Here is a 57,671-nt window from a genome sequence, read left to right on the forward strand (position 1 = left end):
GCCGACCTGCCCACTTCACAATATCCGGGACATCCATCAACACAGTTGACGCATAAGCCGGAAAACGGTGATGGCGAGACCCTTGTTGTTGTTACTGTTGCAGCACTTGCATTAGGTTTACTAAGACTCATTATTAATTCCCTCCTTTTTGTTAAGTATTTTTAATAAATATTAATTTTTATAGCTACGTTTTAAGTATTGTTAATTTGAACAGCTAAAAAAATATTTCCTTTTAATCCCTCCTTACATTTTTTAAAATGAATTTATTTTTTAGAAAGGCATGTGACACATTATTTGAAATTAGTTGATAAAAGGCGTAGAGCTTTATACTAATAAAATATTTCATAACGGCATAAGGTTACCTTTTGCTTTAAGATTAAGATATTATTAATAAAATGTCAAGAGCCGAAATTATTTTATTAGAGAAATTAAGAGAAAAAATATTTAGTATTTTTGGTGGTAGGCGGGTTATAGAGATATGTAATAAAATTTAACAATACTATCTTAATAGATCCTTAAATTTTACGAGTTCAGAAAATTTATATAGTGTTGACATTGCTTTACTAATAGTCTGTATTCCTGCTTCTTCAAGTGCAGCAATTGGATTAAGTCCGCCAACAATTATCATTCCTGCTTTGTCTAAACCAACAGGCATTTCAAGCAATGGCTGGTTTGGATTCCCTATCATCAGGATTCCGCCAATTCCTTTTTCTTTCATATATTCCCTTAATTGAAATGCCTTTTCTAAGCTTACAACTGGAATCTCTCTGAAACTTGCAAGCACCTTACCTGAAAGATTCTTGACAGCCCCAGAAACATACGTCATCCTGCTTTTGATGAATATCTCCAGAGGGTCAAGGGAAGAACCTTCATAACTAATAAGTGTAGTGAACCTGCTCGGTTCAGAATTGATCTGGAGCACACCACCGAATTTTGATGTAACTGGAATTCCTGCTTTTAGGAAAATACCATTTATTGTGACACTACATATGGTTCCAAAACTCACCTGACCCTCGGGAACAATAATGTCCCCAATCTTCTCACCTGCTCTTTTTAAAATAACCCTATCAGACATTACATAAGGCGATTGGAAAACTGGCTTCATTATCTTAATTGCTTCCTTCAGTTTTTCTTCTGAGAAATATGATATGTTAAGAATAATATTACCTTCTTGCGTATCGAGATCGAAATTTGTAAGATATGACAGAGTCTCGATTTTACTTATTACAAAGCCAACTTTTTCTGATACATGGGCATGCAAAAGTTCTTCACGTCCTTTCTGGGTAATCATCCTTCCTTCTTTTCCAAATACCTTTGTGTAACCTCTTTCATCAAGTATTTTAAGATGATACCTCACAGTTCTCTCTTTTAGTTCAACTCCATGAATCTTTAGATTTTTTGATATCTCTCTTGCTCCGATTATTTCATTTGACCTTTTATCAAGTACTTGCAAGATGGCTAACATTGTTCTGTTCATACGAATTTAATCTCCTTTTCGACATTTTGAAAAGCGGGGATATAAAAATATCCCCGCTTTTTTACTGCCTATTTTGCAAAAACCTCTAAAGTTTTCTCAGAGCCAAATAATATCCTGTTTGCTTCTTCCATATCAGACTCCATGATATATGGAATCCCTGTAATCTCACTTGCTTGTTTTGTTAAAGACACGAGATCAGAACGGTCAATATATTGAATAGCAAACTTTCTTGCTCCAGCCATAAGCTGCTGAAGTCCGAGCTGTAACCTGTCACAGAATGTATACATCCCTATAGCACCAAATGGAATCTTCTTGAAGTTTTTTCCATACTTGGCCTTGAGTGTCTCAGCAGTTACAAAAATCTTTTCTTCGGTATCTCCATATTTCTTTATTTCAGCAGGAAGCTTATCTTCACTCATCCATCTCTGGATATTCTTTCCTACCATTGCAGGAATCATTGTAGCACGTCCCATACAAACTGCTTTAACAAAAGGAGCCCCCATTGCAATCGCTTTGAAAATATGATCTTCAAGAGAGAAGCCTCCTGCCATAGCTATATCTGGCACATATTTCCCCCTTGCTCTTAATTCAGATGCAAATTTATATGCAATTGATTCAAGATAAATCGTCGGGATACCCCACTCATTCATCATTCTCCATGGACTCATCCCTGTTCCACCGCCAGCACCATCAATGGTAAGTAAATCTATCTCTGCATCTGATGCAAACTTCATTGCTCTCGCAAGGTCTGCAATCCTGTAAGCCCCTGTCTTGAGAGAGACAAATTTTGCTCCAATTTTTCGAAGATACTCAACACTCCTCATAAACCCTTCATATTCAACCATTCCAAGCCTTGAATGTCTCTCAAACTCTTTAAAAGCACCTTCTTTAAACGCTTTCTGAACAACATGATCCTCTGGATCAGGCAATACAACATAGCCCCTTCTTTTTAATTCAAGGGCTCTGTCAAGTGTCTTTAACTTAACTTCTCCGCCAATATTCTTTGCTCCCTGTCCCCATTTTAATTCAAGGCATTCAACTCCAAGTTTCTCAATAGCATATTCAGGAGAACCAAGCCTTGCGTCTTCTACATTCTGCTGAAGAATAATTGCTCCATATTTGTCTTTCCATTCATTAAAAGTCTTAACCCTTCTTGCAAGTTCAGGAGAATTTACTACTTTGCCATTCTTTATCTCTGCTTCATGATCCATACCTACAACATTCTCACCAATTACAACCATGATTCCTGAAATTGCAGCTCCTATAGCCAGGCCTTCCCAGTTATCTCTTGCTATGTTTGTTGAGCCGAGAGCGCCAGTGAAAATGGGGATTCTTAGATTCACCTTATGTTTATTGCCAATGGTAACTTCTGTTGAGACTTTTATGAATAGCGCTTTATCAGAATCCGCTTCTGTTCCAATAGCGCCTACACATGTTCCTTGAATATTAAGATGTGAATAATCTACCGGATACTCTTTAACAGCTCCTGCCGTTACCTTACCAAAAGGTTGTGGATACAAAATTTCTCTTCCTCTGTAAGAAGACTTTCCGATTTCACAGATTCCAGGACAGCCATCCAAACAAACAGAACATATTCCTGAATATGGTGCCGGGTCTGACACCCTGTTTTTTGTTCCTGTTGCAGCACTTGCATTAGGTCTACCGTAATTCATTGTGATATTCCTCCTTTTAATTTAGTATTATTTAATATTCAAAATTCAATTTTCAGTATTACTTAATTAAAATGCCAAAAAAAAATCTTCTACTTCGTTAACAACGAAAACTTAAGCTCTTAATCAACTTCTAAAAACTCACTAATAGTATTTCTGCATTATCACCTCCTTCATTTTTTAATATGGAAGGCATTTCATCTTTAAGACAAACAGAATCGCCTGATTTGAGTGTCTCTATATGACCGTTTATATTGATAGAAATATCGCCTTTCAGAATATAGATTAATTTACCGCCTTTAGAAGGAATAACTTCATTTTTTATCTTTGCGTAAGGTTCTATAATAATAAGAGTTCCTGAAATAGATTCGTTTTTAATAATATTGAACTGTCTGAAATTTCCATTTTTATAAATAGGATTTTTAAAAATATTTTCTTTTTTGATGAGCCATGGAACATCTTCAGATTTTTTCTTTAATGTATCAGACAGTCTGACCCCAAGTGCATTACAAATCTGAATAAAAGAATGAAGTGAGGGTGTTATCTGGTTACTCTCCAGTTGACAAATAAAGCTTGGTGTAAGATTAACTCTTTCAGCAAGTTCTTTCTGGCTCATGCCAGCACAAGTCCTCAATTCTTTTATCTTTGTACCAATATCAAACAGTTGTTCTTTTCGGGCAGATGTAATAGATATTGTCTTTTCTTCTATCTCATAAGAATGGGGCTTGAATGCTTCTCTGTTTGGCCGTCCTTCGAGTTTCAAAGCCTTGACCCATAATTTATCCTTTCTCTTGTATAACTCCAGAACTACCTGGGTTATATGTCTCAAATTTGCCTTAAATTTCTGACTGTGAGCATCTTTCTCAAGTATCCAGTATGCAACTGTTCCAAGATCATATAGACGGGGGCAAAGATAGGTAAAAAATTTATAAGTCCTATTTTCGTCTCCCCAGAGATCCTGCATGCCTGTAAGGCTATCAAAAACATACCTTCCGCCTGACTGGAATTTATCCTCAAAAGAATTCAGCAGAGAAGTAAACTGCTCTATATTTTTAGGGTCTTCAACCCTTATGACATTTACATTCGTTGAGTTTTCATAAAATTTGGTAAATGTCCTGTCATTCTTCCCCTTTCCTGATGTAAAACAGTCAAGCAACACAAAGTTATCCTGAATCGGGACACCTCCTATCTGCTGGAAAATACTGTATGGCGATTTATTGAAACTTACATATATCACATTACGCTGCTCAGCAAAGGACTGTTTGATAAAATTTAATACAAAAATTTCTGGAGAAGTTCCTGCCTCAACTTCCCAGACAACATTATCTCCCACATAGAGTGAGTCTATGAGATTATCAAGGTCACGTATGCCTGAATTTATTTTTGCCAACTATGTCTCGGTGAACGGTTACCTTTTGCATTAAATTTAATGAATTGAACCTATAAAAGTCAAGAAAAGATATCCCCCTTGATTTGATATAGATAATTTTTTTAAACTGTGTATTTATCTTAAAGATTTTCCTATTCACTTAAATTCTAAGAATCTGATAAATTAGAATATCTTTTCAAAAAGGAAACTAAATGTATTTTCAGGATTTGATTCTAAAGCTCCAGCAGTTCTGGGCAGTAAAGGGATGTATTCTTTTACAGCCTTATGATATAGAGGTTGGAGCAGGAACCTTTCATCCTGCAACTTTCTTCAGAGTTTTGGGGCCGGAGCCGTGGAAAGTAGCATACGTAGAACCTTCCAGAAGACCAACTGATGGAAGATACGGAGAAAATCCGAACAGACTTCAACATTACTATCAGTATCAGGTAATTTTGAAGCCGTCTCCTTCTGACAGCCAGGAAGTTTATTTGGAAAGTCTTTCGTATCTGGGCATAGACCCCCTGAAACATGATATCAGGTTTGTAGAGGATGACTGGGAATCGCCAACACTCGGGGCATGGGGTCTTGGCTGGGAAGTATGGCTTGATGGAATGGAAATAACCCAGTTCACATATTTTCAACAGGTCGGAGGTATTGATCTCAAACCTATCTCTTTAGAACTTACTTATGGGCTTGAGAGAATCGCCATGTATCTTCAGGAAGTTGACAATGTGTTTAGTCTTGACTGGTGTAAGGGGATAAAATATGGCGAAATACACCACATGAATGAAGTCGAATTTTCAAAGTATAATTTTGATTTTGCTGATACGGAACTACTTATGAAGCAATTTGAGTTTTATGAAAAAGAAGCGATCAGGCTAAACAAGCTTGGGCTGGTGCTTCCATCATACGAATACTGCTTGAAATGTTCTCATACATTCAATCTACTCGATGCAAGAGGTGCAATCTCTGTTACAGAAAGGACAACTTATATCGGTCGTGTTAGAAACCTCGCACGTCATTGCGCAAATGCATTTTATAAGCAACGTGAGAAGATGGGATTCCCTCTGTTGAATACAGCTACCTAAAACCTCATCATCACCCTGTATGTTAATTTTACCTCTTTGTCTTTTGGCACAGGGACACTGAATTCTACTGTGGATGCTTCGGTCTTTATATACTCATGTGATGAGCTTAGCATTTTCCACTCTCCTGGTATCGGTTCTATAACTTTAACCACAACATCCTCTTTTTTATGATTCCTCAATGATATCTCTAAAGCAGCTTCGTATGTGTCATATGCTATCTTCTTCCAGTCTGTCTGCTTCCGGTTCCCAATTACATCGAAAGCATCACCAAGCTTTACCCTGATTTTTTCATCCTTAGGTGTATGGTCTATCAAATCCTCACCAACAAACTGGAGACTCCCTTCACTGTCTTTCTTATTTACTCGGACAGTGCCTTTCGGCAAAGGCATACCAAGGTTATTCTCTTTTTTATTTTCTATCTCTACAAATACTGAAACTTTCTGATTAGACATGATTTCACCATACTGACTTCGGTAATAATATTGGGCGCCATAAAAAACAAGTTCTTTTTTTACAGGTATATCTACTGCTGTCAGAAGACTGATCTGTTTTGTCTGATTTTCCTTGATCGTAGAAGGTCTCTGAAGCGTATAAATATGATATTCGAAAAATTCTTCTTCCTTAAACTGTGGTGCTGCCTTTACTGCTGTTTCAGCCACCTGCATCATCTTTTGTCTGTATTCAAACTCATCACGCACCCTGTGAACATCTCCTGCAACAAGTTTTAGTTGTGCATTTCTATAAGTAGTTCCACTTTTATTGTCAATGGTAACCCAACCTGACATATCCGCCCTGTCATCTTTCTCATTTAATGTGAGAACATAATCAGACCTCCAGTTGATACCATTAGTCAAATAAGATGCTTCAATTTTCTGTGTGGCTGAGGAAGTATTTTCAAGAAGCCATACCAGCGTTGGCTTTGATATAAGACTTTCAGGGACCTCAGGAAAAATTACACGACCTGGATGACCGAAGGTAATTTCATCTTCTATCCTGTAAATAGGACCGCCATTATTTGAAAGGAGTGTAGCAGTTACAATCTCTTCACGCTCTGTATAAGGATTTTTGTAGAAAAGTTTTACTTCTTTACCTACATATTTATCAAGAAGTTTTTGGGGGTTGAGCAGGTCGTATTCATAATTCTGCTCCAAAATCTTAAGACTCTGGAGATCAGTGAGAGATTTTATATGCACACTCGTTGGAATAATCTGGGAGGCAACATCCATAAATCTCAACTCTTTTTTTCCTTTTGGCAATTTAATCTCCCTCTGGTCTTTCACAAGCCCAAGGTTAACATTGTAAATGGTCACCGCTATACCGGTCTGGTCTTCAAGGCCGGTCGAGAGAATGTCTGATTTATTGCTTTCAGCCATTACATTTGAGATTTTTCCAGATACAACCAGAAAACCGATAATTAAAAAAATGTAAAATGATTTTTTGCCCATTTCAAACCTCCTTAAAGAAAGCATAATGGTTGTATTGTATCAAAACATAGGGATTATGGGTAATTAAAAGCCTCTATCTAATTTTTTCATAAATTTTTAAACTATAGACAGGATAAAATATTTGACAAGAGACAACAATTGAACGATCTTCTTGCTCTTACAATTATTATCTTCTGGCTTATAATTCCTCTGTTCTGGATACCTGTGCATTATGCCACTTCCTTTTTAAGAAAAATAGGCTTACTAACCTATGCGATGCCGTTATTTACATGGCTGCCTCTTTCATATTTAATCTATAAAAATAAGAGTTGCCTGTTTGAGTTCAGAATAGATATGCCTGAGATTATAAATTTCATCGGAATTCTAATATTGATTACCGGGACTCTCCTTCATATTTGGACTGCCCGCCTGCTCGGCCTCTGGGGAATTATAGGGGTTCCTGAGATAATAACGAAAACAAAAAAACACTTTGTAACAAAAGGCCCATTTTCAATCGTCAGGCATCCTACTTACCTGGCACATACATGTATGTTCTCAGGTGCTTTTTTTATAACCGGTGTGATGGCTGTTGGCATCATCACAATACTGGATTTTTTAACTGTTACAACGCTGATTATTCCCCTTGAAGAAAAAGAACTTGCAAGTCGGTATGGCAAATCATATCAGTCTTATAGAAAAAAAGTACCTTACAGACTAATCCCGCGGTTATTTTAATACCATTCAATTAACTCTGTGCTATAATCAAAAAAACTGGAGCATAAACAAACTGCCATGCTTCAAGACTACAGGGTATCAGAAAATTATAAACTGGCGATATTCTGTCATTGCTGCTTCCACAGGAATGACAGAAAGAAACTATGTAGCAATTTAAAGGAAATTTCAAGCAAAAAGGTTTTCGATGTCTTCTCAAAGATCAATCGGTGTTGATATAGGCAAGATAAGCCTTAAAGCAGTAATGCTGAATGAAAAAAGGCAGATCGAAAAAACTTTCTGGAAAAAACACCAGCAGGAAATAAAAAAGGTCTGGCAAAAACTGAAGCAGGAATGGCAGATAAGCGAAGATGAGCAGGTTGTCGTCACAGGCAGATTTCGCAAGCTGCTTGGTTACCCTTCAGTCGTTGAAAAGGTTGCTCAGGAAAGTGCAGCCCGCTTTCTATTTCCAAAAGAAGAGATAACACTTATCAGGCTGGGAGGTGGCGGTTTTTCTGTACTCAAAATAAAAGAGGGTAGACCGGGCGAATTTAAACAAAATCCTCGCTGTGCTGCCGGAGTTGGCAGTTTTCTGGATCAAATTTTAAAAAGGGTTGGCCTTAGCATTCTTGAGGTTGATAAGGTCACGGAAAACGTAAATGGATTAGAAATAACCTCACGTTGCGGGGTTACGATGAAGACCGATTTCACCCATCTCTTGAATCAGGGCAATAAACTCGAGGAGGTAATAGCAGGACTTCTGGATTCTTCAGCAAGAAATGTTGTTTCTTTAGCCTTAAAGTCTCATACAACCTCGAAGGTTTTACTCATAGGAGGGCTATCTGCTTCAAAACGTATTGTGCAGACTATTAAAAAAAGTCTTCCTGAAACAACAGTTGAGGTTGCGCCTCATGCAATGTATTTTGAGGCTCTTGGAGCAGCTTTAATTGAATCAAAAGAAAACATCAAGCAAACACAGGCTGAAGAGCAACGTTTAATTTATTTGCCTGGACTTAAAAAATATTTAAACCTTGTAACCAAGATTAAGTCTCAAAAACAAAAAGAAGACGGGTTAGATCTCATAATGGGATTAGATATCGGTTCAACTGGTTCAAAGTTGATAATCATAGGTGAAAAACCCATATTCGAAGTTTATGGTGAAACCAGAGGGCAGCCAGTCCATGCAGCTAAATATCTAATTCAGCAAATCCCATTTCAATATGTTAAACGAATAAAAGCAGTTGGTTGCACAGGTTCAGGGAGGGAGATTGTAGCTTCTCTTTTAAGGGCTTCTTTAGCTGAAGAAAAACACGAACAAATCTTTATTTTAAATGAAATCGCGGCTCATGCACACGGTGCTTTATATTATGATTCTGAAGTTGATACTGTTGTTGATATAGGTGGTCAGGATGCTAAATTCATACGTCTGGAGAAAGGCCGCGTAATAGATTCATGTATGAACACTGTCTGCTCAGCAGGCACCGGTTCATTCATAGCAGAACAATTACAACTCTTTGGGATAGAAGATGTCAGACAGTTTGGCGAAATAGCTCTAAATTCACCGAGGGCTGTTGATTTAGGTCAGCACTGTGCTGTCTTTGTAGCTGAACAGATAGATGAAGCTAAAAGGAAAGGGGCTCAAATAGAAGAAATAATAGCCGGCCTTTACTGTTCGATAATCCTTAACTATAACAACCGCGTTAAAGGACTCAGAGATTATGGTAAAAAAATTTTTCTCCAAGGAAAACCTGCAGAAAATTTAGCTCTGGCATGTGCATTAGCAAAAGTAACAGGACAGCAAATTGTTGTTCCCCCCTCACCTGGCATTATGGGGGCTTTGGGAATTGCACTTCTTACAAGAAACGAACTTGGTAGCAAGTTAAAAACAAAAACATCTCTCGATTTACAGAGATTTCTCGAAAGCGAGGTTTTAGAAAAGAGAGAATTCCGTTGTTTGTCAAAGGACGGCTGTGTTGAAGGAAATCTATGTCCCATTCAGGTTATAAAAGTCGATACAGGAGGAAAGATAGGTAAATTTTTCTGGGGTGGCGCCTGCGATAAATATGAGAAATCAGGTAAAAACAAGGTAATGTCCATTGCTCCCAGACCTTTCATAGAAAGAGAAAAATTAATTTCTGAACTGATTAAAAATAATCACAATCAATCGAATAAAACAATCGGCATTGCCCATGGACTGGAAACTGAAGAGATTCTACCACTGATAATTACTTTTTTCCAAGAACTGGGATTCAAAATTAAATTGCCTGAAAAAAGTTCGTTGAAATCCCTCGAAGTTGGAGCCAAGCTCTGTCAGGCAACTTTCTGCGCTCCACTGCAGCTTCTTGCCGGGAATGCAAAAGGTCTTGAACAAGAGGACTTTCTTTTCCTCCCAAAAGTTATTGAAATTCCCGGGTTTGAAGAAGAAAGAAGATGCTATGTATGTCCATTATCACAGGCTGCTCCGGATCTGTTTTCACCAAGACTGTCGGCAAAGGTACTAAGTCCTTTCCTAAATTTTAAAGAAGGATATCAGAAAAATCGTACTGAATTCATTAAATTAGGATTAAAACTCGGGTCTTCACCAAAAAAAACCCTGACAGCTTTTAAAAAGGCAGTTGAGGCTCAGGAGGAATTTGAGCATAAGCTTAAGGAGATTGGCAAAGAGGCTCTTGCTTTTGGTGAAAAAAACCGGGTCCCTATAGTTACGGTCCTGGGTCACCCATATATTATCTATTCATCATTGTTATCTGCCGGCATTCCAGAGATAATACAGGAAAAAGGAGCTATAGCTCTTCCAGCAGAATGTTATCCAATAAATAATAATGTGCCATTTCTTCAAAATATTTATTGGGGGTATGGCCAGCGACTGCTAAGAGTTGCTTCTGATATAAGAAAGCAGCAAAATGTTTTTCCACTCTGGCTTTCAGTTTATTCTTGTGGTCCAGATAGTTTTTTACTTCATTTCTTTCAGTATCTAAGTCAGGGCAAACCTTATACCATTTTAGAAACCGACGCATACACAGGACATGCTGGCTTTAAAACCAGAATTGAAGCTTTCTTATATAATATCAGCCATTTTCAACCATTAAAAAATATTCAGACAAAAGAACTGCCTGATTTAAAAAAATTTGAAATCAGACAGGAAATCTTTAACCAGTTCGATAAAGACCGAAAAGTATTAATTCCTCGTATGGGTGAAGGCGCACGTATTGTTGCCTCACTAATAAAAGCAGCTATGGGTCTCGAAAGTGAAGCTTTGCCAATAGCTGATCAGGAAGTTTTAGAAATCGGAAGAAGATATACTTCCGGGAAGGAATGCCTTCCGATGATTGTAACAATTGGTAATTTGCTGAAACACATAAGGGACAAACAGAATAATTTCTATTATTTCATGCCACGTGCAGGAGGACCATGCCGTTTTGGACAGTATCAGTTGCTAACAAAAATTATACTTGAGAGATTGAGTATGTCTGATAAAGTGAAAGTTATCTCACCAGATTCCGAGATGGGATACCGCTTCAGTGAACAGATGGGTCCAGGTATGATTGCAAAATCCTGGGCTAATATTGTTTTTGTTGATCTTTTAAGAGATGCTTTAATGGAGATACGGCCTGATGAAAAGACCTCTGGTGACAGTGAAGAGTTATTCGAAAAATATATATCAAAAGCAGAAAAAAATATTCTCGAGACTCCAAATGACTGGTCAGGATTTAAGACTTTATGGGGAATCAAAAATCTGGCAAAAATGGCTGCAGAAGATTTTAAAAAAATTCCTACGATTAACAACAATAGAAAACCGAAAATCCTTATGACAGGAGAAATTTATGTTAGATTGGATGATTTTTCGAATAACTATTTAATAAAAGAGCTTGAAGCTTTAGGAGCTAAGATAAAGCTGGCGCCGTTCAGAGAATGGATCAACTATACAACCTTTCAGAGAAGGAAGAGATTAACTGTTCAGAAACAAAAGCGATGGAAAGTCTATCTAACGTGGAGGCTACAACGAAAAATCGAACGAGAACTTTATGAAATCTTTGCCAGAATTTTTGACTGGCCTGAAGACCACAGTGTTGAGGATATTTTAAATACAGCCAGACCTTATCTCAGTAAACTCCGACCTCTCGGAGAGTCAGCTTTGACAATAGGTTTGCCACTCTTAATGTGGCAAAAAAAAGAAATAGATGGGACTGTTGTAGTAGGCCCATTTGAATGTATGCCGACCAGAATTGCTGAAACACAGTTAACCCTGATCTCAGAGCAGACAAACCTTCCAGTCTTAAATCTCGCTTTTTCCGGAGAGCCCCTTGATAAGGAACTCATTGAAAGTTTTATCTGGGACATATCTGCCCAGAATAAATAAATCAAAAAACTGTAACACTTAAATTCATAAAATTATGTATAATAAGCATCTAAACATCTTTAAGATAAGTTAAATAATACTTTAACTCTTACTATGTCAGGAGGATTCATGTGGGAAACGTAAAGAAATGGCGCAAGAAAAAGATGAGCAAGCATAAACATGATAAATTAAGAAAAAAGACTAAATTCCAGAGGAGAAAGAGCAAGTAAAGTTCGCAAAAAACGTTGCACACACATAATAAAAGTGAAAACAACGTTAAAATACGTAGCCGCAGGCTTTAGCTAAACTGAAATCTGCGGCTACACGTTTTAAAAATTCATATTTAATTATGCTCACACCTTTTTTAACAACAGGCATCGGAAGTATGCCACATACTAATCCAGATGAGGCATGCAGACTTGTGCTCGAAACATTTGATATACCATTCTGGCCTCAGCTTCCTAAATTGTCATTCCTCGAATCTATGATACCTCAGTATTCAGAAGGCATACCTTCCTTGAGAATTAATGAAGCAAAAGAAACTGTCTATATCCAAAGGGATGAAGAAGACTCACTCATGCAATTTTATGAACATTATTCAAATGACTGGAAATGTGCAATTTCTGAAAAATACTCGCAAGGTATCTATTCGTTTGTAAAAATTTTAAAGGATAGACATTTTCAATTCTTAAAAGGGCAGACTACCGGGCCCTTAACATTAACTCTTGGAATAAAGGATTCCAATGGAAGACTTATTTATTTTGATGAAGAACTACGTGAGATTTCTCTACTCGTACTCAATGCAAAAATCAAATGGCAAATAGAATTTCTGAAGCCTTATGCTAATAAAATTATTCTTTTCATTGATGAACCAATACTTTCTGCAATTGGCACATCAGCTTATCTTGGTGTTAATTCAGATGATGCCATCAGAATGCTCAAAGAGACATCAGGTGCTATAAGAAAGGCAGGAGGAATACCAGGAATCCATTGTTGTGGCAAGGCTGATTGGCCTTTTGTAATAAATAGTGATGTAGATATTATCAGTTTCGATGCATATGATTATGTTGAAACAATTTCCTTATATCCAGAAGAATTTACTAAATTTCTGGAAAACGGTGGATATCTTGCATGGGGTATCATACCAACAACAGATTCAATTAAGGATGAAAATGTAGATTCTATTAAAAAACGATTTGATACAAGTTTACGTTTTTTATCAAAAAACCTTCCTGCGGTGCTTTTGTTATCAAATATACTTCTAACACCTTCCTGTGGAACTGGATCCAGAAACGTCGAAGAAACAATAAAAATATTCAAGATACTAAAAGAACTTAAAAAAATAATTAAGGAAGACCCTTAATGAAAGGTAAGCTCATATCCTTTGAAGGGATTGAGGGAACAGGTAAGACAACACAAGCAAGGCTGCTTTATCAATTCCTTATCTCTAAAGGATATGATGTTGTTCTTACAGAAGAACCTGGTAGTACAAAAATCGGCTCTAAAATCAGAGGGATACTCCTCTCCCCTGATCATCAGGGAATGACATCAACCACTGAACTCCTACTTTATTACGCAGACCGAGCACAGCATCTTAATGAATTGATTATGCCATCTATAGAGAGGGGCGCGATCGTGATCACCGACAGGTTTACCGATTCAACATATGCATACCAGGGTTACGGAAGAGGGATTAATCTGAATCTTATTGACTCAATCGACCTTATTGCAACAGAAAGACTAAGACCTGATATAACAATACTCCTTGACCTTGATGTAGAGACTGGATTAAACAGAAATAGAGGAATCAATAAGACAGACAGGCTTGAACTTGAGGATTTAGAATTTCACAAACGGGTTCGTAAAGGTTATCTTGAACTTGCACAAAAAGAAACTCAAAGGATAAAAGTCGTGGATGCATCATTAAGCATTATTGAAGTGCAAAACATAATCGTCAATATTATTACAGAATTTTTCGGAAAAAATATTTAACCTTCATTCTTGTCAATCCTTTCACGCCAAAGGTATAATTTATAAAATATAACTAAATTTAGCGATAAGATTACAGTTGTTATAAATGGATCTTGTATATAAAATTTTCTCTGGAAGCTATTAAATGTCATTCAAGGATATTATCGGACAGGATAAAGCGGTAAAAATACTAATAAAAACCATTCAGAGGGACAGAATTCCTTCTGCCTATCTATTTTCAGGAGAATCTGGCATAGGGAAAAAATTTACTGCTATCAATCTGGCGAAGGCTTTGAACTGTCTCACCCCATCTAATCCACCCCTCACAAAGGAGGGGATTGAAGGGGGATATCCGTTTTCCAAAAAGGGTTTAGAGGGAGGTATCGATGCCTGCGATGAATGCTCCTCATGCAAAAAAATTGACTCCGGATTACACCCTGATGTCCTAATTATTGCCCCTCAGAATAACCAAATAAGAATTGAAGAGATACGCGCAATTGATGAAAGTCTTTCATTAAAGGCATTTGAAGGGAGATATAAGATCGTTATTGTCGATGATGCAGAAATGATGAATCAGTATGCATCAAATGCCTTTCTTAAAACAATTGAAGAACCACCTCCAGACAGTCTGATAATATTAATAACATCCAGTCCCGACCTTTTACCTGAAACAATAAGATCGAGGTGCTCTCGCATAAATTTTACCCCTCTTGCTAATTATGATTGCAAAAAAGTCCTGGAGATTATTTTTAGGAATAGAACAGATATTGATATCAATGAATATACATTTAATCAGCTGGTAAATTTCTCTATGGGGCGACCGGGTATTGCAAACACATATGATCTAATCGAGGAACAAACATGGTTTAAGAAAGTTCTCATGGAGATACTTAATTATGAAAAAGATGGATGGGCGTCAAAAGATGAAATGGCAAGATGGTTCGAGTATTTATTAATAATGTTAAGAGATATGGCGATCTTCAAGATAACTGGTGATGAAACTATGTTAATAAATAACATTAATAATAATTTTATAAGAAAATTAAGCACCAAATTGGAATTAAAGAGTATAATAGAACACTATTTTATCTTCTATACATTGAAAAGATACTTCAATTTTCATTTGAATAAGTCATTGACCTGGAATTATACAGGTTCTTTGCTCAGAAGGGTGACAAACTTAAAATATGCCTGATGTTATTGGAGTCCGGTTCAAAAGTTGCGATAAAATATACGATTTTGAGCTGAACGGTTTAGAGGTTAAGAAAGGCGATTTGGTGATTGTAGAGTCTGAACTCGGCCTCAATATCGGTCATGTTGTTACAGAAAGATACTGCGTTGATAATACAGAGAAAAAACTCAAAAAAATCATTAGAAAAGCTACTGAAGAAGACTTAAAACAGCGTGAAGAAAATAAAAATCTTGAAGCGGAAGCAATGAATAACTGCCTTGAGAGAATCATGGCACGAGGTCTCCCGATGAAACTGGTTTCGACTGAGGTCACTCTTGATCGAAAACGTATCATATTTTATTTTACTGCCGATAAGAGGATTGATTTCAGAGAGCTCGTTAAGGATCTTGCAGCAAAATTCAAAACCAGAATAGAGATGCGTCAGATTGGTGTAAGAGATGGAGCAAAAATCATCGGAAGTTTTGGAATATGTGGCAGGGAACTCTGCTGTAAACAATTTCTTACAACTTTTGAACCAATATCAATTAAAATGGCAAAAAAACAGGAACTCGTCCTGAATACAGGCAAGTTATCAGGTGCATGTGGAAGACTGATGTGTTGTTTAGGATTTGAATTTGCTGATACCTCACTCGAAAATATTCCTGTTTCAGAAGATGAATCAATATCTCTTGCAGAAGACGTTGAGACAACTGAAATGGTTGTCGCTTCAAGTGATAATCTTATGGAAGAAGAACAGAATTTGCAAGTTTCCACTGAAAAACAAAATTTAAACCAGCAATCGGAGATTCAAAAATCCAAAGGAAAACGTAAGCACTGGCCACTGAGAAGACGTAAGAAAAAGTTTCATCAAAAGAAGGAATCATAATCCGTGATAAATACATTTTACATTACTACTCCGATATATTATGTAAACGATGTTCCTCATATTGGTCATGCTTATACAACTATTGCTGCTGATACACTGGCCAGATATAACAGACTAAAGGCTAAAGAAGTATTTTTTCTTACTGGCACCGATGAACATGGACAAAAGGTCGAAAAAGCTGCAAGGGAAAAAGGACTCAGTCCAAAAGAACATGCTGATTTAATGGTAGAAAATTATAAAACCCTCTGGAACAAACTCAATATAAGTTACGATAAATTCATACGTACTACAGACCAGCAGCACATAAAGATTGTTCAGGAAATTCTGCAGAGATTGTTTGAAAAAGGTGAAATAGAGAAAAGAAACTACGCAGGTTGGTACTGTGTTCCAGATGAACGTTTCTGGACAGAAAAAGAGCTCGTTGATGGTAAATGTCCTGATTGCAAAAGACAGGTTGAACAAATCTCTGAAGAGAATTACTTCTTTCTCATGTCTAAATACAAAGACAAACTGATAAATCACATCGAGGATAATACTTCTTATATACTTCCTGAAACAAGGAAAAATGAGGTTCTCGGTTTTCTAAAAAGAAACCCTCTTGGCGATCTCTGCATATCAAGACCAAAACATAGACTCTCATGGGGAATCACTCTGCCTTTTGATGAAAATTTTGTAACTTATGTGTGGTTCGATGCACTTCTGAATTACTATTCGGCAACCAGATATCTTGCTCCCACACCTCACTCCCGCTCGAGGGTGGAGGGTAAGGGAGTTGGTGACTACTGGTGGCCGCCTGATCATCACCTGATTGGAAAAGATATTCTCACAACACATGCTATATACTGGTCAACAATGCTTATGGCTCTTGAACTTCCTTTGCCAAAAAATATCTTTGCTCATGGCTGGTGGACTGTTGATGGTAAAAAAATGTCAAAATCATTTGGTAATGTAGTTGCCCCTAATAAGATAGCTGATGAATTTGGCACAGACGCCTTTAGATATTTTCTCTTCAGAGAAGTCCCATTCGGCCTCGATGGGGACTTTTCTGAAAAGGCACTCATAAAACGTATCAATACAGACCTTGCAAATGACCTCGGGAATTTGCTTAGTAGAACACTTGCAATGATAGAAAAATATTTTGATGGTAAAATTCCTCATCCGCCTCCCTTTGATATTAATGCTCCTGTTGATGTTTATAGAGAAATACAACTAAAAAACCATGTTGAAAACATTTTTCCAGATTTTGATTACTTTATGGAAAAAATACAATTCCATCTTGCATTGGATAAGGTATGGGTTGTTATTGATGATGCAAACAAACTGATTGAAGATGAGGCGCCATGGAACCTGTGGAAAGAGAAAAAAATTGACAAGCTTTCGGCTGTTTTATATGCATTAAGTGAAGCGCTCAGGATAATTGCTATATATCTCTATCCTTTCATGCCTTCTGCAGCAGAAAAGATCTGGCAACAGCTTAATATTGAAGAAGATCTCGAAATGGTAAATCTTCAAGAACAAAGAAAATGGGGTATGTTAACACCCGGACTTGAAATAAAAAAAGGACATCCACTTTTTCCGAGAATGAATAAGATATTAAAATAAATATTAAGACATAATCATTCTTGACTTATAGAGAATCTCTCGGATAAGATTAACATAAAATTTAAAAATGATAGTCGAAAATTTGAAATGACAATTGCCATCGGTTGTGATCACGCAGGAATAGAATTAAAAGAAGAGATTATCTCCCTTTTAAAAAACCTTAATATTGAATTTATTGATTTCGGTACAGATACGCCTGGATCAGTTGATTATCCTGATTTTGGAGAAAAGGTTTCTGAAGCAGTCTCCACAGGAAAAATTGAAAAAGGCATACTTATTTGCGGGACAGGGATAGGAATGTCTATTGTAGCAAACAAATTTCCAGGAATAAGGGCATCTTTATGTAATGAACTATTTACTGCAAAAATGAGCAGATTGCACAATGACGCCAACATCCTTGTGCTTGGTGGAAGGATTGTTGGAAAAGATCTCGCTAAAGAAATTGTCAGAACGTGGGTTAACACTCCTTTTGAGGGAAACAGACATTCAAGAAGACTCGATAAAATATCAAAGATTGAAGAACGCTTAAAAAGGTCATGATTTTTAAACATTTAAAAGCAACTGATACTGAAGTTTTTGAAGCAATCGAGAAAGAGATTGAAAGGGAAAGGAAGAATATTGTTCTGATAGCTTCTGAGAATTATACGAGTCCTGCTGTTCTTGAGGTTCAGGGTTCAATTTTTACAAACAAATATGCAGAAGGTTATCCAGGAAAGAGATATTATGGGGGATGCGAATATGCAGATATTGTAGAAAATCTTGCGATACAACGTGCAAAACAACTTTTTGGTGCAGAACATGTTAATGTTCAGCCACATTCAGGTTCACAAGCAAATATGGCTGTATTATTTGCTGTCCTGAAACCAGGTGATGTAATTCTCAGCATGAGCTTAAGTCACGGAGGTCATCTGTCGCATGGTGCTTCAGTAAATTTTTCCGGGAATTTCTATAAACCTGTATTTTATGGTGTTGACCGTAAAACAGGATATATTAATTATGAAGAAGTACGAAAACTTGCATTACAAAACAAGCCAAAATTAATACTCGTAGGTGCAAGTGCATATTCAAGGTTCATTGATTTTAAAATTTTTTCAGATATTGCTAAGGAAGTCAACGCTTACCTTATGGCAGACATTGCACATATAGCAGGCCTTGTTGCAACCGGCCTCCATCCCTCACCAATCAATTATGCAGACTTTGTTACCACAACCACACATAAGACTCTCAGGGGTCCACGAGGTGGAATGATCATGTGCAAGAAAGAATATGCAAAACTAATCGATAAGATGATATTTCCTGGAATACAGGGCGGACCTCTTGTTCACGTTATTGCAGCTAAAGCTGTAGCATTAAAAGAAGCACTTAGTGAAAATTTTAGAGACTATCAATTTAGAGTCATAAAGAATGCTCAGAAACTTTCAGATGAATTAATGAACAAGGGTTTTAAAATAATTTCAGGTGGAACAGACAATCACATGATGCTTGTAGACTTAACCAATAAGGACATAACTGGCAAAGAGGCTGAAGACCTGCTTGGGAAAGCAAAAATCACTGTGAATAAAAACGTAATACCTTATGATGAAAAACCTCCGACTATAACAAGTGGAATACGACTTGGGACTCCCTGTGTAACAACAAGGGGCATGGGTGAAAAAGAAATGATAGAAATTGCTGAGATTATTTCCACAATAATACATAACAAAGACGAAAATACTATCCAGAGCCTATCGAGTAAAATCGATAATCTGTGTGACGGTTTTCCTATATATTAATTAATAAATTGTTCCCTTTTATAACTGTTCAAGAAAAGGGAAAAGATATATGTTGTTATATTTGTTATGAAATGTCCTTTTTGTGGAAACCTTGAAGATAAAGTTATCGATTCCCGCACAAGCCGTGAAGGCAATGCAATCCGTCGCAGACGTGAATGTCTGAAATGTGGCAAACGTTTTACATCTTATGAGAGAGTCGAAGATATAATCCCCATGGTAATCAAAAAAGATGGAAGGCGTGAAGCATTTGACAGGGCTAAGATTTTAGTAGGACTTACAAAGGCATGTGAAAAAAGACCAATTGCTGTTGATACACTTGAGGGGATCACAGATACAATAGTAAAAAAACTCATAGGATTGAGCGTTAAGGAGATTTCGAGTTCATGGATCGGTGAAGAAGTTATGAGTGCTTTAAAAGACCTTGACAAAGTAGCTTATGTGAGGTTTGCCTCTGTATATAGACAATTCAAGGATATTAATGAATTGATGAATGAAGTAAAAACGCTTTTCGAACACAAATAGGCAAACTGAGACTTGCACACACTTACAATTTAATCCTTCTTAATCTCAAAGCATTTCCGACTACTGAAACCGAACTAAAACTCATTGCAGCAGCAGCTATCATCGGGCTTAGTAAGATACCAAAAAAAGGATAAAGCACACCTGCTGCAATAGGAATACCTATTGAATTATAAAAAAAAGCCCAAAAGAGGTTCTGCTTGATATTTCTCATTGTTGTCTTGCTCAGAAGTCTAGCACGCACAATTCCTCTTAAGTCTCCCTTTACAAGAGTCACACCTGCACTCTCTATCGCTACATCAGTACCAGTACCCATAGCAATCCCGACATGTGCTTGTGCAAGAGCAGGGGCATCATTTATTCCATCACCTGCCATAGCAACAATATTTTTTTCATCCTGAAGCCTTTTGACTTCATCTGCTTTTTGATCAGGTAAAACTTCAGCAACAACACGGTCTAACCTTAATTTTTTTGCAACAGCCTCAGCAGTAGTGCGACTATCACCTGTAATCATGACTATCTTCACACCCTCCTTATGAAGCATATCTATCGCTTCGGGAGTAGTCTCCTTTATAGGATCAGCTACTCCAATAAGGCCGGCTATCTTACCTTCTACTATTAAAAACATAACTGTCTGTCCTTCGGAACGCATAGTCTCTGCCTTTTGTAAAAATTCATCATGTTTTATATTAAACTCTTCGATCAACTTAATATTTCCAAGCGCAACAGTTTTACCATTCGCTTTTCCTATAACACCTCTGCCTGTTAAAGACTGGAATTCTTCTACTTTTTCAATCTGCACATTCTTTTCTTTAGCTGCACTAACAATAGCAGAGGCAAGGGGATGTTCACTTCCCTTTTCTATACTTGCGGCTAAAGATAACACTGAATTTTCATCCCATCCTTTTTCTGTATAGATAGAAACGATTCTGGGTTTACCTGTAGTAAGGGTCCCTGTCTTATCAACAACAAGTGTATCAACTTTCTTCATTACTTCGATAGCTTCTGCATTCTTAAAGAGCACTCCAAGTGTTGCTCCTTTGCCAGTAGCAACCATTATCGACATCGGGGTTGCAAGACCGAGGGCACAAGGGCATGCAATTATGAGCACAGCCACCGCATTAATAATGGCATATGCAAAACGTGGTTCAGGGCCAATCCATGCCCATATGATAAATGTAATAACTGCTGTAGCAACAACAATCTGAACAAAGTAAGCTGCTACAATATCAACCAGCTTCTGAATGGGTGCTCTACTACGCTGTGCTTCTGAAACCATCTGAACAATTTGCGATAAGATGGTCTCAGCACCTACCCTCTCAGCTTTCATTATTAGTGTTCCATTGCCGTTTACTGTTGCTCCGATAAGTCTGTCTCCATTATGTTTTTCAACAGGAATCGGTTCTCCGGTTATCATGGACTCATCAACAGAGCTTGATCCTTCAATCACTATTCCATCAACCGGTACCTTTTCTCCGGGCCTTATCCTGAGCATATCGCCAGGTTTTACATGGTCAAGAAGAATGTCTTCTTCTGCCCCGTCTTCCCTTATACGCCTTGCTGTTTTCGGCGCTAATCCTAATAGCGCTTTTATTGCTGCGCCGGTCTGCCCCCTCGCTTTTAATTCCAGAACCTGACCCAGAAGCACCAAAGTAACAATTACAGCAGCAGCCTCAAAGTATACTCCAACTTTATTCCCATTCTCTATGAATGATTCAGGGAATATGCCGGGTAAAAAAGTAGCAATCACACTATAAACATATGAGACGGCAACGCCAATTCCTATTAATGTGAACATATTTGGACTGCGGTTTATAATTGACTGCCAACCTCGTTCAAAAAAAGGCCATCCTCCCCATATAACAACAGGGGTTGCGAAAATAAATTCAAGCCATCTCATGACATTAAAGTTTATCCACCGTACAAGCGAAAATCCTGGAATCATGTGATGCATTGCAATAAAAACAACCGGAATCGTAAGAACAACACTCACCTTGAAACGGCGTGACATATCAATAAGTTCCGGATTTTCCTCCTCTGCAAAAGCAGTGCGTGGCTCAAGCGCCATACCGCAAATTGGACAGCTTCCCGGCTCATCTCTGACAATTTCGGGATGCATCGGACAGGTCCATTCGGTCTTCATCACAGAAGAAGGGGTCACAGGTTCAAGCCCCATGCCGCATTTCGGGCATGAGCCATGGGTTTCCTGTTGAATTTCTGGATGCATGGGACATGTGTAACCAATACATGAGGCAGAACTTAAAACATGCATGGGCATTTCTAATTCTCGGTCATGCTGCCCCAGATATTTTTCTGGGTCCTTATTGAACTTCTCAAGACACTGTAAATTACAGAAATAATAGGTAGTGCCTTTATATGTAGATGTCCCGGCAGCTTCAGTATCTTCTATGACCATTTTACAGACAGGGTCTATTACTTGCATAATGCCTTCCTAAAGATTTGAATCCTCTAGCTCGCCGATTTTTCATTTCTCTTCCTTATTTAATCGCCTTGTTCTTTAATTATTTTTCCCTTTTTTAAATACCTTTCTGGCTCTTTTTCAAATTTCTCCTTACATATCTTTGCACAGAAATAGTATATTTTTCCTTTATATTCACTTATCGCTGCTGCCTTTTTTTCGTCTACATCCATATTGCAAACTGGGTCTTTTGCCATAGCAATACCTCCTCATATTGTTATGATGAAATTTTAACCCGAAAAATGCGATTAAAACAATGCAATTATCAAATTATTGTTGAATCTTGGTAAGAGCTTCTTTTGCTGCAAGGACTTCTGCTTCTTTCTTACTTTTTCCTGTTCCTGTACCAAATTTTTCTTCTCCAATATATACGTCAATAGTAAATATCTTTTTGTGTTCTTCTCCTTCTTGTTTTACTATTTTATATTCTGGAATAACCCCGTAAAGAAGTTGTGTCTTTTCCTGAAGTTCTGTTTTAAAATCATGGAATTGGCCTGAAGACACAATATCGTCTATTCTTTTTTTAAAGAGTCTTAATATCAGTTCACGCGCCTTTTCATAACCACCATCCAGATAAACTGCGCCTAAAATAGCTTCAACTGCATCTGCAAGCAGGGATCTCTTTACCCTTCCACCTGTAGCTTCCTCTCCTTTTCCGAGTCTTAAATATTTTCCAACAGACAGAGAATTTGCAACTTCAAAAAGCACCGCCTCTTTCACCGTATAAGATTTCGTCTTTGCCATCACAGATTCTGTAAGTTTATTGTTCAATAAAAAAAGATATTCTACAATTACAAATCCGAGCACTGAATCACCAAGAAATTCAAGCCTCTCATTATAATTTTCTGCTTTATCAGGATTCTCATGATAATAGGATTTATGTGTAATAGCTTCAATAAGGAGATTTTTATCCCTGAAAGAATAACCGATATTTTGCTCTAATTCAAAGATGCTCTGTTCAGACATTGAAAAAGATGAATTTTTTAATGATGATTAATTCATTCTTCAAACTTTTTGAAAAGCAGACAAGCATTTGTTCCACCAAATCCAAAAGAATTAGTTAATGCATAACGAACGGGTATTGACTTTGCAAAATGAGGTACATAATCAAGGTCACATTCAGGATCTGGATTGTCAAGATTTATAGTTGGTGGGACAATATCATTATAAATGCTCAAAGCAGTTATAACAGCTTCAACACCACCTGCCGCACCAAGAAGGTGTCCTGTCATTGATTTAGTAGAGCTGACAACTAACTTATAAGCATAATCTCCAAAAACTTTTTTTATTGCCTTGTTTTCGAGTTCATCCCCATGTTTTGTTGATGTGCCATGTGCATTAATATAATTCACTTCTGAGTAATCGATGCCTCCGTCTCTCAAAGCCATCTCCATACACTTCGCAGCACCCTCACCATCTGGGGAAGGAGCAGTAATATGGTATGCATCGGCTGTCATCCCATAGCCCATTAGTTCTGCATAAATTTTTGCTCCTCGATCAATTGCATTTTCAAGCGCCTCTAAGATCAGGATCCCTGCACCTTCTCCCATAACAAACCCATCCCTATCAACATCAAATGGTCTGCTTGCTTTTGCAGGGGCTTCATTACGAGTCGAAAGAGCCTTCATTGCACAAAAACCACCAATGCCCAGTGGGGTAATGACTGATTCAGCACCACCGGCAATCATTACATCTGCATCTCCTCTCTGGATTATTTTAAAAGCATCACCGATTGCATGACTTCCTGTCGCACAGGCTGTGGATACCGCAGAATTTGGACCTTTAGCTCCAAATCTGATCGAAATTTGCCCAGCAGCAAGATTTATTACTAACATTGGGATAAAAAAAGGAGTTATCTTTCTGGGGCCTTTTGTGAGAACTATAGAATGGTAGTGTTCGATCGTATGTAATCCACCTATACCTGAACCTACAAGAACACCTACTCTATCAGCATTCTGTTGTGTTATTTTAATTCCTGAGTCGCTCATCGCCATAGTTGAGGCTGCGATGGCTAAGTGGATAAAACGGTCCATCTTTTTTATCTCTTTGATTTCTATATAGTCTTCGGGGTTGAAACCCTCAACCTCTCCGGCAATCTGTGTCGGGAATTGAGAAGCATCAAACTTAGTTATCCTCCTTATCCCTGACTTTCCTGAAAGAAGAGCATCCCAACTCTCTTTAACCCCGATACCGAGAGGGGTTATCATTCCCATTCCGGTAATTACCACTCTTCTTTTATCCATAAGAGTCTTTATTTCTTTCTGTTGTTAATGTAATCTATTGCGTCCTTAACTTTTACAATTTTTTCAGCATCCTCATCCGGTATCTCAATCGCAAAGGCTTCTTCAAAAGCCATAACAAGTTCCACAGTGTCCAGTGAATCAGCCCCGAGGTCCTCAACAAAAGATGCTTCAGGAACAACTTCCGATGCACTAACCCCAAGTTGTTTTGATATAATCTCTTTTACTTTTTCTTCAACCATCTATACACCTCCATTTAAAATTTTTTGATTGCACATTTTAGACTGCCTACTTAATAAATCTGAAATCTTAAATCACATATACATACCACCATTTACATGAATCACCTGACCTGTTATATAACCTGACGCAGGTAACGCAAGAAAAATAACAGCATTTGCAACATCTTCAACAGTGCCGAATCTTCCAAGAGGAATAAGTTTCTTCATCTCTTCCTTAACATTATCCGGAAGCACATCAGTCATCGCTGTTACTATAAAGCCCGGAGCAACTGCATTTACTGTTATGCCCCTACTTGCATATTCTCTTGAAACTGTTTTAGTAAATCCGACTATGCCTGCTTTTGATGCACTATAATTTGCCTGTCCAGGGTTTCCCATAAAAGCAGCGACAGATGTTATATTTATTATCCGTCCATACTTCTGTTTCGCCATATCCTTTATTGCTTCTTTAGTGCATAAAAATACACCCTTGAGATTAATGTCTATTACAGTATCCCATGCGTCTTCTCGCATCCTCATAAGGAGACCATCCTTTGTTATTCCTGCATTATTGACCAATATGTCAATCCTATGGAATCTATCCCGAATCTCTTCAAATACTTTTGTTACTTCTTGGGCATCTGAAACATCAAGCTTTACTCCATATGATTTTACGCCTAATCCAGAAATATATTCAGCAGTATCTCTGGCAGCATCAGCGTTCCTTGCACCAACAACAATATTTACTCCGAGTCTTGCAAGACCTTCAGCAATTGCTCTTCCAATCCCACGTGTTCCACCTGTAACAAGAGCAACCTGTTCTTTCAAATCCATTTCTTCCTCCTTAAAGACTGGTTTTAATTTTAACAAAGAGTCTCTTTCTTTTCCAGTCTGTAGTGTTTCACATAATAGCAAATATACAGAAGTTATTGTAATAATAGTAATTTTATGTTAATAATATCTTAATTGATTATGAATACAGCAAGGAAATATTTAATCTCAAAATAATCAATATCTGAATACTTTTTTGTAAAAAATCCTTATGCTCTATAAATTCAGGGATACATAAAAAATAAAGGAGAATATTGCTCATAATGAAAAACAAAGTATATTTAATAGACGTTACAAACAGAGACGGTGTTCAGACATCAAGGATACTACTTCCTAAACTTTCAAAAACAATGCTGAATATCTATCTCGATGAGATGGGGATTTATCAAAGTGAAGTAGGATTTCCAACACTCAAACATGAGATCAATTATATAAATGCCAATCTCGAACTTGTAAAACTCGGCACCATAAAAAAGATTCATCTCGAGGGATGGTGCAGGGCTATACCGGAAGATGTAAGATTAAGCTTTAAAAATTGTCCAGATCTAAAACATCTTAATATATCGATGTCTACATCGGAAATCATGATAAAAGGTAAATTTCAAGGGAAAAAGACTTTTAAAGACATTATCAAATCACTTATTGATGCAGTAAAAACTGCTAAAGAACTCGGAGCAGAAACTTTAGGAATTAATGCAGAAGATGCTTCTCGCACTGAGCTTGACAGACTTATAGAATTTATACTTGCAGGGAAAGAGGCTGGAGCTGACCGTTTTAGATACTGCGATACTCTCGGCACAGACGACCCTATAACTATCTATGAAAGAACTAAGGCCTTAGCATTGGCTACAAAATTTCCGATCGAAATGCACTGCCATAATGATCTTGGGATGGCAGAAGCAGTTTCAGTAGCTGGTGCACAGGGTGCAATTGAGGGTGGAGTTGATACATATATCAATACAACAGTGAACGGGTATGGCGAACGTTGCGGCAATTGTGACTTGGTTTCAACAATCCTTGCACTGAAGTTTTCACAAGGACTAAAAAACAAGCTTCCCCTTGACGAACATGTTGATCTGAAAAAAGCGTGGAAAATAGGAAGATATGCTTCTTATGCATTCAATATTCCGATACCGATCAATCAACCTGGAGTTGGGGCAAATGCATTTGCCCATGAATCAGGTATCCATGCAGATGGTGCCTTGAAAGACAGACGCAACTATGAACTCTATGACCCGGAGGATGTGGGGAGAGGTGAGCCTGAACTCGCTGAGACAGGAAGAATAATCACTACTGGTGAATATGGTGGGATTAAAGGCTTCAGACATGTATATGATAAGCTCGGGCTTCATTTTCAGGATGACAATGAAGCAAGAAGAGTTCTTGAACTTGTTCAGTATGCTAATCTTCACACACAAAAACCTCTGACGGATGATGAATTAAGGCTTATTGCAACACATCCTGATGTTGTGAAGAAAATACTTACGGTAAATCTTTAATTATGTATACTATCACCTTAATACCTGGCGACGGGACAGGACCTGAAATAACTGAAGCTACAAAACGTGTAATAGAAGCTACAGGAGTCCCTATCTCCTGGGATATACAGGAAGCAGGACTTGAGGTATATGAAAAAGAAGGCAATCCATTACCACAAAGGGTTCTTGACTCCATAAAGAGAAACCGAATCGCTCTAAAGGGACCTATTACAACTCCTGTCGGAAAGGGTTTCCGTAGTGTAAACGTATCACTCAGACAGAATCTTGATCTTTATTGTTGCTTGAGACCATGTAAATCATTTAAAGGCACAAAATCTCGATACGAAAATGTTGACCTTATAATCGTGAGAGAAAATACAGAGGATTTATATGCAGGGATTGAATTTGAGAAAGGTTCTGAAGGTGCTGAAAATATTATAGAACTTATTCATAAATTGACAGGCAAACGAATAAGACCGGATTCTGGTTTAAGTATTAAACCAATATCAGTTTATGCTACTGAGCGTATTGTTAAATTTGCTTTTGAGTATGCACGAAAAACCAAAAGGAAAAAAGTGACAGCAGTACATAAAGCCAATATAATGAAATTTTCAGATGGCCTTTTTCTTGATACAGCACGGAATGTTGCTGCACAATATCCTGATATTGAATTTGAAGATAGGATCATCGATAACATGTGCATGCAGCTTGTTCAAAAACCTGAACTATATGACGTCATAGTCCTGCCGAATTTATATGGAGATATCGTATCAGATCTTGCAGCAGGTCTTATCGGCGGACTTGGGCTTGCTCCAGGCGCAAATCTCGGGGAAGAATATGCTGTTTTTGAAGCAACGCATGGAAGTGCTCCGAAATACAAAGGGTTGAATAAAGTTAATCCATTGGCTATGATACTTTCAGGGGTTATGATGCTGAAACATATGGGAGAGTTTGAAGCAGCCCAAAGACTTGAAACCGCAGTAGCTTCTGTCATAGAAGAAGGAAAGAATGTTACCTATGACATGAAACCTAACTCTGATGATCCGACTGCTGCTACAACATCACAGATGGCAGATGCCATAATCGAAAAACTCAGTTAATCCCTAACGATGGAAAGCGGCAGTTCACAGACAATAGAACCCCCACATAGAGCTGTAAAATTCTCCTTCAGCAAATGCTTTCCCCTGTCATTGCGAGGAGTCCCGAAAACATTCGGGACGACGTGGCAATCTCATGTGGCCTGACATCCTTCTTATCATAATTTTTATAATCATCAACGGTTTTTTTGCAGCCGCTGAAATAGCAGTTGTTGCAACCCGGCGAATCAGGATCCGGAAATTAGTAGAAGAAGGAAACAGAAACGCCCTTATTCTCCAGAGATTCAAAGAGGAGCCTGACAGGTTCCTTGCAACAATCCAGATCGGCATTACCCTCGCCGGAGTGATTGCTGCAGCCATCGGAGGTGCAACTGCAGTACAGATTATAAAACCGGCAATTCAGGAGATTCCCATAAAACCTATCGCCTCTTCGGCTGAAGCTGTATCGATCGGAATCGTTACGCTCGTTATCACATACTTTCTCCTTATTTTCGGCGAGCTTATCCCGAAATCAATCGCATTGACAAATCCTGAGCGAATAGGATTAAAAACAGCAAGACTTGTTGAGGTCTTTTCAAAGGCGGCTTTCGTCTTTGTAAGATTTATGACTTTCAGCACGAATATCCTGCTGAAACCCTTCGGCAAAAAAACCTATACCGGAAGGGCAATCACCGAAGAAGAGGTGCGGATGTTAATACAGGAAGGGGGCGAACAAGGAATATTTGAGCCAACAGAACAGGCCCTCATCCACAGCGTTTTTGAATTCACCGATATGTCAGCAAAAGAAGTTATGGCACCAGCAACTCAGATGGTCACAATCAGTCTTGGAATGACCGCAGAAGAAATCAAGAATACCATTACAGAGGAACAGTTTTCACGTTATCCAGTAATCGGCAAGGACCTGAATGATATCCGGGGAATTCTCTATGCAAAAGATTTCTTGAATTCACTGGCAAAAGGAAGTGTAGACATAAGAAAAATAATTAAGCCACCGTATTTCATTCCTGAGACTATGAAAATAAGCAATCTTCTTAAAGAGATGCAGAAAAAGAGAATCCATATGGCTTTAGTCATTGACGAATATGGTGGTGTTTCTGGGCTTGTGACAATGGAAGACCTGCTCGAGGAGATTGTAGGTGAAATAAGGGATGAATATGATATTGAAAGCCCTGTTGTACAGTTGAGCGATGGAACATTGCTAGTTGATGCATCTATCAGCATAAGGGACCTGAAGGAAGATCATGCGATAGAAATTCCTGAATCTACCGAATATGAAACCCTGAGCGGTTTTCTCCTCACTACCCTCCAGAAAATTCCAAAGGTTGGAGATATTGTTGAAATCGAGGGGAAAAAGATAACGATCTCAGAGATGGTTGGGCAAAGGATTGCCAAGGTCACATTGGAGAAGCTGCCAGAAGAAGTTAAGGAAGAATAGAATAAAACTGCCAGCCCTTCTGTCTTTAACCTGTAACCCTTTCGTAAAACCGCCGATGAACCCACCCTCCGTATTGCCCTGAAAGTCATCTGGACTGTCAGTAGATAAACTTTTTTACTGACATTGCCATTATCATTTGTTATCCTTTATAATTTTAATTTGTCATGAAGAAGAAAGTATCAGTAATAGGAGCCGGGAATGTCGGTGCAACAACTGCTCTTTTTATTGCTCAGTCAGGGCTTGCTAATGTTGTTTTGTTTGATGTAGTTGAAGGTATGCCACAAGGTAAGGCTCTGGATATGGCAGAGGCATGCCCTCTCTGGAATTCATCATCAAAGATCACAGGAACAAACAATTATTCTGATACAGCAGACTCTGATGTTATTGTTATTACTGCAGGACTTGCAAGGAAACCCGGCATGTCAAGAAGTGATCTTCTACATGCTAATGCTGAAATTATCAAAAACGTTTGCCACAACATTGCAGAAACATCCCCTCATTCCATAATTATTGTGGTAACCAATCCAATGGATGTTATGGCACAGCTCGCATGGAAAACAACTGAATTTTCATGCAAAAGGGTAATGGGTATGGGCGGCATTCTCGATGCTTCACGATTATCAGCATTTGCAGCCTGGGAATTGAACGTTTCTCCTGAGGATATAGATGCTTTTGTTCTCGGAGGACATGGCTATGATATGGTGCCTTTACCAAGGTTCACAACAGTAAAAGGGATTCCAATCACGGAAATTCTTTCCAGAAAAAAGATTAATACTTTAATAGAGCGCACAAGAAATGGTGGTGCAGAAATAGTCTCATTACTCAAATCAGGCAGTGCATATTATGCACCAGCTGCTTCTACATTCCAGATGGTTAAATCAATCTTACTTGATGAAAAGCGTATGCTTCCCTGCGCTGCTTATTTAAACGGAGAATATGGTATAAAGGATTTATACATGGGAGTTCCAATTATTCTCGGGAAAGAAGGTGTTGAAAAAATAGTAGAAGTGAAATTAACAAATGAGGAAAAAATACAATTCAGGAAATCATGTAAGTCAGTAAGAAAATTGATAAAAAATTTAGGAATATAAATGGAGGTTAAATGGAAAAAACACTATCAATAGTCAAGCCTGACGGTGTCAGTAAAAACCTTATTGGTGAAGTTATAAAAAGATTTGAACAGAAAGGATTAAGAATAGCTGCACTGAAGATGATCAAACTCTCCAGAGAAGAAGCAAAAGGTTTTTATATCGTTCATAAAGAAAGGCCATTTTATGAGAGCCTAACCAGTTTCATGTCTGAAGGACCTATTGTTGTAATGGTCGTGGAGGGCAATAATGCTATTCGAAAAGTCCGAGAAATTATGGGAGCAACAAATCCTAAAGAAGCTGCACCTGGTACAATAAGGGCTGACTTTGCTTCGGACATTGAGCATAATATTGTTCATGGATCAGATTCAAAAGAGTCAGCTGCATATGAGATCCCGTTCTTCTTCTCTGCAATTGAGATCTTCTAATACGCACTATTAACACTGACCTTTTCGCAAATGTTTGTCATTATCCAGCTTGTGACCATATTAACCCGAATAATGCAGATATTGCTCAAAAATTTATTTAATTGTATAAAAAATTATTAAATAATCTCTCTTTGTTTTATGCATAAAAATATTCGTAAAGCCAACAATTATAACTATACTAAGATAATGTTTTTAAAATCTTCTAAAAACTAATAACTTACCCAAATCCAGCGATAAAGAGATGTTATTTTCCATGTCTTTTTAAGAAGATAATGTTACTATTTTAAAATAGTAACATCATAATAAGGTAAACAACTTGAAAAATCACATATTAATTGACTAAAATTATAACTCTTATTCAATTGGAGGTAACATGTCTGAAATTATAGAAATCAGATGGCACGGAAGGGGAGGCCAGGGAACCGTTACCGCAGCAAAAGTACTTGCTGACGCTTGTTTAAGCGGAGGGCGATATGTTCAGGCTTTTCCTGAATATGGACCCGAAAGAGCAGGGGCTCCACTGAGAGCTTACAACAGGATAAGTTCAAAAGAAATCAGGATGCACTGTCCAGTTCTCAATCCAAAGGTTATAAGTGTAGTAGATTCAACACTTCTTGATAGCATCAATGTAACTGAGGGTGCTAAAGAAGATGCAATATTTATTGTTAACACATCGAAAGACCCGACAGAAATCAAACAGAAGCTGAATGTCAAAACGAACCAAAAAGTCTTCACAGTTGATGCAACAAAAATTGCAATTGAGTGTTTTGGAAGACCATTGCCAAATGCTGCGATGCTTGGTGCTATAATTAAAGTTACCGGCATTGTAACACTCGAACACCTCCTCGAAGATGTCCAGAAAAGTTTTGGCAAGAAGTTTTCTCAAAAAATCATAGATGGAAATCTCGAGGCAACAAAGAGGGGATATGAGGAGGTGAAAGAAGCTTGAAATTAAAAAGTTGGAAAGAGGTAACCCCTGGAGCAGTAATAACTGAGGCAGGGAATGCTGTTGAGTTCAAGACTGGCTCATGGAGGTCGTTCAGACCTGTCTTTATAGAAGAAAATTGCATACAGTGTCTTTTTTGCTGGTTATACTGCCCGGATATGGCAATAAAAGTGAAAGATGGCAAAAGAGCTGAATTTGATTATGACTTTTGTAAAGGCTGTGGCATATGCGCACTTGAGTGTCCTGGGAAAAAAGGTAAAAAGGCTATTATTATGGAGGAAGAAGGTAAATAATGGCAAAAATCGTTGCTGCAACAGGTAATGAAGGAGTTGCGAATGCCTTGAGGCAGATAAATCCTGACGTATGTGCAGCGTATCCAATAACTCCACAAACAGAGCTAATGCAACGGTTCTCGAGTTTTGTTTCAAATGGTCAGGTTAAAACAGAACTAATCCTTGTAGAAAGCGAGCATAGTGCTATTAGCGCCTGTGTTGGGGCTTCCGCAGCAGGTGGAAGAGTAGCAACAGCTACATCATCACAGGGTCTGGCTCTTATGTGGGAAATTTTATTTATAGCTTCAGGGTTAAGATTGCCCATAATTATGCCTGTGGTAAATAGGTCATTATCAGCACCTCTCAACATTCACTGTGACCACTCTGATGCCATGGGTGCGAGGGATGCTGGTTGGATACAACTTTGGTCTGAAAATGCACAAGAAGCATATGACAATACAATACAGGCATTCCGCATCGGAGAGCACACTAAATTAAGACTTCCTGTCATGATATGTTATGACGGTTTCATCATTGGTCATTCTATTAACAGAATTGAATATCTTGAAGATGAAGAGGTTCAAAATTTCGTCGGTGAGTTTATTACAGTAAATCCACTTCTTGATATTGAAAAGCCTGTCAGTTACGGGCCTCTCATACTTCCTGATTACTATATGGAATATAGAAAATCCCAGGAAGATGCTTCATCAAAGGTATCTGATATAGTTCTTGAAATAGCAGATGAATTTGAAAAACTTTCTGGAAGAAAATATGGGTTATTCGAGGAATACAGGCTTGACGACGCAGAAATCGGCATTGTAATACTTAATTCTGCTGCTGGAACTACTAAGGATGTTATAGATGAATTTCGAAATAGAGGAGTTAAAGCAGGACTTTTAAAACCAAGATTATTCAGACCATTCCCTTATGTAGAAGTCGGAGAAGCAATGAAACATTTAAAAGCTGTATGCGTTCTTGACAGATCCGATGCATTTGGTTGTTCTTATGGACAGGTCTTTCTTGACATATCTGCAAGTCTATATCCATACGAAAAAAAACCTATACTCATTAATAAAATCTACGGATTAGGTGGAAGAGATTATTTGCCCCAGCATGCAGAGTATGTGTTAAACGAACTTGTTGAGATCTCAGAGACAGGAAAAGTAAAGACTTTTAAAGAGTACATAGGAGTCAGAGAATAATATGGCAAAAATAATCACACTAAAGGAACTTTCAAAAAAGGATATATCATTATCATCAGGACACAGATTATGCGCAGGATGTGGTGCACCAACCGTCGTTAAAATGGTTCTTCTTGCATCCGATTATCCTGTCATAGCAGCATCATCAACAGGTTGTCTTGAAGTTTCAAGCTGCATTTCGGATTACACTGCCTGGAAAATCCCATGGATACATTCTGCATTTGAGAATGCAGCAGCAACTATATCCGGCGTTGAAACAATGTATAGGTCATTGAAAAAACAGGGCAAGATAACAAAGGATATCAAATTCATTACATTCTGTGGTGACGGCGGAACATATGATATCGGACTTCAGAGCCTTTCAGGAGCGATGGAAAGAGGCCATGATATGCTTTATATTTGTTATGATAATGGAGCTTATATGAACACCGGCATTCAACGCTCAAGTGCTACTCCGCTTGGCGCCGACACCACTACAAGACCTGCTGGAAGTAAGATTCCAGGGAAAACCGAGCAGAGAAAGAATTTAACAAAAATCTTGGCAGCCCATAATATACCCTATGTTGCACAAGCTTCACCAAGCCACTGGATGGATCTCGTTAAAAAGGTAAAAAAGGCATTGGAGATAAAAGGCCCTAAATTTATGAATATTCTTTCCCCTTGCAACAGAGGCTGGAGATCCCGCACAGATGATTCTATTCTGTTGAGCAGGCTTGGGGTTGAGACCTGTTACTGGCCACTATATGAAATAGAAAACGGTATTACCAGAATAACGTTCAGACCAAAAGAAAAAAAACCAATAGAAGAATTCCTTAAACCACAGGGGAGATTCAAGCACCTCTTCAAACCTGAAAATGAATGGATCATAAAAAAGTTTCAGGAAGATATTGACAGAGAATGGGATAAACTTAATAAAGAAGAATCTCTTTTTGTTACTTGAAATAAATAAGTAATTATGATAGTTTTAAAACCATGATTGGTTCTGACCTCGTAATGTATGAAGAGGAGTTCCATAAGATTGACGAGGAACTCCAGAAATTATATCATCAATCAAATTCTAAAGTAGTCTTCCTTGTAGACAAGAATGGTCAGCTCATTGCATCTGCAGGGGAAACTCGTGATCTTGACACTACATCTCTGGCTTCTTTAACGGCTGGAAATATTGCAGCAACAGGTGGAATTGCAAGACTTCTGGGTGAAAAGGAATTCTCAATTCTTTTCCACGAAGGTGAAAATGATAATATACACATTTCAGTTATTGGTCAAAGAATTATCCTTGTTGTAATATTTGATCAACGTTCATCGTTGGGTCTGGTTCGTCTACGTGTGAAAAAGGCAAGTGAGGCATTAGGAAAGATTTTTGATGAAATAAATCAGAAAGCTGAAAAAGAAAAGGGTGAGGGAAAATTTGAGGAATCCATCTTTGCAGAGATTAGTGATGAAGATATTGACAATCTCTTCCGGTAGGTGTATCTTAAGTGTCCTTTATTAATTACTCCTCACGAGAAATCAATTGTAAAATAGTCTATTATGGTCCTGGACTTTGTGGAAAAACAACAAATCTTCAATATATATACAGACGAACGAATCCAGATCAAAAGGGAAAACTCATCTCCCTTGCAACAGAAACAGAAAGAACTCTCTTCTTCGATTTTCTACCATTAGCTCTTGGAGATATTAAGGGTTTCAGGATACGTTTCCATCTTTACACGGTTCCCGGACAGGTCTTCTATGCTGCCAGTAGAAAACTTATACTAAAAGGGGTTGACGGCGTTGTATTTGTTGCAGATAGCCAGATTGAGCGTATGGAATCAAACCTCGAGAGCATTGACGACCTCGCTATTAACCTTGCTGAACAGGGTTATGAACTTGACAAACTTCCATTCGTCATTCAATACAACAAGAGAGACCTTCCAAATATAGTTCCTGTTGAAGAGATGAACAGGCTTTTGAATCACAGAAGCGTGCCTTACTTCGAAGCTGTTGCTGTAACAGGGAAAGGTGTTTTCGAAACCCTTAAAACAGTTGCCAAAAAGGTTTTAATAGAGTTAAAAAAGCATTATTAAAAATAACCAATCCATATTTCGATATCCCTAAAATTTACTTTAATCCCTGTAATGTTTATCTATTTCATTTAGATTTTTGATGAGGCAATTCGGCTGGTGGACGGTAGGGGATTCGAACCCCCGACTTCCACGTTGCGAACGTGGCGCTCTCCCATCTGAGCTAACCGCCCTTCCATCTCTAAAACAATTTTAATTATAAAGCTATCACTACCATTACCACAAGAAGTTAAATATTTTCGATCTGAACCCCGAAAAGGGAATGTTCACCTATGGGTTATTTTATTGACATAAATGTATGAATTGGGATTATAATAACTCTGGAGGTTGTTGGAAAAGATATTTGTTATTATGAAAAATAATCCCAAAATAAAAAGCAGGGGTTATGAGTAGTAAAACAGCAATTTATTTATGCACTTGTGCAACCAATATATCTGACAACCTCGATTTTGAAGAAATTCTTAATTTTGCCTCTAAACTTGAAGATGTTGCATATGTTAAAGTGCACAAACTCCTCTGTTCCGAAGAAGGAAAAAATTTCTTATCCAGTGATATATCAAAAGAAAAGCCTGAACGTATAGTAATTGCTGCCTGCACTCCTAAAGAACACGAAAAGACTTTCAGAAATGTACTGCAGAAAATAGACTTCAACCCTTATCTTTTCCAGATGGTAAATATAAGAGAACAGGTTGCATGGGTAACATCTGATAAATCAAAAGCAACAGAGAAAGCAAAATCATACATAAGAGCAGCGGTCAGGCGTGTATCCATGCATGAACCACTTGAGAAAAAGGAACTTGATTGCAACACAGATGTTCTCGTTATTGGTGCTGGGCCCGCTGGCATGGAAGCATCTCTCCTTCTTGCTAAAGCAGGTAGAAAAGTATATCTTGTAGAAAAAAATTCTTTCATAGGTGGCAGAGTCGCACGTTTTGAAGATGTTTTCCCGAAAATGGAATGCGCTACCTGTATGATAGAACCAAAGATGGATGAGATACTTCATCATGAAAATATTGAATTATTGACCTGTAGTGAAGTCAAAGAGGTTCTGGGGTTTTTAGGCAATTTCAAAGTAAAGATAAGAAAAAGAGCCCGTTATGTTGATAAAGAAAAATGTATTGGCTGTGGTGCATGTTATGAGCCCTGTCCTATGAGGGTAAAAAATGAACATGACTATAATCTGAGTGAACGGAAAGCAATTTATATCCCATATACTGGTTCATTACCTAATGTGCCCATTATTGATGAAGAGTATTGCCTCAGGTTTGGTAATAAAGATTCAGATACTTGCAAAGAAGCATTAGAACTTGGGTTAATCACACAGGAAGAATATGACAGGTTTGCAATCCATGATTGTACTATCTGTAGGGATGCGTGTCCGTTCGATGCAATTAATTACGACGATAAAGAGGAGCTTATTGAACGAAATGTTGGAGGAATAATTGTGGCAACTGGATTTGAGCTCTTTGACCCATCAATAATAAAAGAACTGGGTTATGGCAACATTCAAGAAGTATATACAAGTCTTGAATTTGAAAGAATACTATCACAAACAGGACCTACAAATGGTAAGATTTTAATGAAAAATTCAAAAGAGCCACAATCTATTGCAATTATTCACTGTATTGGAAGCAGGAGTAAAGATTACAATAACTATTGTTCAAGTGTTTGTTGTCTTTATGCACTGAAATTTGCTCGTTTGGTAGAAAAACATCTTCCATCTGCAATGGTGTATGATATTTATGCTGACTGGTGTATTCCTGGGAAGGATAATCAGGCTTTTCTTGATAGCGTAAAATCTGCAAAGAATATTCAATTCATACATACATCCCTTCCCATGAATGTAGAAATCAAACAGAATGGTGATAAAATTGAACTATACTACAACGAAATTTCGAACAACAGAAGAAAAATTTCCACTGACATGGTTATATTATGTCCTGCAATGATTCCTGCAAAAGATACTCCTATTATCTCAAAAATGCTCGGGATAACACTTAGCAATGATGGCTTTTTTGCTGAAGGACATACCAAGCTTGCACCGGTTAGTACAAATATAGAAGGAATATTTATCGCTGGTTGCTGTCAGGGACCTAAGGATATCCAAAATTCCATCGCTCAAGGAGCAGCTGCTGCAGGAGAGATTCTCTCAGCTCTTGTTCAAGGTAAAAAACTTGAACTCGAGGCAACAACTGCAGAGATTGATAAAGAATTATGCTCCGGGTGTATGACATGTATCAGTCTTTGTCCTTATAAAGCGATATTTGTTGATACCAATAAAGTTGCTGTCGTTAATGAGGTATTATGCAAAGGTTGTGGTACATGTGTAGCAGCCTGTCCGAGTGGTGCTGCAAATAGCAAACATTTTACGACAGAACAGATATGTGCAGAGATTGAGGAGGTTTTAAAATAGAAGATTTTGAACCGAAAATAGTGGGTTTTCTTTGCAACTGGTGTTCATATGCAGGTGCAGATGCCGCAGGTAGTTCGAGAAAGACATATGCCCCTAATGTGAATGTCATCCGTGTCATGTGCAGTGGAAGAGTAGACCCGCAGTTTGTTGTTAAGGCATTCCAATCAGGTGCTGATGGAGTTATTATTCTCGGATGTCATCCTGGAGATTGTCATTATAAAGAAGGGAATTATAAAGCATTACGAAGATTTTATCTTTTAAGAAAAATGCTAAATCAATTTGGTATTGAACCAGAGAGATTGCGTCTGGATTGGGTATCTGCAAGTGAATCTGATAAATTTGTGACTACAATAAATGATATGGTTGAGACTATAAAGACCCTTGGCCCTCTTAATATAGTCAATTCTCAGTCCATTGAAATAATTGATGAAATAGTAGACTTTCAGGAGTCTAACATTGAGTAAACCGAAAGTTGCTTTTTACTGGTGTGCTTCATGCGGTGGATGTGAAGAAGCTGTTGTTGACCTTGCCGAAAATATTCTTAAAGTAGTAGAAGCTGTCGACATTGTTCTCTGGCCAGTAGCAATGGATTTCAAGATCAAGGATATAGAAGTATTAAAAAATGGTGAGATAGCAGTAAGTTTCATTAATGGTGCGATCAGGACTGAAGAGCAGGAACATGTGTCAAAACTGCTGAGAAAAAAATCAGGCTTAGTCATTGCCTTTGGTTCATGTGCTCATATAGGCGGGATACCCGGTCTTGCAAACTTTTCTAACCGTTCGAAAATATTTGACTGGGTATATAAAGATGCTCCTTCTGTAAAAAATCCGGGGTTCATATTACCACAAGAGAAAATTGAGGTAAAAGAAGGAGATTTGAACTTACCGATGTTTTATGATACTGTTTATACTTTAGATCAGGTTATTGATGTTGATTACTATATTCCAGGTTGCGCACCACCACCTGATATAATTATGAATGCTGTAGAAGCACTCCTATCAGGAAAACTACCTCAAAAAGGAGCAGTGTTAGCTCCTGATAAAGCATTATGTGATACTTGTAAGAGAAAAGCTACTAAGCCAGAAAATCCGGTAATTAAAGAGTTTAAAAGGGTTCACGAAATTATGCTTGATCAGAACAGATGCTTTTTAGACCAGGGCGTTATTTGTTTAGGACCTGCTACCCGTGACGGTTGTGGAGAAAGATGTATTAATGCCAATATGCCATGCCGTGGATGTTTTGGCCCAACAAGCAGGGTTCTGGATCAGGGTGCAAAAATTCTTTCAGCCATCTCTTCACTTCTAAATGTAAATGAAGAAGACCAAATAAAAATGGCCATAGATTCTATTGCCGATCCGGCAGGAATTTTTTATTTCTATTCCCTCCCAGCTTCTCTGCTGAGAAGGAGACTGGATATCTAAATGCAGAAAAGGATAACAATAGATCCGATTACAAGACTCGAAGGACACGGTAAGATCGAAATTTTTCTCAATGAAGATGGGGATGTTGAAAAAGCATATTTTCAGGTGCCTGAACTAAGGGGATTTGAGGTATTTTGCGTAGGACGTCCTGCTGAAGAAATGCCAAGAATAACTCCCAAAATATGTGGAGTATGTCCAACTGCTCATCACATCTGTTCTACAAAGACACTTGATGACCTTTTCAAGGTCGAACCTACACCTGTTGCAAAAAAGATTCGAGAAATCATGTATTCAGCCTTCATGCTTGAGGATCACACACTACATTTCTTCTTTCTCGGAGGTCCTGATTTTGTTGTAGGACCTACTGCTTCTCCTCAAGAAAGAAATATTTTGGGGGTTATTTCAAAAGTAGGGATAGATAATGCAAAAAAAGTAATCAGTATTAGAAAACAATGCAGGGATATTATTTCTTTAATTGGTGGAAGGGTTATTCACCCAGTGTGCGGTTTACCGGGTGGAGTATCCAAACCACTGACCGAAGAAGATAGATTAAAAATTCTCGAGGTATCGAAAGCCGGAATCGAGTTTGCTCAATTTGCATTAAAAGTTTTTGATAACGTTGTATTGAATAATAAAGAATATGTTGATCTCATAGCAGGCGATATTTACAGACATTCTACATATTATATGGGACTTGTTGATAACGAAAACAAAGTGAATTTTTATGATGGTGATATACGTGTCTGCACACCGGATGGAAAAGAATTTATAAAGTTTAAAGTAAGAGATTATCTTGAACACATTGCAGAACATGTTGAACCCTGGAGTTATGTTAAATTCCCATATTTAAAAAATGTTGGATGGAAAGGATTTATTGATGGTGAAGAAAATGGTGTATACCGTGTAGCACCTCTGGCACGTCTGAACGTTTCTGACGGAATGGCTACCCCTCTTGCACAAACGGAATACGAAAGAATGTATAAAGCTCTTGGTGGAAAGCCATTACACAATACACTTGCATTTCACTGGGCTCGTTTAATAGAAGCACTTTATGCAGCTGAAAGAATGCTTGAACTTGCTCAGGAAAGAGATATAATTGACCCATACATAAGAAATATTCCAACTGCAATTCCTGAAGAAGGTTTTGGAGTAGTAGAAGCACCTCGAGGAACACTTATTCATCATTACAAGACTGACAAGAACGGTATAATAACTGAAGCAAACCTCATTGTAGCGACTGTAAATAATGCAGCTGCAATCAGCATGTCAGTTGAAAAGGCTGCTAAAAATTTAATTAAAAAAGGAGAAATATCGGAAGGACTTCTTAATATGATAGAAATGGCATTTCGAGCGTATGACCCCTGTTTTGCCTGTGCTACACATCTTTTACCCGGAAATATGTCATTATCAGTTAATATAAGAAATACGGAAGGTAAAATAATACAGAAATTAGAGAGAAATTATGATAAACTCTATCTACAAAATTTGTAAAAAGGAGGAAAGGCTTTATGGCAACTGTAAATTTAGATTGTATGGGACTTAAATGCCCTCAACCCGTATTAAAGATTGCTGCAAAATCGGCTGAGCTCAAAGTAGGAGATATTCTCGAAATAATCGCCGACTGCCCAACATTTGAGAAAGACATTCGTCAATGGTGTGAAAGAACAAAGAAGACACTCATGTGGATAAGAGATGAAGGCGGTGGTAAAATGCGCTGTCAGATACAGTTTTAATTATAGAAATTTATGAATTTCTTTCAAAATATTTCAATCGGCAAAAAATTTACGCTCACTTTTGGATTTCTTTTTCTTATTGTTTTACTCGTTGGTATATCATGGCAGAAAGGTATTGATTCACTTAAAGAAATTGAATGGAAAAAAAATAATCTGATTGAACTAAAAGAAAGGCTGCGAGAGATGCAGCTCATTCATCACCGCTGGGTTGACTCACTAAGAGAGTCAGTAAGAAAGAGAGAGGCATTTGAAGGAGAAATCGATCCACAAAAATGTGTATTCGGACAATGGTACTACTCATATAAATTACCTTATCCAGAATTAAAAAACCTTTTTGAAGCATTGGAAAAACCACATAGAAATTTACATGTAGCTGGGGAAAATGTCCGAAAGGCAATCGAGCAGGGTAATATTGCTGAAGCAGAAAAGCTGTCTCTGCATGTAAGACAGACTCAGCTTCCTGAACTGATGACAGTTTATGATTCTTTTATGAAAGGTATCGGAAACGTTTATGAAAAATATAAGTTAGAATCAGAAAGATCAGTTAATCGGCAGAAGATTTTTTCTAAAACAGTTCTTATTCTTTCTTTATTCTCTGTTTTTTTCCTTGCATTTCTTATGACCCGTGCTATAGTCGGTCCATTAAAGAAAGTAACGGATACAGCTCTGAGGATTTCAGAAGGTGAAATCCCGGAGATTTCACAAAAGGAAATTTATTCTGAGACAAAAAATGAAATAGTTCAGATGGAAAATGCTTTTACTAAGATGGCATTATCGGTTAACGAGCTGTCGAAAACCGCTGAACAGATTGCTTCTGGGGACTTGAGCGCAACAGTAAGAATTCGCTCAGAAAAAGATATTCTTGGAAATGCTATAGCAAAAATGGTAGAGAATCTGAAAACCAGTCTTGAAGACCTGCATACAAACTCCATGAATCTTGCTTTGGGTATGAGTGACTATTTTACAGTAATTTCTGAATTTTCACAGGGCAATCTTAATATAAAGGCATCTGAAGAAACAGGAGATGATCTTTTAAACCAGCTTGGCAAGGTTACTAACAATATGATAGCAGAGTATAAGAAACTTTCTGAATGTGTTGAAGAAGTGATAAAAGGAAACTTAGACGTTCAGGTACACATTCGATCTGAAAAAGATATACTCGGAATTGGTTTTAGACATATGCTTGAACATCTCAAAAAGACCTCAGAGGAGCTCCATATGAACTCAATGAACCTTGCTATGGGACTTACTGATTATTTCTTTGTTTTACAGCAGGTTGCTTCAGGTGATCTGACTGTCAGAGCAAACGAGGAGACTGAAGATGATTTACTGAATCAGCTCGGTAAAGCAACGAATTCAATGATTTCTTCTTTGAAGGATCTGACTTTAAAAATACGTGAGCAAGCAGATTTTCTTGCAGGTTCAGCAAATGCTATGGCAACCGTTTCTAAACAATTGTCAAAAGCTTTATCCGAACTATCTACAGCTATTTCACTAATGTCATCTTCAACATCAAATGTTGCAGATAATTCTCAAGGCGCTACCAAAGCAGCAGAGGTTGCAAATGAATCAACCCGTAAAGGGAGCAATTTGATGTCAAAGCTTGCAGAGAAAACAAATTTATTACAAAGTTCAAGTGAAAAAACAGTTGAGGCCATGAAAAGTCTTTCTGAGCGTTCATCAGAAATAGGAAATATTGTTAATGTTATGACAAAAATAGCATTCCAGACGAACCTCCTCTCATTAAATGCTGCAATAGAGGCAGCAAGGGCTGGTGAGTCAGGTCATGGCTTTGCTGTTGTTGCAGATGAAGTGCGTAAACTTGCAGAGAGTTCAGCAAATTCAGCCCGTGAAATAGCAAAAATTGTAAAGGAAGTCCAGGAAGAGACAGAGCAGGCAGTACTTTCTACCCAGCAAAGCAAAAAGGAAATGGAAACTGGTGTCGCCCTTATAGAAGAAGTTCGACAGCATTTTATTTCTATTGCCTCACAGGTTGAAAATATTTTCAAACAGATTGAAAGCATAGCATCTTCTGCTGCAGAAACAGCATCTTCTGCTGCAGAGGCTTTCGCTTCATCAGAAGAGCAGACAGCAGCAATCGAGGAACTTGCGGCTTCAGCATCAGAACTATCGAGCACTGCTGAAATTTTGAAGGAGACTATGGCCAGATTCAAGATTTAAAAGGATTTCCCGCATAAGTAGTTACAACCATTCTAAAAACTGAATAAGACTCAATGAAAAACGAAAAAACTTACATCAAACTAATTGATACGCATTGTCATCTTGAAATGGATGTTTTTGACTCTGACAGAGATGCTGTTATACAACGAGCAAAAGATTCTGGTATTGAAGCAATCATAACCATAAGCTCTGATCTGGAAAGCAATAAGAAAGGTCTCGAAATCTCTAATCAATATGATTTCGTTTATGCATCTCTCGGAGTCCATCCTCATGACGCAAAGGATTTCACAGAAGATGTTTTTAATGAGATAAAGAGATTGGAAAATAGAGACAAGATTGTAGCCATTGGCGAGATCGGACTTGATTATCATTACAATAATTCACCAAAGAATATTCAGAGAGATGTTTTTCTTAAACAGCTTCTCTATGCAAAGAATATCAATCTACCCGTTATTATTCATAGCAGAGATGCAAAAAAAGATACCCTCGAAATAATAAGAGAATCAGGAGTAAATAAAGGGGTCTTTCATTGTTTTTCAGGTGATATAGACATGGCAGAGCGTGTAATAGCAATGGGTTTTTATATATCTATTGCAGGACCTGTCACTTTCAAGAACGCAAAGCATCCGATTGAGGTTGCACAAATGATCCCTGATGATTATCTGCTCATTGAGACAGATGCTCCATATCTTACGCCTGAACCATTCAGAGGCAGGAGGAATGAACCTGCAAATCTTCTATATACAGCTAAAAAAATTGCTGAAATTAGAGGTATCAGCCTTGAGGACATTTCAAGAATCACAACACTCAATGCAAAACGTCTTTTCAACATAGGAGAATTTCCGGAAAAGGGTGAAATAGCATATAAAATCAGAAATTCCCTGTATCTTAATATTACAAACCAATGCACAAACAAATGTTCATTTTGTATCCGCTTTCACACAGATTATGTAAAAGGCCATAATCTAAGGTTAACGAAGGAGCCAACTGAAGAAGAACTGAAAGAATCAATCTTGGACCCATCACTATATAAAGAGATTGTATTCTGTGGATATGGAGAACCGCTGCTTAGGCTTGACCTTGTTAAGAATTTAGCATTATGGGTAAAGCAAAATAAAGGAAGGGTGAGAATTAATACGAACGGTCATGGCAATCTTATTCATAAGAGAAATATACTGCCAGAGCTCCAGGGCATAGTTGACAGCATCTCTATTAGCCTTAATGCACAGGATGAAGATACTTATAACAGAATTTGCAGGCCAGTATTTAGAAATGCATTCAATGAGGTAGTCTCTTTTATAAAGGAAGCAAAAAAATTTATCCATGAAGTCATTGTAACCGTTGTGAAGCTCGAAGGTGTTGATATAGACAAATGCCGCAAAATAGCCGAGGAACTGGGAGTTAAGTTCAGGATCAGGAAGCTCGATATAGTGGGGTAAAAACCGTAATTCAACTTTATCTTCTATTTCTTTAAAAAATGAAAAAAAGTAACAACTTCTTTAAAAGCAAGTTCTCCCTGACTACCATCTGAAAGTCGCTTCCATTTCAATCTTCCTGATGCAATTTCGTCATCACCGATTATAAGAACATATTTTGCTGAAAGCCTATCTGCCCTTCTCATCTGACTTTTTAACGAATGGCCAGCATATCCGATTTCAGTCCAGATTCCTATTTCCCTGAGTTGATTGGCGATTTTCAGTCCTTCCTTTTGAGCAAACATGCCGATTGTAGAGATAAATACTGAGGGAGCAGGTATGTAATATGGTTTTTCATTTAATAGAGAAGCTAATCTTTCCATTCCCAAAGCAAATCCGATGGCTGGAGTTGATGGACCCCCCAATTCCTCCACAAGTTTATCATAGCGTCCGCCAGCAACAACAGTATTTTGTGCCCCAAGATGTTTGCATGTAATCTCAAAAGTCGTTCTTGTATAATAGTCAAGCCCTCTAACCATATTGGGATTTATTTGATAAGGTATATCAAGCAATTCCAGGAAATTCTTTAAAGCATCAAAATGTTCCCTGCATCCAACGCAGAGAAAATCAGTAACATAAGGAGTTCCTGCCCGCAATCGTATACATGAATCTACTTTACAATCAAGTATCCTTAAAGGATTCTGTTCATATCTCCTTTTGCAATCGGGACAGAGGCTACTAACTTTGTCAGAGAAAAAACTGAGGAGAGCTTTTCGATAATCAGACCTGCATATATCGCAACCGATCGAATTGATTTCGAATGTGAGTTCTCCAATTCCAAGTTTTTCAAGAAAAAGCCTGAGCATTGAAAGAATCTCTGCATCAATCTTTGGATCTGCCACACCAAAAGCCTCAGCTCCTATCTGATAAAACTGCCTGAAGCGTCCCGCTTGAGGTCTCTCATAACGGAACATTGGTCCTGAATAGTAAAATTTTTGCGGTGATGGTAAGTTATACAAGTAATTTTCTATGTAACATCTTACAACAGGAGCTGTACCTTCGGGTCTTAGAGTTATTAATCTTCCAGCTTTATCTTTAAAAGTATACATCTCCTTTTCAACAATATCTGTGGTCTCTCCTATACTCCTGATAAAAATATCCGTTGACTCTATGATTGGAGGTCGCAATTCCTGAAATCCATATACAGAAAAAACATCCACTGCTGTTTTCTCAACTTTCTGCCATACATATATTTCAGGAGGAAAGATGTCATGGATACCCTTCAAGGCATTATACTTCATTCTGTCTTAATTCCTCCCTCTTGCTCCTCTCTCTCCTTGTCGAACTCAAGCATCTTTAAATGGCCCTCAACCATTCTTTTAAGCTCTTCCTTGAAGTGTCTTCTTATTCCTTTAAGATCTACAATATCCTCATGGATCTTTATAACTTTTTCCTGAGCTTCTTTAATAAGAGCATCTGCCCTTAACTCTGCCTCTTTGACAATAAGTTCTGCCTCTTTTCTCGCATTTGATTTATAGTCTTCCACCATCTGTTGTGCTGTCATGAGTGTTTCTCTTAAAGTAGTCTCCATATCCCTGTATTCTTTCACTTGATTTTCCAACCTTGATATTGATTCCTTAAGAGATGCATTTTCTCTCAGTATGTCCTCCATTTCTTCCCTTATTATCTCTAAAAATGCATATACTTCTTCGACATCAAAACCTCTGAATTTCATTGGGAACTGCTTCTGCTGAATGTCAAGCGGTGTTATTCTCATAATGCGATGCCTCCTTTCAATTTATAGGCAAACTCTATTAATGAATTTATAAGAAAATATTTTATAAACAATATTATCAGAATTATAACCATTGGTGAAAAGTCAATACCCATGCTAATACCCAGTCGCCTTCTAACGAGTCTTAAAACAGGTTCTGTTATAGAACGCAGGAATTTAACTATAGGATTGTAAGGATCAGGATTTACCCAGCTAATCAGAGCCGAGATGATTATTATCCACATATATACAGTTAATAAAATATCAGATATACGAGCTAAGGCAAGCAATAAATTTGCTATAAGAAACATTTATCCTTTCCTCCCCAATTCTTCTGATCTATTTTTTGCTGCTTCAATTACAGATGCTACTATATCTCCAAATTTCTTTTCTTCAAAAACCTTTAGCCCTGCTGCTGTCGTTCCACCGGGTGATGTGACCATAATCCTTAATTTATCAGGCGGCATTCCTGTTTCAAGGAGCTTAGCAGTTCCTATTAAAGTCTGTATGGCTAATTCAGTAGCATGCTCTTTATTTAGCCCGCATTTTATCCCTGCTTCAATCATGTGTTCAACAAACAATGCTATAAATGCAGGACCGCTCCCTGAAAGTGCTGTTACAGCATCCATATATTTTTCTGGCAATACAATTAGTTTACCGATTGACATTAAGATTTCTCTCACAATTCCTATTTTCTTATCATGGATGCATTCACACATTGACATGACTGACATGCCCTCAAGAACAAGTGCAGGCGTATTCGGCATAACACGTATTATTTTAGAAGTTTTTAACTTTGATGTTAGATAAGAAAGAGTAATCCCAGCTGCAATCGAGACAATTATCTTATCAGCACTTATAAAATTTGAAATTTCTCCGGTAACATCTTCCATATTTTGAGGCTTCACTGCGAGTATAACAATATTACAACTTTTAACTACCTCTTTGTTATCATGAGTTGTCTTAACATTATATGTTTTTTCGAGATATAAACGCCTGTCATCTCTCGGCTCAGAGACCATAATGTCCCTGATATTGCTATTAAGCATTCCTTTTATCATTGCCTCTGCCATATTCCCGCCACCGATGAATCCAATCATACAGATTTATCTCCTTTTATTAATAATTCTCTCCCCGAATATCCCTGTCCCTATCCTCACCATCGTTGCACCTTCCAGAATTGCAATCTCGAAATCATTAGTCATACCAATGGAAAGCTCTTTAATTTTGTATCCCTTTTGCTCGACCTCGTCTCTAAGTTCACATAACTTTTTAAAGAATGGCCTAGCCTTTTCAGGGTCTTCAAAAAAAGGCGGCATTGTCATCAGACCTTCAAGTTTTATATTCTTCATTTTTGATACTGTTTCAATCAGCCTCATAAGTTCCTCTTTAGCAACTCCGTGCTTTGTCGCTTCCTCAGAAAGTTTTACCTGTATTAAAACTCTCTGGATCTTCTCCTCTTTTTCGGCGTACTTATTTATCAGATTAGCAAGTTCGAAAGAATCAAGAGAATGTATCAAATCAAAAAGCTGCACTGCTGTTTTTACCTTATTTTTTTGAAGGTGGCCGATAAGATGCCATTTAATATTCTCATTTAATATTTTAGATTTGAGATTTGATATCTTTTCTTTTGCTTCCTGCACTCTATTCTCTCCAAAGTCCCTGAGCCCAAGTTCTACTGCTTCTCTAATCCTTTCAACAGGAACTGTCTTTGTAACAGCAATCAATTGCACATCAAAAGGGCTTCTTCCAGAGCGGATGGCAGCTGAGGAGATTTTTCTATATATGTTTTTAATATTCTCAAGAAGCTGTAAATTGCCTTTTTGAGGATTTATTTCAAGCATAACTTTTAATCATTTTTGAAAATCAATTTGTAAACTTTTATATAGTATCACAGGGCTTTGTCTTTTATCAGCTTGCGGATATTGACTCTTGATATTCTTCCCATAACTTTTCCTTGGTTATACCTATATATATGAAATCCCATGGGAGAATTTCCTGAAAATCCTTTTTCCTGAAAATAAAAAAATCTCTGTTTATTCCTTCTGCTGCCTTTGTCCAGTCATCGAAATGGGGTACCCTCTCAAGAACTTTCGAAACCCTTCTGTCGCCGAGAGAGAACAATCCTTGCATATATGCATATTTGGGCACATCATGAAAAACTCTGATTCCTTTTACTGGCATAAGGCTTTTTTTAATAAGCTTCAGCCTTTCTTTAACCTCTAATGCGGTTTCCATCGGATGCCATTGAAATGGAGTAAATGGTTTCGGCACGAACGTACTTATACTCAGTGTAACAGTTCCCTTCATTGAAATTTCCCTTATCTTTCTCACCAAACTTATAATCCCCATTATGTCATCTCTTGTTTCTGTTGGTAAACCAACCATAAAATACAGCCTGAGATTTTCGATTCCTTCAGAAAAGACATGTTCTGATATAGACAGAATATCCCCCTCCGAAATGTTTTTACCGATTACTTTTCTTAATCTTTCTGTGCCAGCTTCAGGGGCGATAGAGATGCTTTTATTTCCTTTTAAGCGGGTTATCAGGTCAATACTTTTTGGGCTTGCTCTCAGGGATGTAATAGAAAATTCTACTCCCTTAATTGTTAATATATCTTTTATATTTGGATAATCAGAAAGAGAAGGTCCGATTAACCCTATCCTTTGAGTCATAGCCTTCCCTTCATTAATCTCATTATGAATGGATTCTAAGGTCTTTCTGCGTAAAGGTGAATATACTTTCCCTGTCATACAAAACCTACAATTCCATGGACATCCCCTCATGGTTTCAATCAGATACATCTCAGAGAATTCTGTCTCTGAAGTAATAATAGATGTCCTGATTTTTGAAAGAGAAATATCCTTTACTGATCGTTTACTGATTGTTGCTGGTGCGTTTCCTTCTGGAAGTCTATTCAATATTCTTCCTTTATTGTCATAAGTTATCTTATAGAATTTTGGTATATATAATCCTTCTACAGATAGAGATTTCAATAAAACTTCTGATTTATTCGAAGATGACTTATAGATATCGATAAATTCAGTAAGCATCTCTTCAGCTTCACCTATAAAACAAACGTCAAAGAAATCGGCAAGAGGTTCAGGATTGAAAAACATACATACTCCTCCAATTATGATTAAGGGATGATGTGACTTTCTATCGATGCTTCTTGGAGGGATATTTGATAATTCAAATATTTTTATGATATTCGGATAATCATTTTCAAAAGAGATAGAGAATGCAATCAAATCAAATCTGTTAAGAGTTTTTTTTGATTCCATCGAAAAAAGTTCAGTTTCTGTTCTCAGATACTCATCGATATCTTTTTCTTCAGGAAGAAATACACGTTCACACACAACATCTTTCATATCGTTTAAAAGACCATAAATTCCTTGAAATCCAAGATTTGACATTCCTACATGATAAGTATTCGGATAAACAAGGGCGATATTAATTTTGCCACCAGGATCTTTAAAAACTGTCCCTTTTTCTTTTGATAAAAGATAATCTGTTTTTTCTCTAAGTCTCTGGTTCACATCATCACCAGCACACAAAGCATTGCTATTGACCAGATTATATCAATAGGCAACTGCATCTCGCATGTTGAATCAAAAAGTAAATCTGCTCTTGCAGGAAACTCATCGTCTTTCTCCCATAGAATAATCGTAACCGGTATCCTCGGAAAAGGAAAAAGTTCTATAGAGGCATCACCATAATGTTGTTTTTTTGCACACAGGCCCTCCCCCTTTTGTAGAAAAGCCTGTTTATTATTGCTATATTTTTTTGCTAAGTTATCCAGTGGAAGAACATGGCTTCCCCTGAAGAACATGCTTCCACCTTTGATGTCTGATGGTGCTACGAGTTTTTTACTAAAAGGTAAATCCTTAGCATAAACCAGATACCAGAGGCATGAGTGACAGAAAAAATAATCATATTTTTTTAAAATCATTTCGCCTTCTGATGAATCGCTACTAATCTTCTTCAGAGGAGGTTTTACATAAAAGTCAAAGCAGAATGACCTTATATAATAGCCATCGGTTGAGTCATAACTAACTATTGCATTATTACTGACAGCAGACGGATCAAGTTTACCCAAAATATCCCATGCTTTTTCTACGCCGGATGATAACATAATAAATGATATCATATAAATAAAATCATATTTTTTATAATTTTCAGTTATAATTAAATAATGCAGATATTGCTCGAAAATTTCTTTAACTCGATATACCCCCTTCATCCCCCCTTGCCAAAAGGGGGAATAGTAAAACCATCAGTTAAAAGTGCACTTTTTCTCGCAATATCTGATTATTCTATTTGCGTTTTTCTGGTATACTAATAAACATGAAATGTAGATTCTGTGGTTCTATAGTAAGATTGAAAATAGGCTGAAAGGCTGTATCTTTATATTGCACGGGATGCAAAAAAATCTATCCTGTTAAAGATTATCTCCAGGAAATAGACGAACAAATCTGGGAGGAGATATCAATGCGGCCATGTGACAGGGCGTAGAAGAGGAGGCATATACGAAAAAATTTCTACTTATCGGATATATTGCTTTGTTCTCTATCGTCTTCTGGATTAGTGATAATGCTTATTCAGAAGAAATTGCAAAAGAAGAAAGTTTTTTCAATTCCAGTCTCCATTACACAACAAGAGGGATGTCTTACTGGTATGATAAATCTCGAGGGGGGCTTGAGACTATTACCGGTATCCCTTATACAAGCACGAAGCTTGACTGTTTAAATTGCCATGTATCCTCATGTGACAGATGTCATAAAACTGAAGTTGACAAAAAACTTTATTATTCTACAAAAGCTGCACAGAATCAAGATGTCTGTCTGTCCTGTCATAAGAGGGAAAAAGCCATCAAACAGATAGACATAACAGCAAATCAGCAAGATATTCATTTCGCAAAAGGTATGCAATGCATGAACTGTCATTCAGCACGAGATGTTCATGGTGATGGGAATGAATATTCTTCTATGAAACAGTCCGGAGCAATAGATGCATCATGTGAAAAATGTCATAGTTCTGTCAACCCAACCACTTCACACAAGATACACAGAGACAAACTTGAATGTAAAGCCTGTCATGTGCGACATGTGGTCAGTTGCAGTAATTGCCATATCGGAACACTGGTAAATGATCGCAAAAGGGTTGATATTAAACTTTCAGGGTGGATTTTTCTCATGAATTATAATGGAAAAGTGACTTCAGCTAACATGCAGAACTTTGTTGTTCCTGACAACAAGACATTTCTTATTTTTGCTCCACAGAACAGTCATTCGATTACGAAAGAAGGAAGGAAATGCGGTGACTGCCACGGAACTGACAACGTTAGGCAGGTCCAAAGTGGGAATATCAGGCTAACATGGCTCGAAGATGGAGAAGTCAAACATGTAAAAGGGATTATCCCTGTTGTTGAAGATGTTAAATATGAATGTATATATCAGAATTACAAAGATGGGGAATGGATTCCTATTGAGAATCCACCTGAGCCAGGACTTCAGTATGCTGGTTTCGGGACACCATTGACAAAAGAACAATTAAAAAAGCTATCAATGCCTATGGGCAGATAATATTATTAGCTCTAATTCAATCTGCCTTCAAGTCTCAATTTGTTCAAAATTTCCTGAAGTTTTGGCAGTGCTTTAAGAGCTGCCTTTTCACCTTCAAGTACTGCCTCATGTCTTTTTGAAAAATCAGCGCTTCCTATATAACCCACCTTTGGCTGAATAACAACGTCTGCTTTTGCAAGCTGAATAGCAGAAAGTTTTGAATACATTATGTTTATTGACTGAAGTATGGTTTCAATTGTTCCACTGGGAGCAGATGATGTCACATCGCCTGATATATCTACAGCAATAACTATATCAGCACCAAGCCTCCTTGCTGCCTCAACAGCTACAGGGCTTACAACACCTCCATCAACGTACATCCTTCCTGAAATAACCGGGGGTCTGAATATGCCGGGGATTGAACAGCTTGCACGAACAGCAGTTCCTGTGTTTCCGCTTCCAAATACAACCTCTTTGCCACTCTGTATATCTGTTGCAACAGCATAAAAAGGTATCCGGAGTCTCTCCATAGTCGTATCACGGAGTATATGATTTATATAGGCTTCAAGTTTTTCTCCTTTTATGAACCCGTTGTCAGGTAATGTAAGGTCAAAAACATCATCTTTCTGTATTGAAAACGACAGTTTCTGAAGCTCGAAAGCACTGAAACCGTAAGCATAGAGCGCACCAACAAAACTGCCCGCACTTGTACCTACAATCATATGTATCGGAACTTTATTAGATTCGAGAACTTTCAGCACCCCGATATGTGCAAACCCCTTTGAAGCGCCTGCACCAAGAACAACAGCAATTTTAGCAGGTTTAGGAGGAGGCTGGATAACCTCCTTTGGGGCGCAAGAAAAGATAAAGCTGATAAATATTACAAACACGAAAATTTGCAATGTCTTCTTCTTCATGTCTAAAGGCTCTCTTTCTTCTACATTAAAATACCCCCTCTGCAGAATGTTTGTCAAACAAGTAAAAGTGGAGGTATGTGATGGTAAAATAAAATTCATGCAGATCGTGACAGCTAAAAGTTTAATAAAATATTATGGGAATTCTGCTCGCCCCATATCCTCATTCAATTTTGCCCTTTTCGATTATCCTGAGCAGGTCATTATAAGAAATAGTCTTCACTCCAAACAACTGTGCTTTCTTCAATTTTGAACCGGGGTTTTCTCCAACAATAACATAGTTTGTAGTTTTAGAAACTGAAGATGCTGCATGACCACCATGCCTTTCTATTAATACTTCCACAACATTTCTCGGCTCTGGCAATGTGCCTGTAATAACAAATGTAAGCCCCTCCAGTAATCTTTTTTCTTTGTCTTTGCTTATGAAATCAGGATTAGTTATTTTAAGCCCGAGTGATTTCAGTAGCTTAAGTGTGTCAAGATTTTCTGGGTCATTGAAAAAGTTTGCAACCGATTGGGCGATCTTTTCTCCTATCTGAGGGATTTTAATAATTCTTTCAGGACTTATTTTGTATAGATCTTCAATCTTCTCAAAATTCTTGGCAAGGAGTTTTGAAGCATATTCTCCAACATGCAGAATGCCGAGTGCATAAAGGAATTTCGTAAGAGTTGTGTGTTTGCTCTTTTCGATTGCATTAATAAGATTTTGAGCTGATTTTTCTGCAAACCGTGGAAGGTTAAGGATATCTTCCTTTTTCAGTTTATATATATCAACAAAATTATTTATTAGCCCCTTCGAATAGAGCAGTTCTACATTCTTTTCTCCCAAACCCTCTATATCCATAGCACCTCTGGATGCAAAGTGAATAATCCTTTCCTGAACCTGTGCAGGACAATTAAGCCTGATACATCGGACAGCTACCTCCCCCTCTTCCCTTAGAACTTTCGATCCACAAACAGGACATCTATCAGGTATAGGAAAAGGTCTCTCCTTACCAGTTCTTTTCTCTTTAATAACCTTTATGACATGGGGGATAACATCACCTGCCCTCTCGACCAATACTGTATCTCCTATACGGATATCTTTTCTTTCCATTTCATCCCAGTTGTGTAATGTAGAACGTGATACAGTTACCCCACCTATTTTTACAGGCTCAAAAATAGCAAATGGCGTTATTACTCCTGTTCTGCCAACGCTGCCCTGAATGTCAAGTATCTTCGTTGTGCCCTGATGTGCTGCAAATTTATATGCAATAGCCCACCTTGGCTCCCTTGTCTTCATGCCAAGCGCCTTCTGCAATCTAAAGTCATTCACTTTGATAACAGATCCATCTATCTCAAAAGAAAAGGTATTCCTTTTTTCTTTAATTTCCTCAATTATCTGTATAACCTCTTTTATACCTCTACAGACTTTTACCACTGCAGGAATTGGAAAACGCGTTTTCTCCAGCCATTTAATTAATTCCCACTGCGTATTGAATTCAATTCCCTTTACAGCACCAATCCCATAACATGCAAGATAGAGTTTCCTTGATGCGGTAATTGAAGGATCAAGCTGGCGAACTGAACCGGCTGCAGCATTTCTTGGATTTGCAAACATCGACTCACCTTTATGCTCACGTTCCCTGTTTAGTTTTTCGAACTCATCAATATCCATATATACTTCACCACGTATATCAATTAATTCAGGGATAGCATTAACTCCTTCGATTTTCAAAGGGACAGATTTTATTGTTCTGATATTCTGTGTGACATCTTCACCTTCATATCCATCACCTCGTGTAGATGCCTTGAAAAGTAAACCGTTTCTGTATGTCAATTCAATCGCAAGTCCATCATATTTAGGTTCGACTGTATACTCTATAACATCACTGATACCAAGGAATCTCTTTACCCTCCTTTCAAATTCATCAACATCTTCATATGAAAAAGCATTATCAAGTGATAGCATAGGTTCGGTATGTTTCACCTTTGCAAACTTTTCAAGAGGTGGCGCTCCAACCCTCTGTGTTGGGGACTCTGGAAGAATATAATGATATTTATCCTCCAGTTCTTTTAAATGAAGATATAAACGGTCATACTCTTCATCTGATATTACAGGCGAATCAAGAACATAATAACGATAGCAGTGGTAGTTTAGCTCTTTTACAATCTTTTCGATTTCCTGTTTAATCTGTTCGGGTATTTTAACTGTCATAAAGAATACCCCTTTAAATTTTCGTATCCTCTAATATCTCTATAAGAAACTCCAGTGCAGAAAGGGATGCTTCTTTTTTATTCTGTTTTCTATTGCCTTTTAATCTTAACTCCCTTGAAAATGTCTTCCCCTTCTTGCTTACAGCAATATAAATTAGCCCTTTCTCTTTCCCTTCAAGGACATCCGGCCCAAGGTTACCTGTTATCGAGAGAGAATAATCCGTTTTAGTTAGAGCCCTCATCTTTTCGGCCATTTCTTTTGCAGTCTCATCACTCACAACGCCAAATTTTAAAATTATATCAGATGAAACCCCCAAAATCTTTTTTTTTGACTCTATCGAATAGGAAACAACCCCTGCCTCAAAGAAATTACTTGCTCCAGGAAGGGCTGTAATATAATGGCTTATAAGCCCTCCAGTACAGGATTCTGCTACTGAAAGGGTTAATTTGTTTTTTCTGAAAAATTCATGTACTCTCTGTATAGTACCTGACAATCTGATATTCATTATAGAGAGCCTTTCATATTTGCTTTAATCATAATCTTTTTTCTAAAAGTCTGCAATCTGCAAAAAGCATTTAGTTTGACAGTAATGCAATATTATTGCAGTTAGCAATACTTTTATTATAAAGAAACATATATAGGAACAACTGTAAAGGAGAGATTGTCATTCGTCCTGTGGTAGAAATTTCAAGAAGCCAGGCATGGTTCTGTAGCAAGGATTGGCAGGAGCAGGTTGAAAAAAGGTTTTATTGTCTCCAAAGCACTGGCTGAATCAATGGACATGGCATATCATAGTTTTGAAGAGATTGGGTTTAAGAAAATCTATTTTCTGATTTTGTATAGCAATTTGCTAATATATTTATTCAAGGGGTTCGACCTCTTAAAAAATGGGATAGCTGGCTTTTTTCTAATGCCGAGTTTTTTTATTTCATTAAGAAGATTTTCATTTGTATTGTCTATTTCGAGTCCTTTTTTAAAAGTCTCATAAGCTGCTTTTCGATTGTTGGCAGCAGCATAGACTTTCCCAAGATTCAGATACAGAAGTGGCAGGAAAAAACTTTCACCTAATGGCATCTGCTCCTTTAAACCCTTAAATGCCTTTTCACAGAGCATTTCCCCCTGAAAATAGTATTTGTTAACAGCAGCTTCGAGATATCCTCTGTAAGAGAGGATGAGAGGATTGTTAGGATAATGTTTTAAAGCTTCAGTCAATAATTGTAGAGCTTCATACTTTTTATTTAATTTAATGAGTTCTTCAACCTCTGCAAGGTATTCTCTATATAGTTTTTTCTGAGAAGTTTTTTCTTTTGTTAATGTTTTAATCGCTAATTGTTTTTGTTCTTGAATAAGTTTCTTCAGTCTCGCATCACAATCCGGTTCATGTATGATATTTCCATATTCTGTTGTATGAGAATAGATAATCTTGCCTCTATGATATATCCGCGTTATGATTGCTGGATTCTGGATTCCCATGTCTTCTGAATCGACGAGATAGGTTTCTCCTTCGATATTAATTTTGGAGCTGAAATCTTTGAAAAGCGATGAAGTTATCTTAACTTGTTTTTTCATTTTTTATTGATATAATCTAACTGTTATTACCTTTAACTTACAATATTTTGGAATTTTTTAAACCTCATTATTGTTTAATGAATGTAGATTTATGAAAAATCATAGTGTTTCTTAGCATAGCTTATCTTAATTTTATAAGCCTTAATAAGATATTCTATATCCTTCTTTATATTTCCTGCACTGTTCTTGAGCATTTCGTGCCAGTAAATCAGAAATATCTTGTAGAAATAAAACAATAAAAAGGCAGCCCACTTTTTATATTCTTCAGGTGAACTTTCATAATCAAAATACCTAACATGTAGCTTCTTTTCTTTCTTATCCATGAAATATTTATGAAAAATACCTTCAGGGTCAGCATGAGCATATTTGCTACACAAATCATGCACATGTGGAAGTCCCTCAGCTAATGGGAACTTTTTCTGGTTGTTTTTCATCGTCACCTTTATATTTCTGAAAAGACTCTCCCACGTCGAGGAGTCTCTGCTTTTATTAATATAAATCTGCGTTTCATCAGGATTTTTTAATAAATAGTAAGCTGTAAATGTGCTATCAAGCGCCGCTCTTAAACAACGAAAAGATTGTGCTTTATGGAGCCTTAAAAAAGAAGCCATTCCATTATAAAACTCCTGATGAGATATCAGATATAAAAATGCGGGTATCATGATATTTGAATCAGCGGGAAGGGTAATATTTAAACATGTAGAATACA

Annotated in this window: 54 protein-coding genes and 1 tRNA gene (1 of these 55 running past the window's edge); 32 read left to right on the forward strand and 23 right to left on the reverse strand. The window is 37.5% G+C overall.

What is annotated here, in order from left to right; translation table 11 throughout:
- The coding region (locus HXY53_09040) for a hypothetical protein (protein NWF76692.1) at positions 1 to 165 on the forward strand (165 nt) is incomplete at its 5' end.
- Between the two features lie 334 nt (positions 166 to 499).
- On the opposite strand, the gene HXY53_09045 is transcribed toward HXY53_09040, so the two are convergent.
- The 3 genes from HXY53_09045 to HXY53_09055 form a co-directional block, all read right to left on the reverse strand.
- Entirely contained in the window at positions 500 to 1,477 is a 978-nt protein-coding gene (locus HXY53_09045) for a DUF128 domain-containing protein (GenBank protein NWF76693.1), read from the reverse strand.
- A 68-nt stretch (positions 1,478 to 1,545) separates the two neighbouring features.
- Positions 1,546 to 3,150: an FMN-binding glutamate synthase family protein gene (locus HXY53_09050; GenBank protein ID NWF76694.1), complete on the reverse strand. Its 1,605-nt coding sequence runs from the start codon at positions 3,148 to 3,150 to the stop codon at positions 1,546 to 1,548.
- Between the two features lie 130 nt (positions 3,151 to 3,280).
- The gene (locus tag HXY53_09055) at positions 3,281 to 4,537 is read right to left on the reverse strand and encodes a helix-turn-helix domain-containing protein (GenBank protein NWF76695.1); all 1,257 of its coding nucleotides are present in this window, start codon (positions 4,535 to 4,537) and stop codon (positions 3,281 to 3,283) included.
- Positions 4,538 to 4,728: 191 nt separating this feature from the next.
- On the opposite strand from HXY53_09055, the gene glyQ reads away from it, so the two are divergent.
- Positions 4,729 to 5,604, forward strand: a complete 876-nt coding sequence (gene glyQ, locus HXY53_09060) for a glycine--tRNA ligase subunit alpha (protein NWF76696.1) — start codon at positions 4,729 to 4,731, stop codon at positions 5,602 to 5,604.
- Here the strand turns inward: glyQ and HXY53_09065 are convergent.
- On the reverse strand, positions 5,601 to 6,977 hold the full coding sequence (locus HXY53_09065; GenBank protein ID NWF76697.1) for a DUF4139 domain-containing protein: 1,377 nt from the start codon (positions 6,975 to 6,977) through the stop codon (positions 5,601 to 5,603). The genes glyQ and HXY53_09065 overlap by 4 nt on opposite strands.
- A gap of 210 nt (positions 6,978 to 7,187) precedes the next feature.
- Between HXY53_09065 and HXY53_09070 the strand changes: the two genes are divergently transcribed.
- The 11 genes from HXY53_09070 to nrdR all read left to right on the forward strand — a co-directional run bounded on the left by HXY53_09070 (position 7,188) and on the right by nrdR (position 20,002).
- Positions 7,188 to 7,763 carry an isoprenylcysteine carboxylmethyltransferase family protein gene (locus HXY53_09070; protein ID NWF76698.1) on the forward strand — a complete coding sequence of 192 codons (576 nt, stop codon included), beginning with the start codon at positions 7,188 to 7,190 and terminating at the stop codon, positions 7,761 to 7,763.
- Between the two features lie 184 nt (positions 7,764 to 7,947).
- Positions 7,948 to 12,099, forward strand: a complete 4,152-nt coding sequence (locus HXY53_09075) for a hypothetical protein (protein ID NWF76699.1) — start codon at positions 7,948 to 7,950, stop codon at positions 12,097 to 12,099.
- Between the two features lie 110 nt (positions 12,100 to 12,209).
- Positions 12,210 to 12,308, forward strand: coding sequence for an AURKAIP1/COX24 domain-containing protein (locus HXY53_09080; protein NWF76700.1), 99 nt, complete (start codon positions 12,210 to 12,212; stop codon positions 12,306 to 12,308).
- 119 nt (positions 12,309 to 12,427) lie between these two features.
- Positions 12,428 to 13,441 carry a hypothetical protein gene (locus HXY53_09085; protein ID NWF76701.1) on the forward strand — a complete coding sequence of 338 codons (1,014 nt, stop codon included), beginning with the start codon at positions 12,428 to 12,430 and terminating at the stop codon, positions 13,439 to 13,441.
- Positions 13,441 to 14,070, forward strand: a complete 630-nt coding sequence (locus HXY53_09090; protein ID NWF76702.1) for a dTMP kinase — start codon at positions 13,441 to 13,443, stop codon at positions 14,068 to 14,070. Before HXY53_09085 ends, HXY53_09090 begins: the two co-directional genes overlap by 1 nt.
- 124 nt (positions 14,071 to 14,194) lie before the next feature.
- On the forward strand, positions 14,195 to 15,244 hold the full coding sequence (locus tag HXY53_09095) for a DNA polymerase III subunit (GenBank protein NWF76703.1): 1,050 nt from the start codon (positions 14,195 to 14,197) through the stop codon (positions 15,242 to 15,244).
- On the forward strand, positions 15,237 to 16,106 hold the full coding sequence (locus HXY53_09100) for a hypothetical protein (GenBank protein NWF76704.1): 870 nt from the start codon (positions 15,237 to 15,239) through the stop codon (positions 16,104 to 16,106). Before HXY53_09095 ends, HXY53_09100 begins: the two co-directional genes overlap by 8 nt.
- A gap of 3 nt (positions 16,107 to 16,109) precedes the next feature.
- Positions 16,110 to 17,708 (forward strand): methionine--tRNA ligase, encoded by a 1,599-nt coding sequence (gene metG, locus HXY53_09105; protein ID NWF76705.1) that lies wholly within the window; start codon positions 16,110 to 16,112, stop codon positions 17,706 to 17,708.
- 87 nt (positions 17,709 to 17,795) lie between these two features.
- On the forward strand, positions 17,796 to 18,248 hold the full coding sequence (gene rpiB / locus HXY53_09110) for a ribose 5-phosphate isomerase B (protein ID NWF76706.1): 453 nt from the start codon (positions 17,796 to 17,798) through the stop codon (positions 18,246 to 18,248).
- Complete coding sequence (locus HXY53_09115; protein ID NWF76707.1) at positions 18,245 to 19,480, forward strand: serine hydroxymethyltransferase; 1,236 nt, start codon at positions 18,245 to 18,247, stop codon at positions 19,478 to 19,480. Before rpiB ends, HXY53_09115 begins: the two co-directional genes overlap by 4 nt.
- 66 nt (positions 19,481 to 19,546) lie before the next feature.
- The gene (nrdR, locus tag HXY53_09120) at positions 19,547 to 20,002 is read left to right on the forward strand and encodes a transcriptional repressor NrdR (GenBank protein NWF76708.1); all 456 of its coding nucleotides are present in this window, start codon (positions 19,547 to 19,549) and stop codon (positions 20,000 to 20,002) included.
- A 22-nt stretch (positions 20,003 to 20,024) separates the two neighbouring features.
- Here nrdR and HXY53_09125 read toward each other — a convergent pair whose 3' ends face one another.
- The 6 genes from HXY53_09125 to fabG form a co-directional block, all read right to left on the reverse strand.
- The gene (locus tag HXY53_09125; GenBank protein ID NWF76709.1) at positions 20,025 to 22,442 is read right to left on the reverse strand and encodes a heavy metal translocating P-type ATPase; all 2,418 of its coding nucleotides are present in this window, start codon (positions 22,440 to 22,442) and stop codon (positions 20,025 to 20,027) included.
- A 59-nt stretch (positions 22,443 to 22,501) separates the two neighbouring features.
- On the reverse strand, positions 22,502 to 22,675 hold the full coding sequence (locus tag HXY53_09130; GenBank protein NWF76710.1) for a YHS domain-containing protein: 174 nt from the start codon (positions 22,673 to 22,675) through the stop codon (positions 22,502 to 22,504).
- 73 nt (positions 22,676 to 22,748) lie between these two features.
- Complete coding sequence (gene rnc, locus HXY53_09135; GenBank protein NWF76711.1) at positions 22,749 to 23,444, reverse strand: ribonuclease III; 696 nt, start codon at positions 23,442 to 23,444, stop codon at positions 22,749 to 22,751.
- A gap of 32 nt (positions 23,445 to 23,476) precedes the next feature.
- Complete coding sequence (gene fabF, locus HXY53_09140; protein ID NWF76712.1) at positions 23,477 to 24,721, reverse strand: beta-ketoacyl-ACP synthase II; 1,245 nt, start codon at positions 24,719 to 24,721, stop codon at positions 23,477 to 23,479.
- An 8-nt stretch (positions 24,722 to 24,729) separates the two neighbouring features.
- On the reverse strand, positions 24,730 to 24,960 hold the full coding sequence (gene acpP / locus HXY53_09145; protein NWF76713.1) for an acyl carrier protein: 231 nt from the start codon (positions 24,958 to 24,960) through the stop codon (positions 24,730 to 24,732).
- 72 nt (positions 24,961 to 25,032) lie between these two features.
- The gene (gene fabG / locus HXY53_09150) at positions 25,033 to 25,773 is read right to left on the reverse strand and encodes a 3-oxoacyl-[acyl-carrier-protein] reductase (protein NWF76714.1); all 741 of its coding nucleotides are present in this window, start codon (positions 25,771 to 25,773) and stop codon (positions 25,033 to 25,035) included.
- 260 nt (positions 25,774 to 26,033) lie between these two features.
- Here fabG and HXY53_09155 point away from each other — a divergent pair, with 260 nt between their 5' ends.
- The 11 genes from HXY53_09155 to HXY53_09205 all read left to right on the forward strand — a co-directional run bounded on the left by HXY53_09155 (position 26,034) and on the right by HXY53_09205 (position 35,782).
- A complete protein-coding gene (locus HXY53_09155) occupies positions 26,034 to 27,269 on the forward strand; it encodes a homocitrate synthase (GenBank protein ID NWF76715.1) in 1,236 nt (411 codons plus the stop codon).
- Between the two features lie 2 nt (positions 27,270 to 27,271).
- Positions 27,272 to 28,348 carry an isocitrate/isopropylmalate dehydrogenase family protein gene (locus tag HXY53_09160; protein NWF76716.1) on the forward strand — a complete coding sequence of 359 codons (1,077 nt, stop codon included), beginning with the start codon at positions 27,272 to 27,274 and terminating at the stop codon, positions 28,346 to 28,348.
- 133 nt (positions 28,349 to 28,481) lie between these two features.
- Positions 28,482 to 29,780 (forward strand): HlyC/CorC family transporter, encoded by a 1,299-nt coding sequence (locus HXY53_09165; GenBank protein ID NWF76717.1) that lies wholly within the window; start codon positions 28,482 to 28,484, stop codon positions 29,778 to 29,780.
- A 164-nt stretch (positions 29,781 to 29,944) separates the two neighbouring features.
- On the forward strand, positions 29,945 to 30,871 hold the full coding sequence (mdh, locus tag HXY53_09170; GenBank protein ID NWF76718.1) for a malate dehydrogenase: 927 nt from the start codon (positions 29,945 to 29,947) through the stop codon (positions 30,869 to 30,871).
- Between the two features lie 11 nt (positions 30,872 to 30,882).
- Positions 30,883 to 31,296, forward strand: coding sequence for a nucleoside-diphosphate kinase (gene ndk, locus HXY53_09175; GenBank protein ID NWF76719.1), 414 nt, complete (start codon positions 30,883 to 30,885; stop codon positions 31,294 to 31,296).
- Positions 31,297 to 31,669: 373 nt separating this feature from the next.
- Positions 31,670 to 32,245, forward strand: coding sequence for a 2-oxoacid:acceptor oxidoreductase family protein (locus HXY53_09180; protein ID NWF76720.1), 576 nt, complete (start codon positions 31,670 to 31,672; stop codon positions 32,243 to 32,245).
- Positions 32,242 to 32,535, forward strand: a complete 294-nt coding sequence (locus tag HXY53_09185; protein NWF76721.1) for a 4Fe-4S binding protein — start codon at positions 32,242 to 32,244, stop codon at positions 32,533 to 32,535. The genes HXY53_09180 and HXY53_09185 overlap by 4 nt, the downstream gene beginning before the upstream one ends.
- Entirely contained in the window at positions 32,535 to 33,716 is a 1,182-nt protein-coding gene (gene porA, locus HXY53_09190; GenBank protein ID NWF76722.1) for a pyruvate ferredoxin oxidoreductase, read from the forward strand. Before HXY53_09185 ends, porA begins: the two co-directional genes overlap by 1 nt.
- Before the next feature lies 1 nt (position 33,717).
- Positions 33,718 to 34,656, forward strand: coding sequence for a pyruvate ferredoxin oxidoreductase (locus HXY53_09195; protein NWF76723.1), 939 nt, complete (start codon positions 33,718 to 33,720; stop codon positions 34,654 to 34,656).
- 32 nt (positions 34,657 to 34,688) lie between these two features.
- The gene (locus HXY53_09200; protein ID NWF76724.1) at positions 34,689 to 35,183 is read left to right on the forward strand and encodes a roadblock/LC7 domain-containing protein; all 495 of its coding nucleotides are present in this window, start codon (positions 34,689 to 34,691) and stop codon (positions 35,181 to 35,183) included.
- 11 nt (positions 35,184 to 35,194) lie between these two features.
- Complete coding sequence (locus HXY53_09205; protein NWF76725.1) at positions 35,195 to 35,782, forward strand: GTPase domain-containing protein; 588 nt, start codon at positions 35,195 to 35,197, stop codon at positions 35,780 to 35,782.
- Positions 35,783 to 35,876: 94 nt separating this feature from the next.
- On the opposite strand, the gene HXY53_09210 is transcribed toward HXY53_09205, so the two are convergent.
- A tRNA-Ala gene (locus HXY53_09210) sits at positions 35,877 to 35,952 on the reverse strand.
- A 212-nt stretch (positions 35,953 to 36,164) separates the two neighbouring features.
- On the opposite strand from HXY53_09210, the gene HXY53_09215 reads away from it, so the two are divergent.
- The 7 genes from HXY53_09215 to HXY53_09245 are packed head-to-tail and all read left to right on the forward strand — an operon-like array spanning position 36,165 to position 44,967.
- On the forward strand, positions 36,165 to 38,192 hold the full coding sequence (locus tag HXY53_09215) for a CoB--CoM heterodisulfide reductase iron-sulfur subunit A family protein (GenBank protein NWF76726.1): 2,028 nt from the start codon (positions 36,165 to 36,167) through the stop codon (positions 38,190 to 38,192).
- Positions 38,189 to 38,656, forward strand: coding sequence for a hydrogenase iron-sulfur subunit (locus HXY53_09220; GenBank protein ID NWF76727.1), 468 nt, complete (start codon positions 38,189 to 38,191; stop codon positions 38,654 to 38,656). The genes HXY53_09215 and HXY53_09220 overlap by 4 nt, the downstream gene beginning before the upstream one ends.
- Entirely contained in the window at positions 38,649 to 39,614 is a 966-nt protein-coding gene (locus tag HXY53_09225; GenBank protein NWF76728.1) for an oxidoreductase, read from the forward strand. The genes HXY53_09220 and HXY53_09225 overlap by 8 nt, the downstream gene beginning before the upstream one ends.
- Entirely contained in the window at positions 39,615 to 41,105 is a 1,491-nt protein-coding gene (locus HXY53_09230; GenBank protein NWF76729.1) for a Ni/Fe hydrogenase subunit alpha, read from the forward strand.
- A 17-nt stretch (positions 41,106 to 41,122) separates the two neighbouring features.
- On the forward strand, positions 41,123 to 41,347 hold the full coding sequence (locus HXY53_09235) for a sulfurtransferase TusA family protein (GenBank protein ID NWF76730.1): 225 nt from the start codon (positions 41,123 to 41,125) through the stop codon (positions 41,345 to 41,347).
- Positions 41,348 to 41,359: 12 nt separating this feature from the next.
- Positions 41,360 to 43,528, forward strand: a complete 2,169-nt coding sequence (locus HXY53_09240; GenBank protein ID NWF76731.1) for a HAMP domain-containing protein — start codon at positions 41,360 to 41,362, stop codon at positions 43,526 to 43,528.
- Positions 43,529 to 43,581: 53 nt separating this feature from the next.
- A complete protein-coding gene (locus HXY53_09245; GenBank protein ID NWF76732.1) occupies positions 43,582 to 44,967 on the forward strand; it encodes a YchF/TatD family DNA exonuclease in 1,386 nt (461 codons plus the stop codon).
- A 23-nt stretch (positions 44,968 to 44,990) separates the two neighbouring features.
- Here HXY53_09245 and HXY53_09250 read toward each other — a convergent pair whose 3' ends face one another.
- The 7 genes from HXY53_09250 to HXY53_09280 all read right to left on the reverse strand — a co-directional run bounded on the left by HXY53_09250 (position 44,991) and on the right by HXY53_09280 (position 50,868).
- Positions 44,991 to 46,244, reverse strand: a complete 1,254-nt coding sequence (locus HXY53_09250) for a histidine--tRNA ligase (GenBank protein NWF76733.1) — start codon at positions 46,242 to 46,244, stop codon at positions 44,991 to 44,993.
- Entirely contained in the window at positions 46,241 to 46,720 is a 480-nt protein-coding gene (locus HXY53_09255) for a DivIVA domain-containing protein (GenBank protein ID NWF76734.1), read from the reverse strand. The genes HXY53_09250 and HXY53_09255 overlap by 4 nt, the downstream gene beginning before the upstream one ends.
- Complete coding sequence (locus tag HXY53_09260; protein NWF76735.1) at positions 46,717 to 47,028, reverse strand: YggT family protein; 312 nt, start codon at positions 47,026 to 47,028, stop codon at positions 46,717 to 46,719. Before HXY53_09260 ends, HXY53_09255 begins: the two co-directional genes overlap by 4 nt.
- Entirely contained in the window at positions 47,029 to 47,817 is a 789-nt protein-coding gene (gene proC / locus HXY53_09265) for a pyrroline-5-carboxylate reductase (protein NWF76736.1), read from the reverse strand.
- A gap of 6 nt (positions 47,818 to 47,823) precedes the next feature.
- Positions 47,824 to 48,561 (reverse strand): YggS family pyridoxal phosphate-dependent enzyme, encoded by a 738-nt coding sequence (locus HXY53_09270; GenBank protein NWF76737.1) that lies wholly within the window; start codon positions 48,559 to 48,561, stop codon positions 47,824 to 47,826.
- A gap of 67 nt (positions 48,562 to 48,628) precedes the next feature.
- Complete coding sequence (locus HXY53_09275; GenBank protein NWF76738.1) at positions 48,629 to 50,257, reverse strand: radical SAM protein; 1,629 nt, start codon at positions 50,255 to 50,257, stop codon at positions 48,629 to 48,631.
- Positions 50,254 to 50,868 carry a DUF3786 domain-containing protein gene (locus tag HXY53_09280; protein ID NWF76739.1) on the reverse strand — a complete coding sequence of 205 codons (615 nt, stop codon included), beginning with the start codon at positions 50,866 to 50,868 and terminating at the stop codon, positions 50,254 to 50,256. Before HXY53_09280 ends, HXY53_09275 begins: the two co-directional genes overlap by 4 nt.
- A gap of 412 nt (positions 50,869 to 51,280) precedes the next feature.
- Between HXY53_09280 and HXY53_09285 the strand changes: the two genes are divergently transcribed.
- On the forward strand, positions 51,281 to 52,303 hold the full coding sequence (locus HXY53_09285; protein ID NWF76740.1) for a hypothetical protein: 1,023 nt from the start codon (positions 51,281 to 51,283) through the stop codon (positions 52,301 to 52,303).
- An 11-nt stretch (positions 52,304 to 52,314) separates the two neighbouring features.
- On the opposite strand, the gene HXY53_09290 is transcribed toward HXY53_09285, so the two are convergent.
- The 5 genes from HXY53_09290 to HXY53_09310 form a co-directional block, all read right to left on the reverse strand.
- Positions 52,315 to 53,199, reverse strand: a complete 885-nt coding sequence (locus HXY53_09290) for a patatin-like phospholipase family protein (protein ID NWF76741.1) — start codon at positions 53,197 to 53,199, stop codon at positions 52,315 to 52,317.
- A gap of 160 nt (positions 53,200 to 53,359) precedes the next feature.
- Positions 53,360 to 55,393 carry an NAD-dependent DNA ligase LigA gene (gene ligA / locus HXY53_09295; GenBank protein NWF76742.1) on the reverse strand — a complete coding sequence of 678 codons (2,034 nt, stop codon included), beginning with the start codon at positions 55,391 to 55,393 and terminating at the stop codon, positions 53,360 to 53,362.
- A 13-nt stretch (positions 55,394 to 55,406) separates the two neighbouring features.
- The gene (locus HXY53_09300) at positions 55,407 to 55,898 is read right to left on the reverse strand and encodes a CinA family protein (protein NWF76743.1); all 492 of its coding nucleotides are present in this window, start codon (positions 55,896 to 55,898) and stop codon (positions 55,407 to 55,409) included.
- 317 nt (positions 55,899 to 56,215) lie between these two features.
- Complete coding sequence (locus tag HXY53_09305; protein ID NWF76744.1) at positions 56,216 to 56,962, reverse strand: hypothetical protein; 747 nt, start codon at positions 56,960 to 56,962, stop codon at positions 56,216 to 56,218.
- Between the two features lie 89 nt (positions 56,963 to 57,051).
- Positions 57,052 to 57,671: the 3' portion of a hypothetical protein gene (locus tag HXY53_09310; GenBank protein NWF76745.1), read on the reverse strand. Its footprint extends 112 nt past the window's final position; the window shows 620 of its 732 coding nt (coding positions 113-732); its start codon lies beyond the right edge, outside the window; it ends in the stop codon at positions 57,052 to 57,054.

Source organism: Nitrospirota bacterium (genome assembly GCA_013388455.1).
Classification (GTDB): Bacteria; Nitrospirota; Thermodesulfovibrionia; order Thermodesulfovibrionales; family SM23-35; genus JACAFF01.

Bases quoted from the DNA above. Each gene is read 5' to 3' on its own strand.
- HXY53_09045 (NWF76693.1), bottom strand. From the start codon at position 1,477: ATGAACAGAACAATGTTAGCCATCTTGCAAGTACTTGATAAAAGGTCA.
- HXY53_09050 (NWF76694.1), bottom strand. From the start codon at position 3,150: ATGAATTACGGTAGACCTAATGCAAGTGCTGCAACAGGAACAAAAAAC.
- glyQ (NWF76696.1), top strand. From the start codon at position 4,729: ATGTATTTTCAGGATTTGATTCTAAAGCTCCAGCAGTTCTGGGCAGTA.
- HXY53_09065 (NWF76697.1), bottom strand. From the start codon at position 6,977: ATGGCTGAAAGCAATAAATCAGACATTCTCTCGACCGGCCTTGAAGAC.
- HXY53_09075 (NWF76699.1), top strand. From the start codon at position 7,948: ATGTCTTCTCAAAGATCAATCGGTGTTGATATAGGCAAGATAAGCCTT.
- HXY53_09085 (NWF76701.1), top strand. From the start codon at position 12,428: ATGCTCACACCTTTTTTAACAACAGGCATCGGAAGTATGCCACATACT.
- HXY53_09090 (NWF76702.1), top strand. From the start codon at position 13,441: ATGAAAGGTAAGCTCATATCCTTTGAAGGGATTGAGGGAACAGGTAAG.
- HXY53_09095 (NWF76703.1), top strand. From the start codon at position 14,195: ATGTCATTCAAGGATATTATCGGACAGGATAAAGCGGTAAAAATACTA.
- HXY53_09100 (NWF76704.1), top strand. From the start codon at position 15,237: ATGCCTGATGTTATTGGAGTCCGGTTCAAAAGTTGCGATAAAATATAC.
- rpiB (NWF76706.1), top strand. From the start codon at position 17,796: ATGACAATTGCCATCGGTTGTGATCACGCAGGAATAGAATTAAAAGAA.
- HXY53_09115 (NWF76707.1), top strand. From the start codon at position 18,245: ATGATTTTTAAACATTTAAAAGCAACTGATACTGAAGTTTTTGAAGCA.
- nrdR (NWF76708.1), top strand. From the start codon at position 19,547: ATGAAATGTCCTTTTTGTGGAAACCTTGAAGATAAAGTTATCGATTCC.
- HXY53_09125 (NWF76709.1), bottom strand. From the start codon at position 22,442: ATGCAAGTAATAGACCCTGTCTGTAAAATGGTCATAGAAGATACTGAA.
- HXY53_09130 (NWF76710.1), bottom strand. From the start codon at position 22,675: ATGGCAAAAGACCCAGTTTGCAATATGGATGTAGACGAAAAAAAGGCA.
- rnc (NWF76711.1), bottom strand. From the start codon at position 23,444: ATGTCTGAACAGAGCATCTTTGAATTAGAGCAAAATATCGGTTATTCT.
- fabF (NWF76712.1), bottom strand. From the start codon at position 24,721: ATGGATAAAAGAAGAGTGGTAATTACCGGAATGGGAATGATAACCCCT.
- acpP (NWF76713.1), bottom strand. From the start codon at position 24,960: ATGGTTGAAGAAAAAGTAAAAGAGATTATATCAAAACAACTTGGGGTT.
- fabG (NWF76714.1), bottom strand. From the start codon at position 25,773: ATGGATTTGAAAGAACAGGTTGCTCTTGTTACAGGTGGAACACGTGGG.
- HXY53_09155 (NWF76715.1), top strand. From the start codon at position 26,034: ATGAAAAACAAAGTATATTTAATAGACGTTACAAACAGAGACGGTGTT.
- HXY53_09160 (NWF76716.1), top strand. From the start codon at position 27,272: ATGTATACTATCACCTTAATACCTGGCGACGGGACAGGACCTGAAATA.
- HXY53_09165 (NWF76717.1), top strand. From the start codon at position 28,482: ATGTGGCCTGACATCCTTCTTATCATAATTTTTATAATCATCAACGGT.
- mdh (NWF76718.1), top strand. From the start codon at position 29,945: ATGAAGAAGAAAGTATCAGTAATAGGAGCCGGGAATGTCGGTGCAACA.
- ndk (NWF76719.1), top strand. From the start codon at position 30,883: ATGGAAAAAACACTATCAATAGTCAAGCCTGACGGTGTCAGTAAAAAC.
- HXY53_09180 (NWF76720.1), top strand. From the start codon at position 31,670: ATGTCTGAAATTATAGAAATCAGATGGCACGGAAGGGGAGGCCAGGGA.
- porA (NWF76722.1), top strand. From the start codon at position 32,535: ATGGCAAAAATCGTTGCTGCAACAGGTAATGAAGGAGTTGCGAATGCC.
- HXY53_09195 (NWF76723.1), top strand. From the start codon at position 33,718: ATGGCAAAAATAATCACACTAAAGGAACTTTCAAAAAAGGATATATCA.
- HXY53_09200 (NWF76724.1), top strand. From the start codon at position 34,689: ATGATTGGTTCTGACCTCGTAATGTATGAAGAGGAGTTCCATAAGATT.
- HXY53_09215 (NWF76726.1), top strand. From the start codon at position 36,165: ATGAGTAGTAAAACAGCAATTTATTTATGCACTTGTGCAACCAATATA.
- HXY53_09230 (NWF76729.1), top strand. From the start codon at position 39,615: ATGCAGAAAAGGATAACAATAGATCCGATTACAAGACTCGAAGGACAC.
- HXY53_09235 (NWF76730.1), top strand. From the start codon at position 41,123: ATGGCAACTGTAAATTTAGATTGTATGGGACTTAAATGCCCTCAACCC.
- HXY53_09240 (NWF76731.1), top strand. From the start codon at position 41,360: ATGAATTTCTTTCAAAATATTTCAATCGGCAAAAAATTTACGCTCACT.
- HXY53_09245 (NWF76732.1), top strand. From the start codon at position 43,582: ATGAAAAACGAAAAAACTTACATCAAACTAATTGATACGCATTGTCAT.
- HXY53_09250 (NWF76733.1), bottom strand. From the start codon at position 46,244: ATGAAGTATAATGCCTTGAAGGGTATCCATGACATCTTTCCTCCTGAA.
- HXY53_09255 (NWF76734.1), bottom strand. From the start codon at position 46,720: ATGAGAATAACACCGCTTGACATTCAGCAGAAGCAGTTCCCAATGAAA.
- HXY53_09260 (NWF76735.1), bottom strand. From the start codon at position 47,028: ATGTTTCTTATAGCAAATTTATTGCTTGCCTTAGCTCGTATATCTGAT.
- proC (NWF76736.1), bottom strand. From the start codon at position 47,817: ATGATTGGATTCATCGGTGGCGGGAATATGGCAGAGGCAATGATAAAA.
- HXY53_09270 (NWF76737.1), bottom strand. From the start codon at position 48,561: ATGCTTGAAATAAATCCTCAAAAAGGCAATTTACAGCTTCTTGAGAAT.
- HXY53_09280 (NWF76739.1), bottom strand. From the start codon at position 50,868: ATGATATCATTTATTATGTTATCATCCGGCGTAGAAAAAGCATGGGAT.
- HXY53_09290 (NWF76741.1), bottom strand. From the start codon at position 53,199: ATGAAGAAGAAGACATTGCAAATTTTCGTGTTTGTAATATTTATCAGC.
- ligA (NWF76742.1), bottom strand. From the start codon at position 55,393: ATGACAGTTAAAATACCCGAACAGATTAAACAGGAAATCGAAAAGATT.
- HXY53_09300 (NWF76743.1), bottom strand. From the start codon at position 55,898: ATGAATATCAGATTGTCAGGTACTATACAGAGAGTACATGAATTTTTC.
- HXY53_09305 (NWF76744.1), bottom strand. From the start codon at position 56,962: ATGAAAAAACAAGTTAAGATAACTTCATCGCTTTTCAAAGATTTCAGC.